Origin of the sequence: Streptomyces sp. NPDC058464 (genome assembly GCF_042721035.1) — a bacterium.
Classification (GTDB): Bacteria; Actinomycetota; Actinomycetes; order Streptomycetales; family Streptomycetaceae; genus Streptomyces.
The window spans coordinates 57187-113867 of the sequence record NZ_JBHXMA010000031.1 but is presented as its reverse complement, the minus strand read 5'-3'; the positions used below and the strand labels follow the sequence as shown (position 1 = coordinate 113867).

The 56681-nt window shown below is 71.4% G+C and carries 51 protein-coding genes; 23 read left to right on the top strand and 28 right to left on the bottom strand.

Annotated features, from left to right (window positions below):
- Positions 1-19: 19 nt before the first annotated feature.
- Positions 20-967 carry a lytic polysaccharide monooxygenase gene (locus tag ACFWPQ_RS34895; RefSeq protein WP_384043798.1) on the bottom strand — a complete coding sequence of 316 codons (948 nt, stop codon included), beginning with the start codon at positions 965-967 and terminating at the stop codon, positions 20-22.
- 184 nt (positions 968-1151) lie between these two features.
- Here ACFWPQ_RS34895 and ACFWPQ_RS34890 point away from each other — a divergent pair, with 184 nt between their 5' ends.
- Entirely contained in the window at positions 1152-1601 is a 450-nt protein-coding gene (locus ACFWPQ_RS34890) for a GNAT family N-acetyltransferase (RefSeq protein WP_384043795.1), read from the top strand.
- Between the two features lie 24 nt (positions 1602-1625).
- Here the strand turns inward: ACFWPQ_RS34890 and ACFWPQ_RS34885 are convergent, their stop codons facing one another.
- Entirely contained in the window at positions 1626-1760 is a 135-nt protein-coding gene (locus tag ACFWPQ_RS34885) for a hypothetical protein (RefSeq protein ID WP_302832631.1), read from the bottom strand.
- Positions 1761-1900: 140 nt separating this feature from the next.
- On the opposite strand from ACFWPQ_RS34885, the gene ACFWPQ_RS34880 reads away from it, so the two are divergent.
- On the top strand, positions 1901-2515 hold the full coding sequence (locus ACFWPQ_RS34880) for a class I SAM-dependent methyltransferase (RefSeq protein ID WP_384043793.1): 615 nt from the start codon (positions 1901-1903) through the stop codon (positions 2513-2515).
- Positions 2516-2551: 36 nt separating this feature from the next.
- Here ACFWPQ_RS34880 and ACFWPQ_RS34875 read toward each other — a convergent pair whose 3' ends face one another.
- Positions 2552-3019 carry a DUF402 domain-containing protein gene (locus tag ACFWPQ_RS34875; RefSeq protein ID WP_384043790.1) on the bottom strand — a complete coding sequence of 156 codons (468 nt, stop codon included), beginning with the start codon at positions 3017-3019 and terminating at the stop codon, positions 2552-2554.
- A gap of 22 nt (positions 3020-3041) precedes the next feature.
- Complete coding sequence (locus tag ACFWPQ_RS34870) at positions 3042-4007, bottom strand: GNAT family N-acetyltransferase (protein ID WP_384043787.1); 966 nt, start codon at positions 4005-4007, stop codon at positions 3042-3044.
- A gap of 70 nt (positions 4008-4077) precedes the next feature.
- Between ACFWPQ_RS34870 and ACFWPQ_RS34865 the strand changes: the two genes are divergently transcribed.
- Positions 4078-4449 (top strand): GntR family transcriptional regulator, encoded by a 372-nt coding sequence (locus ACFWPQ_RS34865; RefSeq protein WP_384043784.1) that lies wholly within the window; start codon positions 4078-4080, stop codon positions 4447-4449.
- Between the two features lie 174 nt (positions 4450-4623).
- Here the strand turns inward: ACFWPQ_RS34865 and ACFWPQ_RS34860 are convergent, their stop codons facing one another.
- Together ACFWPQ_RS34860 and ACFWPQ_RS34855 are read right to left on the bottom strand one after the other, a co-directional pair.
- Complete coding sequence (locus ACFWPQ_RS34860) at positions 4624-5394, bottom strand: DUF72 domain-containing protein (RefSeq protein ID WP_384043781.1); 771 nt, start codon at positions 5392-5394, stop codon at positions 4624-4626.
- Between the two features lie 19 nt (positions 5395-5413).
- Positions 5414-6523 (bottom strand): DUF5925 domain-containing protein, encoded by a 1110-nt coding sequence (locus ACFWPQ_RS34855; RefSeq protein WP_384043778.1) that lies wholly within the window; start codon positions 6521-6523, stop codon positions 5414-5416.
- Positions 6524-6720: 197 nt separating this feature from the next.
- Here ACFWPQ_RS34855 and ACFWPQ_RS34850 point away from each other — a divergent pair, with 197 nt between their 5' ends.
- On the top strand, positions 6721-8145 hold the full coding sequence (locus ACFWPQ_RS34850; protein WP_384043775.1) for a xylan 1,4-beta-xylosidase: 1425 nt from the start codon (positions 6721-6723) through the stop codon (positions 8143-8145).
- A gap of 60 nt (positions 8146-8205) precedes the next feature.
- On the opposite strand, the gene ACFWPQ_RS34845 is transcribed toward ACFWPQ_RS34850, so the two are convergent.
- From ACFWPQ_RS34845 to ACFWPQ_RS34820, 6 genes are all read right to left on the bottom strand, one after another.
- The gene (locus ACFWPQ_RS34845; RefSeq protein ID WP_384043772.1) at positions 8206-12036 is read right to left on the bottom strand and encodes a lipopolysaccharide biosynthesis protein; all 3831 of its coding nucleotides are present in this window, start codon (positions 12034-12036) and stop codon (positions 8206-8208) included.
- Entirely contained in the window at positions 12029-12829 is an 801-nt protein-coding gene (locus ACFWPQ_RS34840; RefSeq protein ID WP_384043769.1) for a polysaccharide deacetylase family protein, read from the bottom strand. Before ACFWPQ_RS34840 ends, ACFWPQ_RS34845 begins: the two co-directional genes overlap by 8 nt.
- Positions 12822-13811 carry a glycosyltransferase family 2 protein gene (locus ACFWPQ_RS34835; protein ID WP_384043766.1) on the bottom strand — a complete coding sequence of 330 codons (990 nt, stop codon included), beginning with the start codon at positions 13809-13811 and terminating at the stop codon, positions 12822-12824. The genes ACFWPQ_RS34840 and ACFWPQ_RS34835 overlap by 8 nt, the downstream gene beginning before the upstream one ends.
- A complete protein-coding gene (locus ACFWPQ_RS34830; RefSeq protein WP_384043764.1) occupies positions 13808-14629 on the bottom strand; it encodes a glycosyltransferase family 2 protein in 822 nt (273 codons plus the stop codon). Before ACFWPQ_RS34830 ends, ACFWPQ_RS34835 begins: the two co-directional genes overlap by 4 nt.
- Before the next feature lie 422 nt (positions 14630-15051).
- On the bottom strand, positions 15052-15417 hold the full coding sequence (locus ACFWPQ_RS34825; RefSeq protein WP_384043761.1) for a hypothetical protein: 366 nt from the start codon (positions 15415-15417) through the stop codon (positions 15052-15054).
- Between the two features lie 234 nt (positions 15418-15651).
- Positions 15652-16860 (bottom strand): S8 family peptidase, encoded by a 1209-nt coding sequence (locus ACFWPQ_RS34820; protein ID WP_384043759.1) that lies wholly within the window; start codon positions 16858-16860, stop codon positions 15652-15654.
- Between the two features lie 326 nt (positions 16861-17186).
- Here ACFWPQ_RS34820 and ACFWPQ_RS34815 point away from each other — a divergent pair, with 326 nt between their 5' ends.
- The gene (locus ACFWPQ_RS34815) at positions 17187-17987 is read left to right on the top strand and encodes an SGNH/GDSL hydrolase family protein (RefSeq protein ID WP_384043755.1); all 801 of its coding nucleotides are present in this window, start codon (positions 17187-17189) and stop codon (positions 17985-17987) included.
- A gap of 26 nt (positions 17988-18013) precedes the next feature.
- Here the strand turns inward: ACFWPQ_RS34815 and ACFWPQ_RS34810 are convergent, their stop codons facing one another.
- The 4 genes from ACFWPQ_RS34810 to ACFWPQ_RS34795 form a co-directional block, all read right to left on the bottom strand.
- A complete protein-coding gene (locus ACFWPQ_RS34810) occupies positions 18014-19627 on the bottom strand; it encodes a serine/threonine-protein kinase (protein ID WP_384043752.1) in 1614 nt (537 codons plus the stop codon).
- Between the two features lie 45 nt (positions 19628-19672).
- Positions 19673-21430, bottom strand: a complete 1758-nt coding sequence (locus ACFWPQ_RS34805; RefSeq protein WP_384043749.1) for a nickel transporter — start codon at positions 21428-21430, stop codon at positions 19673-19675.
- Positions 21427-22836 (bottom strand): tetratricopeptide repeat protein, encoded by a 1410-nt coding sequence (locus tag ACFWPQ_RS34800; protein ID WP_384043746.1) that lies wholly within the window; start codon positions 22834-22836, stop codon positions 21427-21429. The genes ACFWPQ_RS34805 and ACFWPQ_RS34800 overlap by 4 nt, the downstream gene beginning before the upstream one ends.
- Positions 22837-22991: 155 nt before the next feature.
- The gene (locus ACFWPQ_RS34795; RefSeq protein WP_384043744.1) at positions 22992-24518 is read right to left on the bottom strand and encodes a DUF4331 domain-containing protein; all 1527 of its coding nucleotides are present in this window, start codon (positions 24516-24518) and stop codon (positions 22992-22994) included.
- A 206-nt stretch (positions 24519-24724) separates the two neighbouring features.
- Between ACFWPQ_RS34795 and ACFWPQ_RS34790 the strand changes: the two genes are divergently transcribed.
- The 3 genes from ACFWPQ_RS34790 to ACFWPQ_RS34780 all read left to right on the top strand — a co-directional run bounded on the left by ACFWPQ_RS34790 (position 24725) and on the right by ACFWPQ_RS34780 (position 26474).
- Positions 24725-25267 (top strand): sigma-70 family RNA polymerase sigma factor, encoded by a 543-nt coding sequence (locus ACFWPQ_RS34790; protein ID WP_361293150.1) that lies wholly within the window; start codon positions 24725-24727, stop codon positions 25265-25267.
- Positions 25264-26067, top strand: coding sequence for an anti-sigma factor domain-containing protein (locus ACFWPQ_RS34785; RefSeq protein WP_384043740.1), 804 nt, complete (start codon positions 25264-25266; stop codon positions 26065-26067). Before ACFWPQ_RS34790 ends, ACFWPQ_RS34785 begins: the two co-directional genes overlap by 4 nt.
- 137 nt (positions 26068-26204) lie before the next feature.
- Positions 26205-26474: a hypothetical protein gene (locus tag ACFWPQ_RS34780; protein WP_384043737.1), complete on the top strand. Its 270-nt coding sequence runs from the start codon at positions 26205-26207 to the stop codon at positions 26472-26474.
- 23 nt (positions 26475-26497) lie between these two features.
- On the opposite strand, the gene ACFWPQ_RS34775 is transcribed toward ACFWPQ_RS34780, so the two are convergent.
- The 4 genes from ACFWPQ_RS34775 to hmgA form a co-directional block, all read right to left on the bottom strand.
- Positions 26498-27694, bottom strand: a complete 1197-nt coding sequence (locus ACFWPQ_RS34775) for a CaiB/BaiF CoA transferase family protein (protein WP_384043734.1) — start codon at positions 27692-27694, stop codon at positions 26498-26500.
- Positions 27695-27760: 66 nt separating this feature from the next.
- A complete protein-coding gene (locus tag ACFWPQ_RS34770; protein ID WP_384043731.1) occupies positions 27761-28915 on the bottom strand; it encodes a type ISP restriction/modification enzyme in 1155 nt (384 codons plus the stop codon).
- A gap of 12 nt (positions 28916-28927) precedes the next feature.
- Entirely contained in the window at positions 28928-29677 is a 750-nt protein-coding gene (locus ACFWPQ_RS34765) for a GntR family transcriptional regulator (RefSeq protein WP_384043728.1), read from the bottom strand.
- Between the two features lie 26 nt (positions 29678-29703).
- Positions 29704-31068 carry a homogentisate 1,2-dioxygenase gene (hmgA, locus tag ACFWPQ_RS34760; RefSeq protein WP_384043726.1) on the bottom strand — a complete coding sequence of 455 codons (1365 nt, stop codon included), beginning with the start codon at positions 31066-31068 and terminating at the stop codon, positions 29704-29706.
- A 157-nt stretch (positions 31069-31225) separates the two neighbouring features.
- On the opposite strand from hmgA, the gene ACFWPQ_RS34755 reads away from it, so the two are divergent.
- From ACFWPQ_RS34755 to ACFWPQ_RS34715, 9 genes are all read left to right on the top strand, one after another.
- A complete protein-coding gene (locus tag ACFWPQ_RS34755) occupies positions 31226-31816 on the top strand; it encodes a hypothetical protein (protein ID WP_384043723.1) in 591 nt (196 codons plus the stop codon).
- A gap of 64 nt (positions 31817-31880) precedes the next feature.
- Complete coding sequence (locus ACFWPQ_RS34750; protein ID WP_361293166.1) at positions 31881-32498, top strand: TetR/AcrR family transcriptional regulator; 618 nt, start codon at positions 31881-31883, stop codon at positions 32496-32498.
- Between the two features lie 160 nt (positions 32499-32658).
- Complete coding sequence (locus ACFWPQ_RS34745) at positions 32659-34902, top strand: molybdopterin oxidoreductase family protein (protein WP_384043720.1); 2244 nt, start codon at positions 32659-32661, stop codon at positions 34900-34902.
- Between the two features lie 122 nt (positions 34903-35024).
- Positions 35025-36440, top strand: a complete 1416-nt coding sequence (locus ACFWPQ_RS34740; protein WP_384043717.1) for a CitMHS family transporter — start codon at positions 35025-35027, stop codon at positions 36438-36440.
- A 60-nt stretch (positions 36441-36500) separates the two neighbouring features.
- On the top strand, positions 36501-37781 hold the full coding sequence (locus ACFWPQ_RS34735) for an MFS transporter (RefSeq protein ID WP_384043714.1): 1281 nt from the start codon (positions 36501-36503) through the stop codon (positions 37779-37781).
- Between the two features lie 156 nt (positions 37782-37937).
- Positions 37938-39278 (top strand): ABC transporter ATP-binding protein, encoded by a 1341-nt coding sequence (locus ACFWPQ_RS34730; RefSeq protein ID WP_384043712.1) that lies wholly within the window; start codon positions 37938-37940, stop codon positions 39276-39278.
- Positions 39279-39330: 52 nt separating this feature from the next.
- Positions 39331-39783, top strand: a complete 453-nt coding sequence (locus tag ACFWPQ_RS34725; RefSeq protein WP_384043708.1) for a DUF3574 domain-containing protein — start codon at positions 39331-39333, stop codon at positions 39781-39783.
- A 132-nt stretch (positions 39784-39915) separates the two neighbouring features.
- Positions 39916-41304 (top strand): aldehyde dehydrogenase family protein, encoded by a 1389-nt coding sequence (locus ACFWPQ_RS34720; RefSeq protein WP_384043704.1) that lies wholly within the window; start codon positions 39916-39918, stop codon positions 41302-41304.
- Positions 41305-41317: 13 nt separating this feature from the next.
- On the top strand, positions 41318-42406 hold the full coding sequence (locus ACFWPQ_RS34715; RefSeq protein WP_384043701.1) for a Zn-dependent alcohol dehydrogenase: 1089 nt from the start codon (positions 41318-41320) through the stop codon (positions 42404-42406).
- Positions 42407-42413: 7 nt separating this feature from the next.
- On the opposite strand, the gene ACFWPQ_RS34710 is transcribed toward ACFWPQ_RS34715, so the two are convergent.
- Both ACFWPQ_RS34710 and ACFWPQ_RS34705 read right to left on the bottom strand, forming a co-directional pair.
- A complete protein-coding gene (locus ACFWPQ_RS34710; protein ID WP_384043698.1) occupies positions 42414-43358 on the bottom strand; it encodes a DMT family transporter in 945 nt (314 codons plus the stop codon).
- Between the two features lie 86 nt (positions 43359-43444).
- Positions 43445-44215: a TetR/AcrR family transcriptional regulator gene (locus ACFWPQ_RS34705; protein WP_384043695.1), complete on the bottom strand. Its 771-nt coding sequence runs from the start codon at positions 44213-44215 to the stop codon at positions 43445-43447.
- Positions 44216-44310: 95 nt separating this feature from the next.
- Between ACFWPQ_RS34705 and ACFWPQ_RS34700 the strand changes: the two genes are divergently transcribed.
- Complete coding sequence (locus ACFWPQ_RS34700; protein WP_384043691.1) at positions 44311-44697, top strand: VOC family protein; 387 nt, start codon at positions 44311-44313, stop codon at positions 44695-44697.
- Positions 44698-44710: 13 nt separating this feature from the next.
- Here ACFWPQ_RS34700 and ACFWPQ_RS34695 read toward each other — a convergent pair whose 3' ends face one another.
- A complete protein-coding gene (locus tag ACFWPQ_RS34695) occupies positions 44711-45370 on the bottom strand; it encodes a TetR/AcrR family transcriptional regulator (protein ID WP_384043688.1) in 660 nt (219 codons plus the stop codon).
- A 61-nt stretch (positions 45371-45431) separates the two neighbouring features.
- Between ACFWPQ_RS34695 and ACFWPQ_RS34690 the strand changes: the two genes are divergently transcribed.
- The 3 genes from ACFWPQ_RS34690 to ACFWPQ_RS34680 all read left to right on the top strand — a co-directional run bounded on the left by ACFWPQ_RS34690 (position 45432) and on the right by ACFWPQ_RS34680 (position 47674).
- Complete coding sequence (locus ACFWPQ_RS34690; RefSeq protein WP_384043862.1) at positions 45432-46583, top strand: acyl-CoA dehydrogenase family protein; 1152 nt, start codon at positions 45432-45434, stop codon at positions 46581-46583.
- 79 nt (positions 46584-46662) lie between these two features.
- A complete protein-coding gene (locus ACFWPQ_RS34685; RefSeq protein WP_361293191.1) occupies positions 46663-46950 on the top strand; it encodes a YiaA/YiaB family inner membrane protein in 288 nt (95 codons plus the stop codon).
- 100 nt (positions 46951-47050) lie between these two features.
- Positions 47051-47674: a TetR/AcrR family transcriptional regulator gene (locus ACFWPQ_RS34680; RefSeq protein ID WP_384043684.1), complete on the top strand. Its 624-nt coding sequence runs from the start codon at positions 47051-47053 to the stop codon at positions 47672-47674.
- A 14-nt stretch (positions 47675-47688) separates the two neighbouring features.
- Here the strand turns inward: ACFWPQ_RS34680 and ACFWPQ_RS34675 are convergent, their stop codons facing one another.
- Entirely contained in the window at positions 47689-48150 is a 462-nt protein-coding gene (locus ACFWPQ_RS34675) for a MaoC family dehydratase (protein WP_361293310.1), read from the bottom strand.
- 122 nt (positions 48151-48272) lie between these two features.
- On the opposite strand from ACFWPQ_RS34675, the gene soxR reads away from it, so the two are divergent.
- Positions 48273-48737 (top strand): redox-sensitive transcriptional activator SoxR, encoded by a 465-nt coding sequence (gene soxR, locus ACFWPQ_RS34670; RefSeq protein WP_384043681.1) that lies wholly within the window; start codon positions 48273-48275, stop codon positions 48735-48737.
- 208 nt (positions 48738-48945) lie between these two features.
- Here the strand turns inward: soxR and ACFWPQ_RS34665 are convergent, their stop codons facing one another.
- Both ACFWPQ_RS34665 and ACFWPQ_RS34660 read right to left on the bottom strand, forming a co-directional pair.
- Positions 48946-50013 carry an RNA ligase (ATP) gene (locus ACFWPQ_RS34665; protein ID WP_384043678.1) on the bottom strand — a complete coding sequence of 356 codons (1068 nt, stop codon included), beginning with the start codon at positions 50011-50013 and terminating at the stop codon, positions 48946-48948.
- Between the two features lie 186 nt (positions 50014-50199).
- Entirely contained in the window at positions 50200-50802 is a 603-nt protein-coding gene (locus ACFWPQ_RS34660) for a hypothetical protein (RefSeq protein ID WP_361293199.1), read from the bottom strand.
- 268 nt (positions 50803-51070) lie between these two features.
- On the opposite strand from ACFWPQ_RS34660, the gene ACFWPQ_RS34655 reads away from it, so the two are divergent.
- Positions 51071-53857 carry a penicillin acylase family protein gene (locus ACFWPQ_RS34655; protein WP_384043674.1) on the top strand — a complete coding sequence of 929 codons (2787 nt, stop codon included), beginning with the start codon at positions 51071-51073 and terminating at the stop codon, positions 53855-53857.
- A 52-nt stretch (positions 53858-53909) separates the two neighbouring features.
- Here ACFWPQ_RS34655 and ACFWPQ_RS34650 read toward each other — a convergent pair whose 3' ends face one another.
- On the bottom strand, positions 53910-55229 hold the full coding sequence (locus ACFWPQ_RS34650) for a serine-threonine protein kinase (RefSeq protein ID WP_384043671.1): 1320 nt from the start codon (positions 55227-55229) through the stop codon (positions 53910-53912).
- Positions 55230-55309: 80 nt separating this feature from the next.
- A complete protein-coding gene (locus ACFWPQ_RS34645; protein ID WP_384043668.1) occupies positions 55310-56551 on the bottom strand; it encodes an exo-beta-N-acetylmuramidase NamZ domain-containing protein in 1242 nt (413 codons plus the stop codon).
- Positions 56552-56681 lie beyond the last annotated feature (130 nt).

The following is a 56681-nucleotide window of genomic DNA, read 5'->3' as shown; positions in this document are numbered from 1 at the left end:
GCCCCGGAACCGTGAGGGATCAGCGTCGCGGCGCCCGCCGTCGTACCGACAGGAAGAGCGTGCTGGAGCCCAGCGCCAGGGCGGCCGCCCCGCCGATCGCGAGGTAGGGCGTGGAGCCGTCGCCGCCGGTCGCGGCGAGTGCCGGCTCCTGGCTTCCGGCCGGCTCGGGCGCGTTGGCCTCCGCGGTCGGTGCGGTCGATGTGGCCGGTGCGGCCGATGTGCTCGCGTCGTCGTCGCCGTGACCGCCGTGCTCGATCGTCGACTTGTCGGCACCGGCCGCGATCTGCTCGTCGGTGGGGGCGGAGGCGGCCGGGGCGGCGCCGGTGGCGGCTCCGGCGGTTCCGAAGTCCACGTCCGAGCAGGAGTAGAAGGCCTCCGGGCTGTCCGAGCGCTGCCAGATCGCGTACAGCAGCTGGCGACCGGTGCGCTCGGGGAGGGTGCCGGAGAACGTGTAGAAGCCGCCGGCGGCGACCGGGTCGGTGGCCGTCGCCACCGGGTGGTCGAGATCCAGGTCCGCCCAGGCCAGCGGCTTGGCCGGGTCGTAACCGGCCTTGGTGAGATACACCTTGAAGGTGCCCTTGTGCGGCGCGGTCACCCGGTACTTGAAGGTGTACGACCCGCCGCTGACGTTCGTGGCCGGCCAGTCGGCGCGGGCCAGGTCGAGGCCCTTGAACTCGTCGTTGTCCGCGCTGCACAGCTTCCCGTCCGGAATCAGCGCCTGGTGCTGCCCGTTCGCGTCACCGATGCGGATGCCGTTCCAGTCGTAGAGGGCCTGGGTGCCACCGGCGGCGACCGCCGCCTTGCAGGCGTCCGACTTCGGGCTCTCCGGGTTCTCCGCGTAGCACTGGGCGACCCGGCTGACCGGGTCCCCCATCGTGCCGTGCGCGGACGCGGGCGCGGCGGCGAACGTGACCGCACCCACGCCGAGCGCGACGGCGACGGCGACCTGACGGCGTGTTGCGAGCATGCGGAAACTCCTCGGAACGGTCCCTGGGGGCGGGCTCGGTGCCGCCGGGCTGGATCCCGTGGGGGCGATCAGAAAGCTAGCCCCAAGAAACCGTGGAATCGCCTGCTGGGAGCGGGCGACGGAGATCCTTATGGTCGCCTTAAGGGAGTGTTCGGACTGCGCTGAGGTAGTTAGCGTTCACGCCATGACCAACGACGAGATCCGGCCCGCCAGGGCCGCCGACGTAGCGGCCGTGAAGGCCGTCACAGATATGGCGTACCACCCCTACATCGCACGGATCGGGGTGGTGCCACAGCCCATGGAGGCGGACCACATGGCGAACGTGGCCGCGGGCCGGGTGTTCGTCGTGGGGGAGCCGGTGATCGGGCTCGTCGTCATCGAGGCCCGCGACGACCACCTGTTCCTCGACAGCATCGCCGTCCACCCCGACGCGCACGGCCGGGGGGTGGGACGGCGGCTGCTGGAGTTCGTGGACGCACGCGCGCGTGCGCTCGGCCTGTCCGAGGTCAGGCTCTACACGAACGCGCTGATGTGGGAGAACCAGGAGCTCTACCCGAAGCACGGTTACGAAGTCGTCGAGCGGCGTGTGGACGGGCCGTACGACCGCATCCACTACCGCAAGCGGCTGGGCTGAAAGGCCCGCGGCGAACGGGCCCGGTCAGCCGTCCGGCCACCAGGTCCGTGCGATGTCCTTCCGCACCTCCGGGCGTCCGGCGGGGCGCTCGTCGGCCTCCTCGCGGGTCCGGCGGCGGTCCGTCCTCTTCAGGGGCTTCTGCACGGTTTCGCGGCGCATGGCTGCCTCCTTCAGTGCCTACCGAGATCCGTGTTGTCACGGAGGTAGACGCTTTTGGCGAGAGTTCCTCATCGATGCCGGTCTGTCAGTGGTCGCTGTCACACGGATCGAGTGTCAGTGGTGGGTGTCACGCTGGGGGCATGACGAACGACAGTGATCGGACAGTTGCGGCGAGTGTCGACTGGGATGCGCAGGCCGCCACCTTCGACGCGGAGCCCGATCATGGGCTGGGTGCGCCCGAGGTCCGCACGGCCTGGGCGGAGCGGCTCCGGGCGTGGCTGCCCGCCCGTCCCGCCGACGTCCTCGACCTCGGCTGTGGCACCGGCAGCCTGGCCCTCCTCGCCGCCGAGCAGGGCCACCGCGTCACCGGGGTCGACAGCTCCCCGGCGATGGTGGAGCGGGCCCGCGCCAAGCTGGCCGGCCGTGACGCGGCGTTCCTGCTCGGCGACGCGGCGGCACCCCCGGTGGGCGAGCAGCTGTTCGACACCGTGCTCGTACGCCATGTGCTGTGGACGCTGCCCGACCCCGCGCGCGTGCTGCGGCACTGGCGTGGGCTGCTCCGGCCCGGAGGGCGGTTCGTGCTGGTGGAGGGCGTGTGGGGAGCCGTCGCCCCCGTCGGCATACCCGCCGAGCGGCTCACCGCCCTCCTCGCGCCGCTCGCCGCGGACGTGCGCGTGGAGCGGCTGTCCGCGGCGGCGGTGCTGTGGGGGAAGGAGGTGGACGACGAGCGGTATGCGGTGGTCGCGACGGTGTGAGGCGGCTTCACGGCAGCAGGGACACGTGAGGGGGCTTCACGGCAGCAGGGACAGCAGGGCGGCGAAGTCCGGCTTCCGGGCCAGCGCCTCCAGCGTGTCGAGTGCGGCCACGGCCGCCGCCGCGGCTTCCGGGTCCCGCTCCGTGAGACCGCTCTCGGCGAACTCGTCCTCGTCCAGCCGGCGTACGTCCGTACCGTCCGCGGAGCGCCACAGGTCCAGGTCGAGGTCCTCGACGACCAGCCGGTCGCCGCTGAGCGTCGCCGGACGGGTGACGTCGCAGTACCAGCCCTTCAGCGTGCCGTCGGCGGCGCGGACCTCCTTCACCGCGTACCAGCGGTCGCGCCAGTAGAACTCGGTGAAGACATCGCCCTGTTCGAAGCGGACGAAGCCGAAGTCGCGGGGCGTGTCGCCGGCCCAGGGGGCGCGCACGGCGATCCGGGTGCCGTCGTCGTGCAGCAGCTCGGCGGGGTAACGGATCTTCGTGCGGCCCGCCTTGACCAGCACGACGTCCACCGTGCCCGCCGGCTCAGCCGAGTTCGCGGACGTACCTGACCTCCGTCGCGCAGATCTCGTACCCGAACCACTTGTTGATCGCCAGCATCGGGCCGTTGCCGCTGTCGTTGCCCGTGAACGCCTGCGTGAAGCCGGCGGCGCGGGCGCGGTGCAGGGAGGCGTTCTTGGCGAGCTTGGCCAGACCCCGGCCGCGGAAGGCGCGGGCCGTACCCGTCATCACAGTGCCGATGGGGGTCCCCCCGCTCGAGCGAAGCCGAGAGTGGGGGAGGGTGCCGCCGTCGGTGCGGGCCGCGCTGAAGGCGGCGGGGCGGCCGTCGACCAGGACGACCGAGGTCAGCTCCCGGCTGAACAGCGGGTGCCGCCAGGTCCCGTCCAGCCAGGCCTCGTAGTCGGCGAACTCCGTGTCGATGTCGCTCGGTTCGTCCCGCGTCGTCTCCGCGTCGAGGGCGAAGAGCGGGCGCGGGTCGGCGGCGAAGTCGGCGGCGGTGCGCAGCTCCACGCCGGGCGGGGGAGTCTCCAGCGGGGGGAGGGCGCCGTGCGCGAGGTCGAGCCGGAGGAAGTGGGCGGAGCGGCTCGCGGTGTAGCCGTGCCGCTCGGCGAAGGCACGGTGGGACGGGACGCCCGGGACCCAGGCGTACGAGGTGCTCGCGCCCACCGCCGACAGGTGTGCCTCCGCCGCCCGGACGAGGAGGGTGCCGGCGCCCCGGCCGGTGCGCTCCGGATGCACGTACACGTTGGCGAAGCCCTGGCCCGGTTCCGTGCTCTCGTGGGCGAGGCCGACCTGGGCGGTGCCGACGACCTCGCCGTCCTCCTCCGCGATCAGCTGGCGGAAGCGGGCGTCGGGGTGGGTGTGCGTGAGGTCGTGGACCACGGACTCCGGGGTGCACAGCATGAAAGGGAGGGCGAGCTGCCGGACCCGGGCGAAGCCCTCGGCGTCGGACCGGACGTCGGTGCGCAGGTCACGCACGATCACTGTCATGCGCCGCACGCTATGCGGGACATGAGACCGGATGCCTCTCATTTTCCGGCGGGTGCGGGAGAATCGGGCCGTGACCTTGAAGATCCACATCGATGCCGGCACGCCCCCCTACGAGCAGGTGCGGGCGCAGATCTCCGAGCAGGCGCGCAGCGGGGTGCTGCCGGTGGGGTACCGGCTGCCGACGGTGCGGGGGCTCGCCGAGTCGCTGGGCCTGGCGGTGAACACGGTGGCCAAGGCGTACCGGGCGCTGGAGACGGACGGGGTGATCGAGACCCGGGGCCGCAACGGGACGTTCGTCGCCGCGGCGGGCTCGGCCGCCGACCGCGAGGCGTCGCTGGCCGCCCAGGCCTACGCCGAACGGGTCCGGCGCCTGGGGCTGGGGGAGGAGGACGCGTTGGCCGCGGTGCGGGATGCGTTGCGGGCGGCGTACGGGGAGGGCTGAGGAGAGCTCGGCACCGCCGGAACACGCCGTCGTGGCTGATCGCCGTCGCGGCGGGAGGAAGGAGCCGACGGGAACACCTCGCCGCCAACCTCTGTCCGCCGTAACGGTGTCCAGCCACGACGGCGGAATCCGGCACCGCCGGACGCGGCTCGGCCCGGAGTGGGAAGCGTGGCGTCACCTGGTCGTGATCGGCTTCGGTGTGCGAGTCGCCGTCAGCCCTGCCGCCTGTGCCACCCTTCCGAACGCCACCGCGTCCCGCACCGCCGCCCCGCCCGGGTCGTTGTTGAAGTACGCGTAGACGTCCGCCTTCTTCGGGTACGCCGTGGCGATGCGGTCGATCCATGTCTCCAGGGAGCGGCGGCCGTAGCGGGGCCAGGGGTGGGCCCGGCCCTCGTGGAAGCGGAGGTAGGCCCAGTCGGTGGTGCGCCAGAGCGGGGTCATGGGGTGGGCCCGGATGTCGGCCCAGCACAGGGCCGCGCCCCGGGACTCCAGGACCTCGCGGGTCTCCCGCGTCCACCAGGAGTCATGGCGGGGTTCCACCGCGACGCGAGTGCCGTGGGGGAAGCAGGACAGGCAGGCGTCCAGCAGGCCCGGGTCCGCCTTCAGCGTCGGGGGTAGCTGGAGGAGGACCGGGCCGAGCCGGTCGCCGAGGCCCGCCGCGTGGGTCAGTAGGCGGTCGACCGGCTCCGCGGGATCCTTGAGGCGCTTGATGTGCGTGAGGTAGCGGCTCGCCTTGACCGCGATCACGAAGTCCGGCGGGACCCGGTCCCGCCAGGACGCGAAGTTCTCGCGGGTCGGGAGCCGGTAGAACGCGTTGTTCAGTTCGACCGTGGTGAACTGCTCCGCGTAGGCCTCCAGCCACGAGCGCACGGGCACGTCGGCCGGGTACAGGACGCCCCGCCAGTCCTTGTACTGCCAGCCCGACGTTCCGACGAAGAGGGGCATACCCCCATCAAAGCACCGGCTAGAGGTACAGGCCCGCGTCCGCGCCCTCCCGCGCCCCCGGTACCGAGGTCGGCGCGGTGCCCCGGCGCAGTGCGTACAGCTCCGCCAGGGTCGCCCCGTCCCGGCCCACCGCCTCCTCCCGGCCGACGGCCTCCCTGCCGAGCCAGTCCACCGCCTCGCGGTGGGTCAGCGGGCCCACCTCGATCCGGGCCAGGCAGCGGCCGGGGCGGACCACGGCGGGGTGCAGCCGCTCCAGGTCCTCGTTGGTGGTGACGCCGACCAGGACGTTGCGGCCCTGGCCGAGCAGGCCGTCGGTGAGGTTGAGCAGCCGGGACAGCGCCTGGCCCGCCGTGTGCTTGGCCTCGCCGCGGATCAGTTCGTCGCAGTCCTCAAGGAGCAGCAGCCGCCAGCGGCCCTTGCCGGCGCCGTCCTCCTCGCCGATCGCGATGTCCATCAGGTAGCCGACGTCGGAGAAGAGCCGTTCCGGGTCGAGGACGCAGTCCACCTGGCACCAGTCCCGCCAGGAACGGGCGAGGGTGCGCAGGGCGGAGGTCTTGCCGGTGCCCGGCGGGCCGTGCAGCAGCAGGAGCCGGCCCGCGATGTCCTCCGGTGTCGTCTTCATCAGGCGGTCCATCGCGTCCGCGACCGGCGCCGTGTAGTTGGCGCGGACCTCGTCCCAGGTGCCCGCGGAGATCTGCCGGGTGGTGCGGTGCGGGCCACGGCGCGGCGAGACGTACCAGAAACCCATGGTCACGTTCTCCGGCTGCGGTTCCGGCTCGTCCGCCGCGCCGTCCGTCGCCTCGTTCAGCACCTTGGCGGCCAGCTCGGCGGTGGTGGCGGTGACGGTGACGTCGGCGCCCCGGTTCCAGCGGGACACCAGCAGCGTCCAGCCGTCGCCCTCGGCGAGGGTCGCGCTGCGGTCGTCGTCGCGGGCCACCCGCAGCACCCGCGCCTCCTTCGGCAGCAGGGTCGCCCCGGAGCGCACCCGGTCGATGTTGGCCGCGTGCGAGTACGGCTGCTCGCCCGTCGCGAAGCGGCCGAGGAACAGCGCGTCGACGACGTCGGACGGGGAGTCGGAGTCGTCGACGTTGAGCCGGATCGGCAGCGTCTCGTGCGGCTTGGCAGACATGCCGCCATGATCCGTCACCGGGGCCCGTGGCGCACCCGTTTTCCGAAGTGGGAGGGGAGTGTCGGGTGCGCACCGAGCTTCCGGAGTATCCCGGAGCGGTCACGCACGCAGCCCCGGCGCGCACCCGCTCCTGTTACACAGCTGTCGATCGCCGATACCTGCCCCAGGGGCGATTTCCCCCATTACTGTTGTCCTTGATGGGACGTCATGGGTGGAATTCGGGGGCTCGGCGGTGGCGGCTCACCGCCCTGCTCGGGGTGGGTGTGGCCGCTCTCGCCCTGATCGTGACACTGGTCAACACACTTCCCGGGGGCGGCGCCGGCACCGCGGGCACGACCCGCGACGGCGACAAGGTGCACGGCACCCCCGCCACCCCGCCGGACACCACCGAGCCGTACGTGGGCTGGGGCTTCACCCACACCCAGTACAGCGCCGACGAGGGCAGCGCGAAGGCCACCGAGCGGGTCGAGGACCTGCTCTCCCAGGACGCGGGGCTGCCGCAGGACCAGGCCGTCATGGGCTGGGGCGCCGACAACCCCGAGCCGGTGAAGGGGCGTTACGACTTCGGCGCGCTGGACCGCCGGGTGGACTTCATGCGCAGGTCGGGCGGCACCCCGGTGATCACCCTGTGCTGCTCCCCGGACTGGATGAAGGGCGGCGAGGCGGGGGTGGGCAACACCGACTGGAGCCAGGCCGCCCTGGAGACCGCGCCCACCCCCGACCACTACCAGGACTACGCCGACCTCGCCGCGACCGTCGCCAGACGCTACCCGGACGTACGGCACTTCATCGTCTGGAACGAGTTCAAGGGCTTCTGGAACAACGCGAAGGGCCGCTGGGACTACGAGGGCTACACCGAGCTCTACAACCTCGTCTACAAGGCGTTGAAGGCCGTGAACAAGGACATCATGGTCGGCGGGCCGTACCTCGTGATGGACAGCTTCGACCCGCGCCAGACCGAGAACGCCGCCACCACCCTCAAGGGCGACTGGGGCGTGATGGACCAGCGGGTCGTCGACGCCTTCGACTACTGGAACACCCACAAGGCGGGCGCCGACTTCGTGGTCGTCGACGGGTCCAGCTACACCAACGACGACGACCTGCTGCCGAACGAGTTCGCGGCCACGGACAAGTTCACCGCCGTCAGCGAGTGGGTGCGCAAGCAGACGCACGACCTGCCGCTGTGGTGGGCCGAGTACTACGTCGAGCCCGCCGACGGCCAGGACGAACGCACCGGCTGGACCGAGGACCACCGGGTCGCCGTCCAGGCCGCCGGCATGATCGCCCTCGTCCAGGGCGGCGCCGACTCCGGCTTCTACTGGAACCCGGAGGACGAGAAGGGCGGCGACTGCGCCGGCTGCCTGTGGAGCACGACCGACAGCGGGGACGGCGGGCAGGCCCTGCCCATGTACGACCTGGTGTCCCGGTTCGGGAAGGCGTTCCCGCCGGGGACCAGGTACGAGTCGGTCTCCGTCGCCAAGGACGACGTGCCCAACGTCCGCGTGCTCGCCGGCGACAGGACGATCCTGGTGGTCAACACCCTCGACCGGGCGATCAGCGCCCAGGTGGACGGGAAGCGGTTCGACATGAAGCCGTACGAGGTGAAGTGGCTCACCCGGTAGACCCGGTAGACCCGGTAGACCCGGTGAATCCGGTGCACCGGGTGAGCCACTTCGGCCCCGTCAGTTGAGCGTCAGGAACCGTTGCGCCAGCGACGCCAGCAGCACCGCGAGCAGCGGCAGCGAGAACCAGAAGCTGCCCTGCAGCCACCGCAGTTGACGCACTCCGGGCCGGACCGCTACCCGGACCACCTCGCGGGCCGTCAGCAGCAGGATCAGCGCGACGGCGGCGAGACCGCCGATCACCGACCACGGCGTCCAGGTGATCCGCGGCCCGATCGGCCCCGGATCCGGCTTCTCCACCGCACCCGCGGGCTGCGTGCGCAGCGCGTACATGGTGGCGTCGTCGTTGACCAGGACCTTCGTCAGATCCTGCCGGTTGTCCAGGTTCTGGACCAGCCGGCTCTCCCAGGTCGCCGAGTAGCCGGCGTCCATCTGGAGATAGGTGACCTGACTCCTGTTGATCATCAGATACGAGTTCGGACCGGCGTCCTTCAACGCCTTCACCAGGCTCGACACCAGCACCGGGTCGGTCGGGGCCAGCGTCGGCACGTAGTCGACCCGCTCCATGTCCTTGGCGCCCCACGGGATCGCCGGGGTCACGTCGTTGACGGTGTCGTTGCTCAGCCACAGCAGTCGTACCGTCGGCCTGTCGTGGGCGTAGACGTAGTCCATGGCGGCGACCTCGCCGGGCCGGACCCGCTCGAAGGACTCGTTGCCCCAACGCGCCACCAGGAAGCCGCCCATGAGCAGCAGCCCGGCCATCAGCGCGGCCACCGGCGCCAGGCTGACCTTGTCCCTCTCCCGCTCCTTCGCCGTGGCGCCGGTGCGCGGGAACAGGGCGAGCCCGGCGAGCAGGGCCGCGCCCGGCAGGGCGAACATGAAGACCCGCAGCGCCATCTCGCCGCCGTAGGACTGCATGCCGAAGCCCAGGAACGGGACGAACGTCAGGACCAGCAGGGAACGCTCGCGGTACCGGTGGAAGCGGCGGCGCCACCAGCCCCAGACGGCGAACGCCATCATGCTCCCGGCCAGCAGGACCCGGACGTACAGGACCAGCTTGTGGGTCGAACTCCCGCCCTGGATACGGCCGGAGACCGAGGTGGAGACATTGCTGCCGACCCCGCCGACCCCGCCGAACAGCTCGTTGAAGTGCCCGGACCAGTACGGCTCGGCCATGAAGCCCAGCCAGACCGCCGCCACCACCCCGAACAGGATGGGCAGGCCCCGCAGTTCGGACCTGCCGATCAGGACCAGGACCGCCAGTACGCCCAGCATCACGAACGGGGTGAGCTGGTGTGCCGGGACGGTCGCCGCGTACAGGCCGACCAGCACCATGAGGAGCACGGCCTGCTGACGGCGGTTCGTCGGCTCGACCTCCGCCTCGCCGGGCCGGAACCTCGTCCAGATGACCTGCGGGGCACGGAACCAGACGAGCAGGATCGCCACGAACATCAGGTAGAGCAGGTACGTGAAGCCCTGCGGGGAGAAGTAGTCCTGGCCGACCCAGCCGCACAGCACGAAGATCCAGATACCGGTCCACTTCGCCCGCCAGCTCGCCCGCAGCGACCGTACGAGCAGGAACATCGGTGCCAGATAGGCGAGTTGAATGAACGTCGGCCACCAGCGGATGACCTCGGTGAAGTCCGTGACCCCGCACGCCCGGCCGATGAACGCGGCCGCCGCGAAGAAGCCCGGCCAGCTCCAGCGGGCGTCCAGGTCCGGTACGGCCGAGCCGGTGCGGTCGATGTAGTCGATGAACCCGAGGTGCTGCCAGGCGGTCGGGAAGCGCGGTTCCGTCTCGATCACGGCGGGCAGGGCGTGGAGTGACACGACCGTCGCCAGCAGGGTGACCAGGAGCAGTGCCCTGTGCTCCCGGCGCAGCCACAGCAGCGCGGCGAACACCGTGATCAGCAGCGCCGCCCCGACCAGCGTGGGCAGCGGCAGCACCGAGATCAGCCCGAGGCCGCCCATCCGGTCCAGGTCGGCGTCGTCGAGCCGGGCCGCCGGCACCCAGTAGAGCAGCAGGGCGGCGACCAGGAGACAGCCGAGGACGACTCCCGAGCGGGTGGGCGTCAGCCGCTCCCGCAGCGAGCGCGCGGGCTCCTCGGGAGCCTCGGCCGGTACCGCCGCCTCCTCCGATCCGGACCCCGACCCCGGCTCCGGCTCCGGCTTCGGTACGGCCGTCTTCGCGAACGGCGCGTCGACCTCCGCCTCCTTCAGCAGCGAGACCTCGGCAGGCCCCAGCGAGGCCTCCGCGTGCGGCTCCCTCTCCTCCACCGGCAACCCCAGGTTCCGCGGCGGCCGAAGCGCCCACGTCGGCCGGTCCTCCGGACGGACAACGGGTGTACCCGTGGGCGGAGTTCCCGGCCCCGGCCGGACGTCCGGGCGGCGCTCCACATGGTCGAAGTCCACATGGATGCCGAGGGCGAGGGTGTCGGTGTCCAGCGCCCAGGCCGGGCCCCGCCTGCGCGGTGCGGCGGCGGGCCGAACCTCGCGCGCCCCCAGGTCGGCGAGGTCGCCGTCCGGTGCCGCGTCCTCCGGGATCTCGGCCGGGGCGGCCCGGAGCGTCTTCCACAGCCGGGGCGCCGCGATCGCCACGATCACCGCGAGGCTGGAGATCTCGGCGACGCCCGCGCCGGTCAGCCCCATCCGGGGGAGCAGCAGCAGGGTCAGCCCGAGCACCAGCAGGCACAACAGGCCCTGCAGCCAGGCGAGTCCGGCGGTGCGGCTCTGTGCGCGCAGCACCGCGAAGTACGTCTCCATCACGACCCGGAGCAGCGCGCCGACCGCGAACCAGCGCAGCAGCGGGGTCGCCGCGTCCGCGTAACCGGGCCCGAAGACGCCGAGGATCCAGGGCGCCCCGAAGAACAGCAGCGCGCAGATGGGGATCATGATCCGGGCCATCCGCTTCAGCGCGGCCCGGGTGTTGCCGGCGAGGCGGGCCGGGTCGTGGGAGCCCTCGACGGTCAGCGAGGCGCCCATGTTGATGGCGAGCAGGTTGGTGGTGCCGCCGATGGTGGTGGTGATGTAGAAGTACGCGTTGTCCTCGGAGCTGACCTGCGAGGCGATGATCACCGGGACCAGGTAGACCACGGCGAGGGAGAACAGCGAGCCGGTGTAGTCGCCGGCCAGGAACTTGCCGATCTCCCGCAGCGTGGGCGGTTTCGCATGGTCCTCGGTGGCCTTGATGTGCCGGGGCACCAGGCGCCGGAACACCAGCCAGCCCAGCGGGATGAACGAGGTGGCGATCGCCGCGACCCAGGAGACGAAGACACCGGCCGTCGGGATCGCCACGGACAGGGCGACCAGCAGCCCCAGCTTGACGGCCGAGAACACGGTGTTGCCCACCGGCACCCAGGGTGCGTTGCGCAGCCCGGTCAGTACGCCGTCCTGGAGGGTGAGCAGATTCCAGGAGACGACCGCGACGACGAACCCGAGCCCGTTGAGCGGCCCGTGCAGGAAGCGGTACGACGGCCCCCACACGTTCAGCGTCAGCAGGAAGGCCCCGGCGGCCATCGCCACGATCAGCGAACTGCCCGCGTAGGTACGGAAGATGAGGCGCCCGGTGTGGCGGCCCGCCACCGGGATGAAGCGGGCGAGGGCGCCGGTGAGGGTCACCGCGGTCAGGCCCGCGAGGAACTTCATCGCGGCGATCGCGGCGGAGCCCTGGCCGACGGCCGACTCGGAGTAGTAGCGGGCCGCGGCCAGCCAGAAGCCGAGGCCCAGGACGGCGGAGATGCCGGTGTTGAGCATCAGCGCATAGGCGTTCCGGAAGAGTGGACTGCCGCCGGACGAGCCGCCCCGTCCGGGCAGGCGAAGACGGCGCCCCGACTGCTCGGGCGCCGACGTCTCGGTTGTCGCTGTCTCGGTTGTTGTGGTCGTGTCAGACACGGGAACGGATGGCCTTCCGGCGGACCTGGCGTGCTCTGCGGAGAACGGCGTAACCCTTGGTGAGGGCACGGTCCCTGGCGAAGTTGCGGGCGACAGCTCGGCCTTCGAGCAGTCGCGTGAACTCCTCGGCGTCCGTGCTGCGGCGCACGGTGACGCGCTGCAGCGCGAACGGACCCTGACGGCGGCGGGCGAGGCCGTTGCCGACGGCGAGCGCCTGGGCGTACCCGGCCGCCCGCACGGCCTGCCGTACCCGGCTGCTGGAGTAGCCGTACGGGTAGGCGAACGAGTCGGGCGCGGCTCCCAGTTCGTCGGCGACGATCTCCCGGCAGCGCACCAGCTCCGCGCGCAGCCGGTCGTCGTCCAGCTGGTCGAGCTGCGGGTGGGTGTGGCTGTGCCCACCGATCTCGCAGCCGGCGCCCGCGAGTTCGCGCACCTGGCCCCAGTCGAGCATGGCGTCCAGGCCGCCTCCGGTGTCGTACGCACCCCTGATCCAGCCCGTCGAGACGAACAGCGTGGACGCGAAGCCGTGCTTGGCGAGCACGGGCAGGGCGTGTCGGTGCACGCCCTCGTAGCCGTCGTCGAAGGTGATCAGGACGGGACGGTCGGGGAGCGGGCCGCCCGAGCGCCAGCCGGCCGCCAGGGCGGCCGTGTCGACGGGGGTCAGGCCCAGGTCGCCGATGAGCGCCATCTGCTCGGCGAACGCCTCCGGTGCCACCGACAGCGCGCGGGTGGCGTCGTTGGGCGAGGTCGCCACCGAGTGGTACATGAGGATCGGGACCGGGGCCTCAGCCATGGGAGCCCTCCTCGATCCCGGCGACGGCGAAGGTCGCCCCGCTCCGCCGGGCCCGCACGCTCCCCACCACGTAGCCGCCCGCCGCCGTCAGCACCCCGGCGACGATCGCGCCCGCCCGGCCCGCACCGCCCGGCCGGGCCAGCAGTGCGTCCCGCAGGCCACGAGCGACCCCCGCGGGCAGCACACGCGTGGTGTACCGGCGTTCGGACTCCAGGCCCTTGCCGGCGCCCACACTGCGGGCGACCAGGGCCTTGGAGAGGCCCTCGGCGTAGGCGCGGGTGCGGAAGTACCCGAAGTGCTCGCGGGCTTCCGGCACCCGGTGGTGGATCACCGCGCGGTCGTCGATGAGGAGGACGGCGTCCGGGCGGGCCCGGGTGAGGCGGATGCACAGCTCCGTCTCCTCGCAGCCCAGCGGGCGCTTGTCGCCGTCGCGGCCGATGCCGGTGGCGAAACCGCCCGCCGCGTCGAAGGCCGTACGCCGGAAAGAAGCGTTTCCCCCGAGGACGTTCCGGACCCGGACGCGGCCTGCCGGCAGTCCCCGGTAGGTGCAGCCGACGACCCAGTCGAACTCCTCCGGGAACCAGTCCGGGCGGCGGCCCGAGGCCCAGACGGGCATGGTCCGGCCGCCGACCGCCATCACCCTCGGGTCGGCGTACCCCTCGGCGAAGCGGCGCAGCCAGTCCCGCTCGGCCACGGCGTCGTCGTCGAGGAAGGCGATCACCTCGCCGTAGGAGGCGGCGATACCGGTGTTGCGGCCCGCGGACAGGCCGCGGGGGCCCGCGTTGGCGAGCACCCGCACCTGGGCGGCCTCTTTGTACTCCTTCGTGAGCCGCTCCAGGAGCGCCGGGTTGTGGTCGACGACCAGCAGGGTCTCCAGCGCCGGATACGACTGGGCGCGCACCGAGGAGACCGCCGCGAGGATGTCCTCCCAGCGGTCCTCGGTGTACACGCAGATCACGACGGAGATGTCGGGATCGCTCAAGACGACTCTCCCTGGCCCGTGGTGAGCATCGGGGAGTGCCGCACCCGCCGGCGCAGGTCACGCCGGTTGGAGCGCTCCTTCAGGATCACCTTGAGCACCCGGAGTCCGTCGCGGACGGCGCGCAGGTTGCTGGTGCCGTGGATGCGAAGGTACTCGTAGCTGGGGATCTCCTGCACCTTCAGGCCGGCCTTGACCACCCGGATGTTGATCAGGGTCTCGATCTCGAAGCCGGTGCAGTCGAGGTCGATCTTGTCGAGGCAGTGCCGCCAGAAGGCGTTGTATCCGTAGCAGAGGTCGGTGTAGCGGGCGCCGAACTTGCGGTTGACGACCGTGCACAGCGCCCAGTTGCCCAGTTTGCGGATGAAGGTCATGTCGTCCGTGCCGCCGCCGTTGGCGAAGCGCGAGCCCTTGGCGAAGTCGGCGCCCGAGACCAGGGCGGAGACGTACGACACGATCTCGTGGCCGTCGGCCGAGCCGTCCGCGTCCACCATGACGATGATGTCGCCGGTGCACGCCTCGAATCCGGTGATCAGGGCATCTCCCTTGCCCTTGCCACTCTGTTCGACGACTTTCACTTCGGGCCACAACTCCCGCGCTACTTCCACGGTGTTGTCGGTGGAATTACCGTCCACAAGAACCACTTCATGTATCCAGCCGGGAAGTGTCTTGAAGACGTAGGGGAGATTCTCCGCCTCATTCATGGCGGGGATCACCACGCTCACCGGCGGTGTGATGGCCAGGTGAGAGGAGATCGGCCGGTATTCGGGCGCCATTAACGGATCTTGGCCCGAGGCCGGTGTACGCAGAACAGAACTCATGAGTCTTGTCCCTCTCGTCCGGTGGACCGCCCGCCCCTTGGGCGGCCCGCTTCTGTGTCCGGTTCGAAAGGGGGGTTCTTCTCACCCGTGCTACGGAAAACGGGTCTCCGTATCCGCAGGTGAGCTGGCAAAGCTGGCCGGTCTGCCGACAGGCAGCCGGTCGCGCGGCACGACTCGGAAACGACAGTGGTCACACGAGAAACGACAGTGGTCATTGCAGTCACCGAGCACGGCACCCCCCTACCGCGCCCCGCTCCGGAACATCGCGGTCCCTGAGCCCTCCCCTAGAGCCGCTTGATGACGATCCGATGCGGGTGAGATATACGACGGTATTGATGATTGGACCAGTATGGCAAGACCTGGAAGTGGGTCTCACGTTTTTGTTGGTTTGGCCGTTACGAAACTTTGGCCGACCTTGTTCTTCAACTCGAACGGATTTTCCCGGCTCGCCGGTGCATCCGTTTGAGAATGCGTTCCACCGGTCGCAGAAGTACCAGCAGAAGCAGCAGAACGCTGATCGCGGTCACGGCGACGATGCCGCCGCGCCAGGACCAGCGGTGCACGGCGAGCATGCCCTGGGCGATCAGCATGTCCAGGGCGACCGCACCCGCCAGCGCGGTGAGCACGCGGGCGAACGGATCGAGTCCGCGCAGCGCCAGACCGATCGCCGCGGTTGGCGCGGCGATCAGGAAGAACAGCGCGAACGGCCCGCGCAGCGGCGAGCCCGAGTCGGTGAGCGCGAGCAGCGCACCGGTTCCGGCGACGCCTGTCGCGGCCCCCGCAAGCACGGGCCTCAGGTCCCTCCCCGGTCCTGGCCGTGCCCGTTCGTCCGCTGTTGATGATGTCTTGAGCCGTATGGTCTGCATGGCCGACTTTGCCCCCCAAGGCGTCGGATGCCGGGCTTCAATGTCGCGCAGCCGAACTGGAGGCGTCAAGCAGGTCTCCGGACATGACCGTTCCCCGGAGACACCTGATGCCTCCGGGGAACAAGTCGCTCGATTCCGGTGTCTACCGGTGATCGATTACGACACGAGCTTCAGGAGCTTGTTGGGCGAGCCGGTGCCCACGCTGGTGAGCACGTTGGACGTGGCGCCGTTGACCAGGGCCGTGGCGACCTGGGCCGGGGTGGACGAGGTGTGGCCCGCGAGGTAGACGGCGGCCGCTCCCGCCACGTGCGGGGTGGCCATCGAGGTGCCCGACAGGACGGCGGTGGCGGTGTCGCTGGTGTTGTAGCCCGCCGTGATGGAGGAGCCGGGCGCGAAGATGTCCAGGACCGAGCCGTAGTTGGAGTAGCTGGCCCTGGCGTCGGAGCTGGTGGTGGCGCCGACGGTGATGGCGGTCGAGACCCGGGCCGGGGAGTACGAGGAGGCGTTGGCGCTGCTGTTGCCGGCCGCGATCGCGTAGGTCACCCCACTGGCTATGGAGTTGGCGACCGCGGTGTCGAGCGAGGTGGAGGCCGAGCCGCCGAGCGACATGTTGGCGACCGCCGGGGTGGTGTGGTTCGACGTCACCCAGTTGATGCCCGCGATCACCCCGGCGGTCGTACCCGAGCCGCTGTTGTCCAGCACCCGCACCGCGACGATGTTCGCCTTCTTGGCGACCCCGTACGTGGAGCCGGCGATGGTGGTCGCCACATGGGTGCCGTGGCCGTTGCCGTCGGAGGCGGTGGTGTCGCCGTCGACCGCGTCGTAGCCGTAGGAGGCGCGACCGCTGATCTGGGTGTGGGTGATCCGCACACCGGTGTCGATCACGTAGACGGTCACCCCACTGCCCGCGGTGTCCGGGTAGGTGTAGGTGCCGGACAGCGGAAGGCTCGCCTGGTCGATGCGGTCCAGGCCCCAGGGGGCGCTGGACTGGGTGGTGTCGGTGAGCCGGACCGTCTGGTCCTGTTCGACGGTGGCCACTGCCGGGTCGGCGGCGAGTCTCGCGGCCTGGGTCGGCGAGAGCCTGGCCGAGTAGCCGTTCAGCACCGTGCCGAAGGTCTTCTTGACCGTGCCGCCGTACGCCTTCACCAGGCCCTTGCCCTCGGTCGAGGCGGCCTTGAAACCGGCGCTGTTCTTGAGGGTGACGATGTAGCTGCCCTTGACGGCCGTGGGGGAGCCGGCGTGCAGCACCCTGCCGGTGGCGGGTGCGGCCTGGGCGGGGAGTGCGGTGAGTCCGCCGACGAGGGCGGCGGCCGCCACGGTGGTGACGGCGGCGAACCGCAGCTTCTGGGTACGCAGATGTGCCATTACGAGGGAGTCCTCCTCTAGGCAGCGCGCGCCCGGGTCGGCGCGCGCGTGTGGGGGTGTGCGCGCGGCTTCGCGCACACGGACCGGGAGCGTCGCGTTCCGCTCACGGACCGAGTAAAGAATCGGTTTTCCCCCGGCAAAGAACAAGGGAGTTGACGACCTGTCACGCATCTGTCATGGACACGCAATCAAACGCGCCGGGAGCGCGCGGAATCGGTCCGGTTAGGGCCGGTTGAGAACCCGAACAGTTTTGGCATGGACACTTCCCGTCAACACGCGTAGTTGGTACGACAGTTGTGGCAGAGATCCTGCTAAAGGGAGGTTCCATGAGACGTTCCCGAATTACGGCATACGTGACTTCACTCCTCCTCGCCACCGGCCTCGCCCTCACCGGGGCGGCCGCGACGGAAGCGCAGGCCGCGACCGGGGGCTACGTGGCGCTCGGCGACTCGTACGCGTCCGGCGTCGGCGCCGGCAGCTACATCAGCTCAAGTGGCAGCTGCGACCGCAGCACCAACGCCTACCCCTACCTGTGGAACGCCGCCCACAGCCCGTCCTCGTTCTCGTTCCTCGCGTGTTCGGGCGCCACCACCGACGACGTGCTCTCCGGCCAGCTGGGCACACTGAGCTCCGCCACCGCCCTGGTCTCGGTCACCATCGGCGGCAACGACGCGGGCTTCGCCGACGTCATGACGACCTGTGTGCTCAGCTCCGACAGCACCTGCCTGTCCCGGATCAGCACCGCCGAGGCGTACGTCGACTCCACGCTCCCCGGCAAGCTCGACAACGTCTACGACGCGATCAGCGCCAAGGCCCCCAACGCCAAGGTCGTCGTCATCGGCTACCCCCGCTTCTACCTGCTGGGCACCACGTGCCTCGGTCTCTCCTCGACCAAGCGCACCGCCATCAACAACGCGGCCGACTACATCGACACCGCGATCGCCAAGCGCGCCGCCGACCACGGGTTCACCTTCGGCGACGTCCGCAGCGCGTTCTCCACCCACGAGATCTGCTCGAGCAGCTCCTGGCTGCACAGTGTCAACTGGCTGAACATCACCGAGTCGTACCACCCCACCGCGGCCGGCCAGTCCGGCGGCTATCTCCCGGCCCTGACCAGCAACGCGTGACCCTCGGTCCGTCAACCTTCGGTACGTCAGTACGAGCTTGACGGCGAAGGCGAAGCGGAGGCCCCGTCGCTCGGGGTCTCCGTCGTCGTGGTGCAGGTGACCGAGAACGGCACCGAGTTGGACGTCGTCTCCACCGGGCTGCGCACCTCGACGGCGATCGCGTCGCTCAACGTCCCGCTGTCCGACCAGGTCGTCACGGTCACCCTCGTCTGCCGGGTCCTCCCGCCGCCGTCCGGGAAGGACAGCGTCTTCCAGCCCTGGTCGTCGAGCGTCCCGTCCTTCAGCACCCACCGGTACTGCACGTCCTCGGGCACGCTCCCCACCGTGAACGTCGCCGTGAACGAGGGCGCCTGCGCGGACGACGGCGGACAGGCCCCCGAATAGTCCGTGCGCGAGCCGGCCACACTGACCTTCACGCTCTGCGCGGGCGCGCTGCTGCTCGCGGACCCGGACGGGGAAGCCGACGGGGACTCCGACTTGGTGCTGCTGCTCTTGCTGGGCGCCGGCGAGCTGAGGTTGCTCGCCGACTGGCTCGCCCCCGCGTTGTTGCCGTCGCCGTCGTTGTTGTTGCGGTTGAGGAGGGCGTACGTCAGCCCGCCGAGCGCGAGGACGACCAGCACCAGTCCGATGACCAGTACGGTGCCGGCCCTGCGGTTGCCGTCGGGGTAGGCGGCGGGCGGCCGGGTGTCCACCGGAGCGGTGGGGGTGGTGGGCAACGGGGGCGTGGGGGAGGACGGCTGAGGCTGCCGGGCGACGAGGGTCGGGGTCTCGTACGGCGCCGGGACCGGCACCGTGGCGGCCGTGCTCGGGGTGCCCCCGGCCGCGACCAGCCGCAGGTCGCGCTCGGCCTGTTCGGCGGACAGCCGCTGCGCCGGGTCCTTGCGGAGCAGCCCCTCGATGACGGGGGCGAGCGGCCCGGCCCGGTACGCCGGCGGCAACTCCTCGTCCACCACGGCCCGCAGGGTGCTCAGCGGGGTGTCCTGCCGGAACGGCGAGGTGCCCTCGACCGCCGCGTACAGCATCACACCCAGCGACCACAGATCGGACTCGGGGCCGAACGCCCGCCCCAGTGCCCGCTCCGGGGCGAGGAACTCCGGTGAGCCGACCACCTCGCCGGTCATGGTCAGCGCCGAGCTGCCCTCGACGGTGGCGATCCCGAAGTCGGTGAGCACCACCCGGCCGTCGTTCGACAGCAGGACGTTGCCCGGCTTCACGTCCCGGTGCAGCACCCCGGCGGCGTGCGCGGCCCGCAGCGCGGACAGCACCTCGGCGCCGATGCCCGCGGCCCGCTGCGGGGACATCGGCCCCTCCGTCTCCAGCACGTCGGCGAGGGACACGCCCGGGATCAGCTCCATGACGATCCAGGGGCGTCCGCCCTCCATCGCCACGTCGTACACCGTCACCACGTTGCGGTTCGCGACCCGGGCCGCGGCCCAGGCCTCGCGCTCCAGACGGGCGTACATCCGCTCGACGTCGGAGCCGGGCAGCCCGGCGGGCGCCCGTACCTCCTTGACGGCGACGTCACGGCCCAGCACTTCGTCCCGGGCCCGCCACACGGTACCCATGCCGCCCTCGCCGAGCGGGGACAGCAGTCTGTAGCGGCCCGCGATCACTCGCTCACGGCCCGGCTCTTCGGTCACGGGTGCCCCCCACGGCAGCTCGCAAGAATTCATGACAAACGTAACTCAGAGGAGCGCGGATGCGGCCCCCTTGAGCACCAGCCCGACGCCCAGGGCCACGACCACGAGTGCCGAGGCGAGCGGGGTGGTCCTGCGGACCAGCGTGGCCATGGGGTGGGTGGTCCAGCGAGGGCGTTTGTCCATCACCCGAGTCATTCCCGTACCCAGCTTGACGACGGCGAACCCGGCGGCGGTGAGGGTCAGCGCGAGACCGACGCCGTAGGCGATGACGAGAAGCAGCCCGAACCAGGCCTGGCCGAGGGCGGCGGCGCCGACCAGCACTACGACGGCGGAGGGGCTGGGGACGAGGCCGCCGGCGAAGCCGAGGAGGATGGTGCCGCGGAGGGTGGGGGCCGTGGGGTGGGTGTGGGTGAACCCGCCGTGGCTGTGCGGCAGGTTGGTGTGGCCGTGATCGGGGGCTGCGCCCCCGGACCCCCCTTCGGCCTGAACGGCCTCGTCCTCAAGCGCCGGACGGGCTGAAGCATGTGGCTGAGCGCCGTGGTCATGCCCATGAGGGTGGTCGTGGTCGTGCGTGTGGTCGTGCCCGTGATCGTGCCCGTGATCGTGCCCGTGATCGTGCGTGTGGGCGTGGGCTCGGGCGTGGTCGTGTGTACCGACCAGGGCCAGCTCTCGCCTCTCGGCCGTCGCGTGCGCGTGCCCGTGCTCATGGTCGGGATCGTGATCGTGCCCGTGGTGATGGTCGTGCCCGTGGGCGTGGTCATGGCCATGGGCGTGTTCGTGGGCCCTGTTCCGCCAGGCCCTGCGGGTCAGGTTCGCGCCCGCTGCCAGGACCATGAGGCCGCTCGCGATGCCCAGCCAGGCGATCACCGACGGGGTGGCCGCCGAGCCCGCCGTCACCAGGATGCCCAGGGCGACCACGCCCAGGGTGTGGGTGACCGTGACCGACGCGGCGAGCGGGAGGACGTCGCGGAGGCGGGCGCGGCCGCCGCGGGCCGCCGCCGTCGCCGCCATCAGGGTCTTGCCGTGGCCCGGTGCGAGGGCGTGCATCGCGCCGAGGACGATCGAGATGAAGAGCGCGAGCACCGCGAAGCCGACGGTGAGGTGGTTGCGGGCGACCAGGTCGGTCAGGGCCTGGGTCCAGCGGTCGATGCCCCGGGGGAGGATCTCGGCACCCGGGGTGACCTGCCGTTCCGCGGTGAGGGCCGGGCCGCCGGGCCGTACGTGGACGGCGGCGGTCGTGATGTCGGCGGGGGAGGAGAGCAGGTCCTTGGGGTAGCTGGTGAGTTCGTGGGAGACGGACGTCTTCGGTACGTCCGTCTTCGTCAGCGTCATCCGGTCGCCGCGCGCCGTGATCTCCCGCCAGCCGGGGCCGCTGTCGGTGCCCGCGCTGTGGAAGGTGAGGGTGGCCGTGGTGCCCTTGGGGAGCGGCGCGGTGAACCGGCACTCCACGCGCAGGGTGTTCAGACCGGCCTGGCCCGGGCGCAGTTCGGCGTGGCTGGTGCCGACGGTGAGCGGCGTCGCCCTGCCGTCGACCGTGAGTTTGCTGCCGTCCGCCGCCGTCGTGCAGCGCTGCTCGGCCCACTTGGCCATGCCCAGCCGCTTCAGGTCGGGCTTGGCCTGGGTCGCCGGGATCTCGGCGAGGTCCTCGACGTGGTCGACACGGAGCTGTCCGGGGGCGGCGACGAGACCGTCGTACTTGTTGACGGTGAAGTTGCCGAGCGGGTGCGCGCTCGCGGCCGTGCCGGACAGCAGTGTCGCGGCGCAGGCCAGGGCGAAGACGGCGGCGGTCCGGCGGAGGTTCACTTCGAGTCCTCCAGCGCCTTGCGGGCCGTGCGGGCGCCCAGCGGGGAGAAGCCGGGGTTGAGCTTGAGGGCCTTGGTGAGGGCGGCCCGGCCGGCCGCCTTCTCGCCGTTGGCCAGCTCGATCATGCCCTGGTGGTAGATGAAGGAGGCGTTGTGGTAGCCGGTGGCGGTGGCCTGCCGGGCGTACGGCAGCGCCTCCTTGTCCTTGCCGTTGACGTGCAGGGCCCAGGCCAGCGCGTCCGCCGTGTGCACGGTGTGGCGGCGGGCCCACTCGGCGCGGGCGGCCTTCAGCGCCTCGGCCTTGTTGCCGTGGTCGGCGGCGGCGAGGGCGGTGTCGAGGTCGGCGTTGACGCCGTTGGCGCGGGCGAGCGCGATCCAGGCCTCGACGAGCGCGTACTGGTCCTCGGCCTTCTCCTTGTCGCCCTTGGCGTTCCGGTCCTCGTACAACTCGCCGAGCTCGACGAGAGGCTGGGGGAGCGGGTAGCGGGAGACGACCAGTTCCATGCCCTTGATGGCATCGGCCCGATCGCCGCTCGCCGCCTGGGCGCGGGCCCGGCCCTCCAGCGCGGGAAGGTAGTTCTCGTCGGCGGCCAGGGCACGGGCGTAGTAGTCCAGCGCGCTCTTGTAGTCGCCCTGGTTCCAGGCGAGCAGGCCGAGCTGCGCGGCCACGTAGGAGGTGTCGCCCTTCGACGTGGCCGTGGACAGGGCCTGCTGCAGCACCCGCTGGGCGCCCTTGACGTCACCGCGCAGTTCCCGCACATACGCGTACCGGGTGAACACCGGTACGCCGGGCTTGCGTTGGTCGGCGAGGTCGGCCGCCTTGCTCGCCTCGTCGTAGCGGCCGAGTTCGACCAGGGCGTCGATACGGGAGGACAGGGCGTTCGCGCTGTACGGGTTCTGCTTCAGGGCCCGGTCCGCGTAGGTGAGGGCCTGCGCGAACTCGTGCCGGGCGGCGGCCAGCGCGGCCTCGGCGGCCAGCGCCTGGTCGTTGTCCGGGGTGATCTGGAGGGCGCGCTTGAGGGACTTCTCGGCCTGCGGGTAGCGGGACGGGTCGCCCTTGGTACGTGCCTGTTCGACGTAGGCGAGGCCGAGGGTGGCCCAGCTGTCGGAGTCCTTCGGCTGGGTGCGGAGATGGGCCTGGAGGGAGGCGATCGTGGTGGCGAGGTCACCGCTCGCGAGCAGCGCCGGGTCCACCGCGCTCGACGTGGCCACCGGCGCCGCCGCGCCGTCCCGGGAGGCCCCGATGGCGATCGCCCCGCCGGTCAGCGCGATGGCCATCAGCACGGCGGAGCCGGCGAGCCGGGCGCGCCGCCAGTTCCGCCCCGCGGCGGCGAACCGGCGCAGGGCGGTGACGCGCTCGTCGTCCTTCGTCTCGGCGGGCTGCTTGTCGTTCGTACCCGGGGCCATGCCCTCTCCTAGTAGCTGTTCGCGCGAGGCGGCGCGGCCCGCGCCGTGGGGGATTGGGTGGGTGCGGGCCGCGCCAGTAAATGGGGGGCGCGGGTGACTGCGCGATCGGCCACCGCCGACCCGCAGTCACCCGACTGCCCTGATGGGAACGGCGTTTAGTAGGGCCGCTGCATCCGGCGCCGCCACCAGCCGAACGCCGTGCCGATCAGCAGCACGCCCGCCGCACCCGCGGCCGCCGATCCCGCGATCAGCGTCATGTTGCTGTCACTCGAACCGGTCAGGGCGTCGCCGAGCGCGCTCTTCGTGCTGCTCCCGGCCGCGCTCTTGGCGAGCGCACCGCGCGAACCGGCCGTCGGCTCGGCCACGTACGGGAAGTACTTCTCGAAGCTCTTGTCGTTCTTGTCGACCGCGTCGCCCAGGTCGTTCTTGGAGCCGACCAGTTCGCCCTCGACGACCTGCAGCGCCTCGTCGATCACGTCGTCGGTGAGCCGGCGCCCGTTCGGGAAGCCCTGGTTGTCACCGTCCAGCACACCGAGCCGCTTGGGCTTGGCGGTGGGCTTGATGGACGTGTTCAGACGGAGCATCTCCGACGGCTTCGCCTGCGGCTGCAGCGTGTTGAGGCCCTTGACGCCCGTGAGGAACACGCTGACGAGGTCGTTGCGGGGCTCCGACGGCGCCTTGATGTTGTAGATCGCCTGGATGAGCTTCGGCAGTTCCGGGTTGGTGACGTTCTTCAGGAACTGCGCGTCGTCCTTGGGCTGGGACGCGTTGAACTTGTCCTTGTCCTTCTGCGGGTTGACGACCTCGTTGACCAGCGGGTTGCCGAGGCGCGACACCTGCGAGTAGTAACCCTGCGCGTTCTTGCGCTGGGTCGTCGCGTAGATGCCGACGGTCGGGCGCGACGCCGACTGCCGGATCAGGTCGTTGGGCACCTGCAGGGCGATCGTGTTGACGTTGTAGCCCTTGAGGGTGTCCCGGCCGACCTCGGACAGGTTGCCGCCGTACAGCAGGTCGAAGACGCGCAGGTCGGCGAAGAACGGGTCGTCCGCCTGGCCGGCGAAGGTCGCTCCGCCGTTCGACGTCTTGTAGATGGCCTGGGAACGCAGCTTCGCGTAGTCCGGCATGGACGCCTTGCCGACGTCCGACGGGGCCGCCGGGATGTCGCTGGCGATCCTCGTCGTGCGCTGCTGCTTGCCGTTCTTCAGCTTGATCAGGTCGAGGTTGTACGACTGCGTGACGTTCAGGTCGGGGTCGGTCAGGTTGTCGACCACGCCCGTGTTGTAGAGGAACGTCTTCTTGTTCTTGATCTGGGTGCGGAAGGTGTAGCGGAAGATCAGGTCGTCCAGCGCGTCACCGTTGTTGTCGATGTGGATGTCGTACTGGGCGTCGTCGGCGAACTGGTAGAAGTTCGGGCCGCCTGCCGGTTCCTCGAAGGGGATGTAGTCCGACACGATCGTCGTGGTGTCGGGCTTGTCCGGGCTGACGAACGCGTACAGGTCCGTGTTGTCGTACTGCGGGGTGCCCGAGATGAGCGGGGCCTCCCGGTGGGAGGAGGCGGAGGCCGCCCCCGGTTCCAGCGCGGCGACGCTGGCGGCTGTGATCGCGCCGGTCGCCAGGGCCCCGCAGATGAGCGTGACAAGGCCCTTGCGCCCCGTGCCGCTCCTGGAGATTAGAGGTGTCATGCCGTCCGTCCCTCGGTCCCAACTTGCTTGACGGACGGGTATACGGAGCAGGAGGGCTGTTTGGATTGGTCCGAAGAAAAAAATCTTTTTTTCATGGTCAACCCGCGTTTCAGGCGCGCACGTACGTACTTCTGCCGGAGGTGTGTCAGTTGCGAATGCCTGGTGTGGGAGGACGGGCCGGGTGCGGCCGCAGGAGGGGGGACGGAGTGGAGGCGGACGAACTGCTGGTGCTCGTCGCCGGTGGCGACCAGAAGGCGTTCGAGGACCTCTACGGACTGGTGTCCGGACCGGTGTTCGGGCTCGTACGACGCGTGGTGCGCGACCCCGCCCAGTCCGAGGAGGTGGCCCAGGAGGTGCTCCTCGAACTCTGGCGCTCCGCGGCCAAGTTCGATCCCGGCCGGGGCAGCGCCCTCTCCTGGATCCTCACCCTCGCGCACCGCCGCGCCGTCGACCGGGTGCGCAGCGCCCGCGCGGCCGGCGAACGCGAGCAGCGCGAGGCCCTGCGCGCCGGCGAACCCGCTTTCGACCAGGTCGCCGAAACGGTGGAAGCCGGCCTGGAGCGCGAATGGGTACGCCGCTGCCTGGACCGCCTCACCGCCCTGCAGCGCCAGTCCGTCACCCTCGCCTACTACGACGGCTACACGTACCGTGAGGTCGCCGAGCGGCTCAAGTTGCCGCTGGGTACGGTCAAGACACGGATGCGCGACGGACTCACCCGGCTGCGCGACTGCCTGGGAGGTGCCGCGTGACCCTGGTCGGCCGCCTGCTGCACCGCGAGGACCTGCACTCCCTGGCCGCGCCCTACGCGCTGGACGCCCTGGAGCCCGGCGAGCGGCGCCGCTTCGAGAAGCACCTCAAGGACTGCGACCGGTGCGCCGACGAGGTCCGGGCGCTGACCGAGGATGCGGTACGGCTCGCCTGGTCCACGGCGGCCCCGCCGCCGCTCGCCATGCGCGACCGGGTGCTGGCCGCCGTACGCGCCACCCCCCAGGAGCCGGCCCCCGGCCGCGAGCACGTGCCCAATCTGCCGCCGCACGTCTGGGGCGCACAGCCCCCGCCGCCACGCCGGCAACGGCGGCCCCTGTTCGTGCCGTTCGCCACCGCCACGGCGGCCGCCGCGCTGGTCGTCGCGTCCCTGTTCGCGGTCCAGGCCGACCGGACGCAGAATCAGCTCGACGCCGAGCGGGCCCAGTCGCGTGAGATCGCCCACGTTCTGGCCGCGCCCGACGCCCGTGCGACCAGCAGCAAGGACGCGCAGGGCCGAAGTATCGGAGCGGTGGCCTCCGCATCGGAGGGGCAGGCCGTCGTCACACTCAGCGGGTACGGCGCCCTGTCGAACGGCCGGGTGCATCAGCTCTGGCTCATGCGCCCCCGTGTGCAACCGCGCTCCCTCGGGCTTTTCAAGGGCGACACACCCCTGATCGCCACGGGTCTGGCCAAGTCCGCGACGTCACTCGCGGTGACCGTCGAGCCCGCCGGTGGTTCAGCGCAGCCCACCAGCCAGCCGGTTGTCCAACTCGCCCTGAAATCGGTTGGATTCGGAGAGTAGTCGAAGTGTAGTTCAAGAGGGGTCGTCAACACCCTTGCGGGGAAGGTGAATCCTGTGACCGCGATACACGAGTGCCCCATCGGGGCGATAGGGTTACCCTGCCCGGGCCGGGTGGACTCGTACGGGTGGGGAGTGACATGGATCAGATAACACGCAGCAGGGCGAGGGTTCCTGCGATCACCTGCGGGAGCGGCGCGACCAGTTCGCGCCTCGACCGCCATCTGTCGGTGCTGGCGGGTCCCGCCATACCGCAGCAGCAGGCGGTCGAGGCGACGTCGCTGATGCGTGAGCTGACCGCACGTGAGCCCGCGCGGCGCAGCGACCGGATCACGCGGGTCAGCCGCGTCTCCCTGTTCGCGCCACTGCGTCGGCTGCGCCGCTCGCTGTTCGGGGGCAACAAGCACTGACCGCCTGACCGTCAGGCCCGCGCTCAGGCCGCCACACCGTCCCGGCGCAGCGCTGCGATCTCGGCGTCCGTCATCCCCACGGCACGCAGCAGCGCCCCGGTGTGCTGGCCGAGCGCGGGCACGTCCCCCATCCGCGCCTCGTCCCCGCCCGGCAGCGTGATGGGCGGCAGCAACGCACGCAGCGGCCCGACCGGCGACCCCACTTCCCGCCATCGCTCCCGGGCCGCCAGCTGCGGGTGCCCGGCCAGTTCACGCAGATCCCGCAGCCGCGCGCACGCGATGCCCGCGGCCTCCAGCCGTGCCAGCGCCTCGTCGGCGCCGAGCGCCTTCAGAGCCGTCCCGACCAGTTCGTCGGTGCGCGCCCGGTTCGCCACCCGCGCCGCGTTCGTCGCGAACTCCGGATCCGTTCCCAACTCCGGCAGCCCGATCACCTGTTCGGCCAGCCGCCGCCACTCGCGGTCGTTCTGCACCGACAGCAGCACCCGTCCGCCGTCCGCGGTCGGATAGGCGTCGTAGGGCGCGATCACGGCATGCGCCAGACCGGTGCGCGCCGGCGGTGTCCCGCCGTGGATGGTGTGGTGCAGCGGATGCCCGAGCCACTCCGCCAGCGCCTCCAGCATCGACACCTCCACCGGCCCGCCCCTGCCGGTCGTCCCGCGCCGCACCAGTGCCGCGAGGACCCCCGAGAAGGCGTACATGGCCGCCGCGATGTCCGCCGCCGGGATCCCGGCCTTCACGGGCTGCTCCGGCGTCCCGGTGACCGACACGAGGCCCGCCTCGCACTGCACGAGCATGTCGTACGCGCGTTTGCCGGCGTACGGTCCCGAAGCGCCGTATCCGGAGATGTCCACGGCGACCAGCCGGGGGTGGGCGGCGCACAGCGTGGCCGCGTCGAGGCCGAGCCGGGACGCGGCACCGTGGGCCAGGTTCTGCACGAAGACGTCCGCGTCCGCGATCAGCCGCCGTACGGCATCCAGGCCGCGCGGGTCCTTCAGGTCCAGCGCGATGGACTCCTTGCCGCGGTTGCACCACACGAAGTGCGAGGCGAGACCGTTTGCGGCGGTGTCGTAGCCGCGGGCGAAGTCGCCGCCGTCGGGGCGTTCGACTTTGATGACGCGGGCGCCGAGGTCCGCGAGCTGGCGGGTGGCGAAAGGGGCGGCCACTGCCTGTTCGACGGCTACTACGGTGATGCCTTCGAGGGGCAGGGGGAGAGGGGGCACTGTGGTCTCGTTTCAGGTGCGGGCCGGTGGGGGCTCGGCGCGCAGTTCCCCGCGCCCCTGAGTCAGTCACATCAACGTCAGTTGACCGGCCGGGCCTTCTTCGGTGTGCTCCAGGACCGATGCTGGCCTGCGGGAAGTCTCCGGTGGCGGGAGTACGCCCGCTGCCGTCAGGTCGGTCGCTGTGATCTGTGTCTTGATCTCCATGGCGGTCTGCTGTGCGCGTACGTCTGCCAGCAGGGCCAGGACCGTGATCAGTTCCAGCAGTTCCGAGGTCCAGGACTGGAGCCAGGCCGGCGGGGTGATCGCGGCCAGAGTGCCCGGTTCCGCCGCCTCCGTCGTTCGCGACGCGAACCACGCCTCCAGGACCCGTACCTCGCCCGTCCTGAAGTCCCACGCCTCCGGCGGTACCGGGGAGATGCGGCCCTCGTCCAGGTGGAGGGTCTCCTCGGCCGCGTCGTAGAGGACCGTGAGGGGGCGGGCGGGGAGCGGGGCCCGGACGTACGGGCGGCGGCCGCCCGGGAGTTTGGGTCGGTCGCCGTCCCGGCGCAGCAGCCACAGGGCCCGGTGGCCGAGCTCCACGCCCTGGGCCCAGAGGCCGGGGTCCTCGGTGAGCGGGACGGTGCGGTCCGGGCGGATCGCGGTCAGGATCCAGGCCAGGACGTCCGGCGGGGTGACGTCCCGGCCCAGCCGGTCGGCCAGGTGCGCCGGCAGTCCCGGTGCCAGGTTCGGCTCCGCGCCGCCCGGGCGGCGGTACAGCGGGCGGATGCGGCCCGCGCGCAGGGTGGGGAGGAGGGAGGTCGCCAGCAGGGGCATGCCCTCCGGCGACTCCACCGCGAAGACCTGGTGGTCGTCCGCCACCCGCCACAACTCCGGGCGGGCCGTGTCGATCAGGCGATGGTCCGGGATCAGCCACTGTTCGTCGAAGGGGGCGGCCAGGACGCGGACCGGGTCCGGGCAGGGGCCCGAGGCGTCGGCGAGCGGTCCGGTGCCGCTGGGCCGGCCGGGGAGCTGGGCGACCGCGGAGTGGACCGTGCGGGAGCGGGTCGGCTCGAACAGGGTCTCGCGGTCGGGCCCCTCGGCCTTGAGGAGGGCGTCCCAGCGGGCCTTCAGGGTCGCCGCGCCGGGGGCCGTCGGCCACCCCCGGCCGAGCCGCAGTGGTGCGACGGACCACGGCATGAGGTCCGCCAGCAGCGGAGCGTCGTCGTGCGTCACGCCCGGCATCGTACGACGAGTTCAGGTGGCGTCGAGGGTGACCGTGAAGGAGAAACGGTCGCCCCGGTAGTGGATCACCGCCAGGTCCAGGACCCGGCCGGCGGTGTCGTAGGTGACGCCCGTGTAGTGCAGGATCGGGCTGAGGAGGGGGACCTGGAGCAGCCGGGCGGTCTCCGGGTCGGCCAGCCGGGCCTGCACGGTGTCCGTGATGCGGCTGATGTCCGCGCCGACGAGGTCGCGGAGCACCTTGGTCATGGGACGGCGGGCGAGGTCCTCCGGGTCGATGCGCTCGGCCAGTTCGGGGCGGACGTGGTTGCGGGCGTGGTTGGTGGGCTCGCCGGTCTGCTCGTCACTGCGCAGGCGGTGGTAGGCCGCCACCTCGGTGAGGTCCGGGAAGTAGTCGGTGAGTTCACCGGCCACGGGCACCGTGCCGTGGTCCAGCAGCTCCGCGGTCATCCCGGACTGCTGGGCCACGATCGCGTCCACCGAGCCGAGCAGCCGCACCGGAGTGCCCCGGCGGGCGTCCGGCTCGATGAAGGTGCCGCGGCGGCGGTGCCGGCTGATCAGGCCCTCGTCCTCCAGCTCCTTCAGCGCCTGCCGCATGGTCAGCACGCTCACGCCGTAGTGCTCCGCGAGCTGTTCCTCGGTGGGCAGCCGGAGCGGGTCCCGGGGCGAGCGGCCGAGTATCGAGGCGCGCAGCGACTGCGACACCTGGTACCAGAGCGGCAGCTTGCGGTTGAGGACGATCGAGTCCGGGGCGAAGGAGGTCACAGGTCATCCGTACCGGTGGGGGATCTTCAGTGCAAGGGACGGAAGTGGCGTTCCAGGCCCTGCCACACGTCGTCGTAGCGCTGCTGGAGGTGTCCGGCGGTCGCCGCCTGCGGGGTGAGCGTCACCGGCCAGCGGGTCTCGAACATGAATGCCAGGCCGTCGTCCACCTTCTGGGGCTTCAACTCGGCCGCGCTCGCCCGGTCGAACGTCTCCCGGTCCGGACCGTGCGCCGACATCATGTTGTGCAGCGACCCGCCGCCCGGCACGAAGCCCCCTTCTCCGGCTGTCTTCGCGTCGTACGCGCCCTCGACCAGCCCCATGTACTCGCTCATCACGTTCCGGTGGAAGTACGGCGGCCGGAAGGTGTCCTCGCCCACCAGCCAGCGCGGCGCGAAGACCACGAAGTCGACGCCCGCCAGGCCGGGGGTGTCGGACGGGGACGTCAGCACCGTGAAGATCGACGGGTCGGGGTGGTCGTAGGAGAGGGAGCCGATCACATTGAATCGGCGGAGGTCGTAGATGTACGGCACATGTGTGCCGTGCCAGGCGATCACGTCCAGTGGGGAGTGGTCATATGTGGCGGTCCACAGGTTGCCGCAGAACTTGTTGACCACCTCGACCGGGCCCTCGACATCCTCGTAGGCGGCGACGGGGGCCTGGAAATCCCGGGCGTTCGCGAGGCCGTTGGCACCGATCGGGCCGAGGTCGGGAAGGCGGAAGGGCGAGCCGTAGTTCTCGCACACATAGCCCCGGGCCGTGGCATCCAGCAGCTCCACACGGAAGCGGACCCCACGGGGAATCAGCGCCACATGTCCTGGCTCCACATGCAGCTGGCCGAACTCCGTCCACAGCAGCAGCCCGCCGCGCTCCGGGACGATGAGCAGCTCGCCGTCCGCGTCGGAGAAGACCCGCTCCATGGAGGCGTCGGCGTGGTAGAGGTGCACGGCCATGCCGGTGCGCTGGGTCGCGTCGCCGTTGCCGCCGAGGGTCCACAGGCCCGCGAGGAAGTCCGTGCCGGGCGGCGGCTCCGGGAGGGGGTTCCAGCGGAGCCGGTTCGGGTCCGGGGCGATGTCCGTGAAGGGGCCGGTGCGCAGGCCCCCGTTGTCGGCGGTGCGGATGAACGCCGGGTGGGCGGCCGAGGGGCGGATCCGGTACAGCCAGGAGCGGCGGTTGTGGGACCGCGGCTCGGTGAAGGCCGTACCGCTGAGCTGCTCCGCGTACAGGCCGAGGGGGGCGCGCTGCGGCGAGTTGCGGCCCTCGGGCAGGGCGCCCGGCACCGCCTCCGAGGAGTGCTCGTTGCCGAACCCGGAGAGGTACGACAGCCCCTCGGCGGCCTTCCGCGCTTCCCCACGCTCGAACACGCTCGCGCGGGGGGCACCCCCATCGCTCATGATCGCTCCCTGAACCTGGCCGTCGTCGATTCCTATGTATCACCGTAGGATTGCGCGGGGGTGGGTGCAAGAGGGCGGGGATCATCCCCGCGGGGTATGGCGAGAACCCGACTTCAGGGGGATCCGGTCTCGGGCGCGCTGTTCTACGCTCCCGGGCATGTCGTGGACGCGTGGACTGCCGGGTGCGCTCGCGGTCTGCGTGCTGCTCCTGGTCGCCGCGGCGGGGTGCGGGACCGGGGAGGCGCACGGGCAGCGGGGGGCGGGGTCGCCCTCACCGGTGGGCAAGATCCTCGACGACACGGACGAGAGCGGCCGCCACTACCGCGAGCTGGACAAGAAGCGGGCGCCCGAGGTGGGCACGGTGGTCACCCCCGACGCGGCCGGCGGCTGGGACGTCCGGCTCGACCTGCACCGCTTCCGCTTCTCCCCGGCGGGCACCGCGGCGAAGGCGGTCGTCGGCCGCGGCCTCGCCTACCTCTTCGTGGACGGCGGCCTGGTGACGCGGCTGCGCACCTCCGCCTACCACCTGCCCGCCGGCCTCGTTCCGCACGGCACCCACCACGTCACCGCCCGGCTCTACGCGGACGACGGCACGGTATGGGCCGTGCACGGCAAGCCGGTGGAGAGCACGGCGGACGTCACGGCGTCGGGCGCGGAGACGGCGTCGCCGTCGGCGTCGGCGTCGGGGGGCGCGCCCACCGCCCCCACCCCTGCCGGCAGCGGCGCGAACAGCGCGGACGCCGGATGAGTGCATGGGCCATCCGTCCGCGTACTGGGGGGCGAGGTTCACCTGATCCCGGCGGAAAGGCATCATGAAGCCCGTGCCCCCAGCGACACCGCTTCGCAAAGCGCCCGTACAGCGCCGCAGCGCCGAACGGCTGACCCGGATCCTCGACGCCTGTGCCGACCTCCTCGACGAGGTCGGCTACGACGAACTGAGCACCCGGGCCGTCGCGGTGCGCGCCGGGGTGCCCATCGGCTCGGTCTACCGTTTCTTCGGCAACAAGCGGCAGATGGCCGACGCCCTCGCCCAGCGCAACCTGGAGCGCTACTCCGAGCGTGTCACCGAGCGGCTGAAGGACGCACCGAAGGGCGACTGGCGGACGGCGACGGACGCGGTGCTGGACGAGTACCTGGCCATGAAACGCACCGCCCCCGGCTTCTCCCTCGTCGACTTCGGCAACCAGATCCCGGTCGGCGCCCGTGACGCGGAACCGAACCACCGGGTGGCCGACCGGCTGACCGACCTGCTGGCGGCGTACGTCGGCCGTGCCCCCGACGAGGCGCTGCGCCGCACGTTCCTGGTGGCGGTGGAAACCGCCGACGCCCTGGTCCACCTGTCCTTCCGGATGGCCCCGGAGGGCGACGAGAAGATCATCGCGGAGACGCGAGAGCTGCTGCGGGCGTACCTCGCGCGCGTTCTGGACTGACGCCGGGCATGGCGCCCCTGAAAGGGGCGCGGGGAACTGCGCGATCAGCCCCCACCGGCCATAGGTGTTACGACTACAGGACTCCCCTCCTCACATACCGCCCGGTATGCTCACCCCGAGTCCGGCCACCCCTCCATCGCCGCACCCCCCGGAGGCCCCCATGCCCCGCACCGCCCTCCGCATCTGCCCCCTGTGCGAGGCCACCTGCGGCCTGACCCTCACCATCGAGGGCACCCGCGTCACCGGCGCCCGCGGTGACCGCGACGACGTGTTCAGCAAGGGGTTCATCTGCCCGAAGGGCGCCTCCTTCGGCGCCGTCGACGCCGACCCCGACCGGCTGCGCACCCCCCTCGTCCGCAGGGACGGCGAGCTGCGCGAGGCCACCTGGGCCGAGGCCTTCGACGCGGTGGCCGCCGGGGTGCGGGGTGTCGTCGAGCGGTACGGCCCGGACTCCGTCGGGGTCGTCCTCGGCAACCCCAACGTGCACACCGTGGCCGGCGGCCTCTACCCGCAGGTCCTGGTCGGCGCCCTCGGCACCCGCAGCGTCTTCACCGCGTCCACCGTCGACCAGATGCCCAAGCACGTCTCCAGTGGACTGCTCTTCGGCGACGCCAACGCGATACCGGTGCCCGACCTGGACCACACCGACCACCTCCTCCTCATCGGCGCCAACCCCCTGGAGTCCAACGGCAGTCTGTGCACCGCCCCCGACTTCCCCGGCAAGCTCAAGGCGCTCAAGGCCCGTGGCGGCACCCTCACCGTCATCGACCCGCGCCGCACCCGCACCGCGAAGCTCGCCGACCGGCACATCGCCATCCGGCCCGGCGCCGACGCCCTGTTGCTCGCCGCGATGGCCCAAGTCCTCTTCGAGGAGAGCCTGGTGGACCTCGGCCACCTTGCCCCGCACATCGACGGGCTCGACGAACTCCGCGCCGGACTGGGCGACTTCACCCCGGACGCGGTCGCCCACGCCACGGACGTCGACGCCGACACGATCCGCGTCCTCGCCCGCGAACTCGCCGCCGCCCCCACCGCCGCCGTCTACGGCCGGATCGGCAGCTGCACCGTCCCGCACGGCACCCTCGCCAGCTGGCTCGTCGACGTCCTCAACGTCCTCACCGGCAACCTCGACCGGCCCGGCGGCGCGCTCTTCCCGCAGGCCGCCACCGACCGGACCCCGCGCCCGGCCGGACCCGGCCGCGGCTTCGCGCTCGGGCGCTGGCACTCCCGGGTCAGCCGACACCCGGAAGCAAAGGGCGAGTTGCCGCTCTCCGCGCTCGCCGAGGAGATCGACACCGCGACGGCGGAGGGTGAGCCGATCCGGGCGCTGATCGCCATCGCCACCAACCCCGTCCTCTCCGCCCCGGACGGCGACCGCCTCGACAAGGCCCTGGACTCCCTCGACTTCATGGTCAGCGTCGACCCCTACCTCAACGAGACCGCACGCCACGCCGACGTCGTGCTGCCCCCGCCGCCGCCCTCGCAGAGCCCGCACCACGACTTCGCCTTCAACACCCTCGCCGTACGCAACCAGGTCCGCTACTCCCGCCCCGCCGTCCCGCTGGAGCCCGGCAGGATGGCGGAGACCGAGATCCTGGCCCGGCTCGTCCTCGCGGCCGGCGGCATGCACGGCGCCGAACCGTCCGCCGTGGACGACATGGTCATCGGCCAGACCCTGGGGAAGGCGGTCCGGGAGAGCCACTCGCCCGTCCTCGGCCGGGACCCGCAGGAAGTGGCCGGCCTGCTCACCGGGGACACCGGTCCCGAGCGCCGGCTCGACCTGATGCTGCGCCTCGGCCCCTACGGCGACGGCTTCGGCGTCCGGCCCGACGGTCTCACCCTGGAGCAGCTGCTCGCCCACCCGCACGGCATCGACCTCGGGCCCCTCACCTCCCGCCTCCCGCAGCCCCTGAAGACCAGGAGCGGCAAGGTCGAACTGCTGCCCCGGCCCATCGCCGACGACCTGCCCCGGCTGCGCGCGGCCCTCGACACCAGCCCCGCGGCCCTCGTCCTCGTCGGCCGCCGCCACCTGCGCTCCAACAACAGCTGGATGCACAACGTGCCCGCCCTCACCGGCGGCACCAACCGCTGCACCCTGCACATCCACCCCGAGGACGCCGAACGGCTCGGCGTGCGCGACGGCGCCGACGTACGCGTCAAGGGCGCCGGCGGCGAGGTGGTCACCCCCGCCGAGGTCACCGACGGCGTCCGGCCCGGTGTCGTCAGCCTCCCGCACGGCTGGGGCCACAACCGCCCCGGCACCCGGCTCAACCACGCCGCCACCGCCCCCGGCGTCAACGTCAACCAGCTCCTCGACGGCAGCCTGCTCGACCCGCTGTCCGGCAACGCCGTCCTCAACGGCATCCCCATCGAGGTGACCGCCGAGGTGACCGCAACCCCGTGACCTGGACTTTCGCGCTTATTGCTCGCGCGTCAACGTCTTGTTAACGACGTTTGACGCGACCTAACGTCGTCGCACCGCCGGCCCTGGTGGGAGTTCAAGGGCGAACGTTAGGTAATCCACTCATGCTGACCATCCTCGGCTTCGCCATGATCGCGACCTTCCTGGTCCTGATCATGCTGAAGAAGATGTCGCCGATCGCGGCGCTCGTGCTGATCCCCGCGCTGTTCTGCGTGGTCGTCGGCAAGGGCGCCCACCTCGGCGACTACGTCATCGACGGCGTCACCAGCCTCGCGCCCACCGCGGCGATGCTGATGTTCGCGATCGTCTACTTCGGTGTGATGATCGACGTCGGCCTCTTCGACCCGGTCGTCAAGGGGATCCTGAGGTTCTGCAAGGCCGACCCGTTGCGGATCGTCGTCGGTACGGCCGTACTCGCCGCGATCGTCTCGCTCGACGGCGACGGCTCCACCACCTTCATGATCACTGTCTCGGCGATGTACCCGCTGTACAAGCGCCTGAAGATGAGCCTGGTCGTGATGACCGGTGTCGCCGCGATGGCCAACGGCGTGATGAACACCCTGCCCTGGGGCGGCCCCACCGCCCGCGCCGCGACCGCGCTCAAGCTGGACGCGAGCGACATCTTCGTGCCGATGATCCCCGCGCTGGCCATGGGCCTGCTGTTCGTCTTCGTCCTCGCCTACGTCCTCGGCCGCCGCGAGCGCAAACGGCTCGGCGTGCTGACCCTCGACGAGGTGCTGGTGGAGGAGCCCCGCACGGAGACCGTCCTGGTCGGTGCGGGAACGGGTGCGGGTGCCGGAACCGGTAAGGGTGCTCGGAGCGCCGGTGGCTCCGGTGCCGGCGGCGTGGACCTGCCGGGCGAGCCGGAGGGCGACGGCTTCCAGGGCCTCGACCCGCACCGCGAGACCCTGCGCCCCGGGCTGTACTGGTTCAACGCGCTGCTCACGGTCGCCCTGCTCACCGCCATGATCATGGAGTGGCTGCCGATCCCGGTGCTGTTCCTGCTCGGCGCGGCCCTGGCGCTGACCGTCAACTTCCCCCAGATGCCGGCCCAACGGGCCCGGATCGCCGCGCACGCCGAGAACGTCCTCAACGTCTCCGGCATGGTCTTCGCCGCCGCCGTCTTCACCGGCGTCCTCCAGGGCACCGGCATGGTCGACCACATGGCCGAGTGGCTGGTCGGCAACATCCCCGACGGCATGGGCCCGCACATGGCCCTCGTCACCGGCCTGCTGAGCATCCCGCTCACGTACTTCATGTCGAACGACGGCTTCTACTTCGGCATCCTCCCGGTGCTCGCCGAGGCCGGCCAGGCCCACGGTGTCTCCGCCGTGGAGATCGCCCGCGCCTCGATCGTCGGCCAGCCGCTGCACATGTCCAGCCCGCTCGTCCCCGCCGCCTACGTCCTGGTCGGCATGGCCAAGGTCGAGTTCGGCGACCACACGCGGTTCGTCGTGAAGTGGGCTGCGCTGACATCGGTGGTGGTGCTCGGGGCAGGAATCCTGTTCGGGACTATGTGACATAGCACTGTGTGACGTAGCACCGCAGGAGTATGTGACATACCACTGGGAGGTTTCACCATGGTGCCCGGCAGGAACCGCGGCTGGCTGCTCCGTCTCGTCATCGCCTTCGGCTTCGCCCAGGGGGCGGTGTCGATGGCCCGGCCCGCCGTCTCCTACCGGGCGCTCGCCCTCGGCGCCGACGAACGCGCCATCGGCGTCATCGCCGGCGTGTACGCCCTGCTCCCGCTCTTCGTCGCCGTACCGCTCGGCCGCCGTACCGACCACGGCCGCTGCGCACCCCTGCTGCCCGTCGGCGTCGTACTGATATCCGGCGGCTGTGCGCTCAGCGGGCTCGCGGGCTCCCTCTGGACCATGGCCCTGTGGAGCGGGGTGATGGGCCTCGGCCACCTCTGCTTCGTGATCGGCGCACAGTCCCTGGTGGCCCGCCAGTCGGCGCCGCACGAACAGGACCGCAACTTCGGCCACTTCACCATCGGGGCGTCGCTCGGCCAGCTGATCGGGCCGATCGCGGCCGGTGCGCTGATCGGTGAGCCGGACATGGCGGGCACGAGTGCGCTCGCGCTCGTGGTGGCGGGCGCCGGGGCGGCGATCGCGTTCACCTCGCTGTGGCGCATCGAGGACCGTACGGCGGTCAAGTCCCGTACCGCGGAGGGGGACCGGGTACCGGTGGGCCGCATCCTTGGGGCCCGGGGCGTCCCGGCCGGCATGCTGATCAGCCTCTCGGCGCTGTCCGCGACCGACATCCTGACCGCGTACCTCCCGGTGGTCGGCGAGCACCGGGGCATCTCCCCGGCCGTGATCGGCGTGCTGCTGAGCGTGCGGGCGGGGGCGACGATCGCCTGCCGGCTGGTGCTCACCCCGTTGCTGCGGCTGCTGGGGCGGCCGGTGCTGCTGACCGTCACCTGCCTCGTGGCGGCGGTGTTGTGTGCGGGGATCGCGCTGCCCGTGCCGGTGTGGGCGCTGGGCGTGATGCTGGCGGTTCTCGGCTTCTGTCTGGGGGTGGGGCAGCCGCTGTCCATGACGACGGTGGTGCAGGCTGCGCCGGACGGGGCGCGGTCGACCGCGCTGGCGTTGCGGCTGACCGGGAACCGGCTGGGACAGGTGGCCGCGCCGGCCGCGGCGGGGCTGGTGGCCGGGGTGGCCGGGGTCGCGGCGCCGTTCGTGATGCTGGGGGCGTTGCTGCTGGTGTCCTCGGGGGTCGCTCTGCGGTCGCCGGGAAGGTCGGAAGGGGCGCCCGGTGGGGTGGGGGAGACTGCCGGGTTGCGGCTGCTGCGCCGTCGTGGCTTGTCGCGCCCACGCGGCGGTAGCCGCAAATTCACTGCAGCCCCGCGCCCCTGAGGAAGTTGCCCTGGCGCCTGCTGAACGGCGCCGTCCGCTTCATCGATTGCCCGGCCCCTTCCTGAGTATTCGGGCACACGTCTTCCCCCTCCCGCACACATTCCGTTAACTTCCGTGACGCACGGGCCCGTTTGACAGCCCCCGGGGGCGACAGCCATGACACGCGCCATCTCTCTGCACAACGTGAGCAAGGCCTTCGCGCGGGGCGTCCGCGTGGTGGACCGGTTGTCGCTGGACATCGCCCCCGGCGAGTTCCTCGTGCTGCTCGGGCCGTCCGGTTGCGGCAAGTCGACGGTGCTGAGAATGATCGCGGGCCTGGAGGAGGCCGACGAGGGCGAGTTGCTGCTCGACGGCGTGTACGCCAACGACCTGCTGCCGTCCGACCGGGACATCGCCATGGTCTTCCAGAACTTCGCCCTGTACCCGACCATGACCGGCCGTGACAACATCGGCTTCCCGCTCCGCCTGGAGGCACCCGGCGCCGATCCGCGCCCCCGTGTGGACGCCACCGCCCGCATGCTGGGCATCGAGGACCTCCTCGACCGCTTCCCCGGCCAGCTCTCCGGCGGCGAACGCCAGCGGGTGGCGATGGGGCGGGCCATCGCCCGGCATCCGTCGGCGTTCCTGATGGACGAGCCGCTCTCCAACCTCGACGCCAAGCTCCGCAGCCACTTACGCACCGAGATCTCGCGGCTGACAAGGGAGTTGGGCGTCACCACGGTGTACGTCACGCACGACCAGGCCGAGGCCATGTCGCTGGGCGACCGGGTCGCCGTGCTGCGCGGCGGGGTGCTGCAGCAGGTCGACACCCCGCGCGCGGTCTACGCCCTGCCCCGGAACGTCTTCGTCGCCGCCTTCATCGGCACGCCGCGCATCAACCTCCTGCGCGGGGTGATCCGGGCCCCGCTCGACGGTGCGATGACGGTCCACCTCGGCAAACAGGCCCTGCCCCTGCCCGAACCCCTGTGCCTGGACCACCGGTTGCTGCGGGTGCAGCAGGGCCGGGAGGTGATCGTCGGGCTGCGTTCGGAGGCGGTGCGGATCGCCAGGCACTCCGCCGCCCGGCCCGGCGAGGTGCCGCTCACCGGGCTGGTGGAGCATGTCGAGTTCCAGGGGCACGAGGTGCTCGTCCACTTCGACACCGGCTCCCGGCCGGCCGTCGTACCCGAGCTGGAGGCCCCGCGCCCGACCGGCCGGCCGTCCCGGCGCCGGCGGCGGGAGGGGGTGACGGTGCTGGACCGGCTGCGGGACCGGGCGAGTTCGAAACGGGCGGGACCGGTCGTCGTACTGGAGCATCCGGCGGATGCCGAGCCCGAGCCCGCACCCCCGGAGGGACGGCTGCCCGGCGATCTGGTCGTGCGCACCACGCCCGACCTCCAGCTCCGGCACGGCATGCAGATCCCGCTCCTGGTCGACCTCGCCCACCTGTTCGTCTTCGACCAGCACGGCGAACGGATCTGCCCGTCCCCGGCGCGGCTGCCGGACCTGGACGGGTGAAAACGGCCGGGAAAGCGGGACCGGGACCGGTGCAAGCCCCTAGGAAGGGGGCATGCGCACTCATTCGCTCCGTAACCGGTCGGCCCTCGCCGTGGCCGGGGTTCTGCTCGCCGGTGCTCCGACCGCGTACACCGCGCTGGCGGACGACCACTCCGTCGCCGTGCCGACGCGCGGCAAGCCGTACGTCGAGACGCGGCTGTTCTTCGGCACCGCCCGCCCGGACGGCGGACCCGCCGTCACCGACCGGCAGTTCACGGGCTTCGTCGACAAGGAGGTGACCCCGGACTTCCCCGACGGGCTCACCGTGCAGAGCGGGCGCGGGCAGTGGCGGGACGCGCACGGGACGATCGAGAAGGAGCGGTCGTACGAGCTGATCCTGCTGTATCCGGAGTCGGCGGCGAAGGGCAGCGACCGGAAGATCGAGGAGATCCGGCGGGCCTACGAGAAGGCCTTCGCGCAGGAGAGCGTGGGCAGGGTGGACGAACACGCCCAGGTCGACTTCTGACGGTCCGGTTCCGGTGGCGTGGATTGTGTCCCGTGGCGTGTCCTGTGGCGTCTCCCGGGCACGTCTGGCGCGCTAAAACTATCGCCGCTAGTTTGTGATTCGGACGACAGAGCCCCGCCGGGAGGAAGCAGCATGAAGGCACACGACGGCCTGTACATCGACGGCGCCTGGCGCGCCGCCGAGAGCCGGGACGTGATCGAGGTCGTGAACCCGGTCGACGAGCAGGTCGTCGGCCGGGTCCCGGCGGGCGGCGCGCTGGACGTCGACACCGCCGTACGCGCCGCCCGTGCCGCCCTCCCGGCCTGGGCCGCCACCCCGCCCGCCGAGCGGGCCGCCCGGCTGGCCGCCCTGCGCGACGTGCTCGCGGCCCGCAAGGACGAGATCGCCGAGACGGTCACCGCCGAGCTGGGGTCGCCGCTGAAGTTCTCGCAGGCCGTGCACGCGAGCGTGCCCGTCGAGGTCGCCGGTTCGTACGCCGAGCTCGCCGCGACGCATGTCTTCCAGGAGCAGGTCGGCAACTCGACCGTCCTGCACGAGCCGGTCGGGGTCGTCGGCGCCATCACGCCCTGGAACTACCCGCTGCACCAGATCGTCGCCAAGGCCGCCCCGGCGCTCGCCGCCGGCTGCACGGTCGTCCTGAAGCCCGCCGAGAACACCCCGCTGACCGCCCAGCTGTTCGCGGAGGCGGTGGACGAGGCGGGCTTCCCCGCCGGTGTGTTCAACCTGGTCACCGGATTCGGCCCGATCGCCGGGCAGGCCCTCGCCGAGCACCCCGGCGTCGACCTGGTCTCCTTCACCGGTTCCACGGCCGTCGGCAGGCAGATCGGCGCGACCGCCGGGGCGGCCGTCAAGAAGGTCGCCCTCGAACTGGGCGGCAAGTCCGCGAACGTCATCCTCCCGAGCGCCGACCTCGCCCGGGCCGTCAACGTCGGTGTGGCCAACGTGATGTCCAACTCCGGCCAGACGTGCAGCGCCTGGACCCGGATGCTGGTGCACGCCGACCGGTACGAGGAGGCGGTGCAGCTGGCGGCCGCCGCCGCCGCGAAGTACGGCGAGCGGATCGGGCCCGTGGTCAGCGCCGAGCAGCAGGCCAGGGTGCGCGGTTACATCGAGAAGGGCATCGCGGAGGGCGCGCGGCTGGTCGCCGGCGGTCCTGAATCCCCGCGCGAGCAGGGCTACTTCGTCAGCCCGACGGTTTTTGCCGACGTCACCCCGGAGATGACGATCGCCCAGGAGGAGATCTTCGGCCCGGTCCTGTCGATGCTGCGCTACGCGGACGAGGACGACGCCCTGCGCATCGCCAACGGCACCGTCTACGGGCTCGCGGGCGCCGTCTGGGCCGGGGACGAGGCGGAGGCGGCGGCCTTCGCCCGGCGCATGGAGGCCGGACAGGTCGACATCAACGGCGGCCGCTTCAACCCCCGTGCCCCGTTCGGCGGTTACAAGCAGTCGGGGGTCGGGCGGGAGCTGGGCGCGCACGGCCTCGCCGAGTACCTCCAGACCAAGTCCCTGCAGTTCTGAGGAGGTTGATCCGATGACTCGTACGGTCCGAGCCGCCGTGCTGCCCGCCGTGGGCGCCCCGCTCACGGTCACCGAGATCGACCTCCCGGACCCCGGACCAGGCCAGGTCCGGGTCCGGCTGGCCGCCGCCGGCGTCTGCCACTCCGACCTCTCGCTGTCCGACGGCACCATGCGGGTGCCGGTCCCGGCGGTCCTCGGCCACGAGGGCGCGGGCACCGTGGCGGCCGTGGGGGAGGGGGTCACCCGGCTCGCGCCCGGCGACCCGGTCGTCCTCAACTGGGCGCCCTCCTGCGGAAGCTGCCACGCCTGCACGCTCGGCGAGGTCTGGCTGTGCGCCAACGCGCTGAACGGCTCCGCCGACGTCCACGCCCGCACGGCGGACGGCACCGACCTGCACCCCGGCCTGAACGTGGCGGCCTTCGCCGAGGAGACCGTGGTCGCCGAGTCCTGCGTCCTGCCGCTCCCCGCGGACATCCCGCTCACCGACGCGGCCCTGCTCGGCTGCGCGGTCCTCACCGGGTACGGCGCCGTCCACCACTCGGCGCGGGTCCGGCAGGGCGAGTCGGTGGCGGTGTTCGGCGTCGGCGGGGTGGGCCTGGCCACCGTCCAGGCGGCCCGGATCGCGGGCGCGTCCAGGATCGTCGCCGTGGACGTCTCGGCGGAGAAGGAAGGCCTCGCGCGCGCCGCCGGCGCCACGGACTACGTCGTCGCCTCCGACACCACGCCCCGTGCGATCCGCGCCCTCACCGGCAAGCAGGGCGTCGACGTCGCCGTGGAGTGCGTGGGCCGCGCGGTCAGCATCCGCGCGGCCTGGGAGTCCACCCGCCGGGGCGGCCGTACGACGGTGGTCGGCATCGGCGGGAAGAGCGAACTCGTCACCTTCAACGCCCTCGAACTCTTCCACTGGGGCCGCACCCTCTCCGGCTGCGTCTACGGCAACTCGGACCCGGCCCGCGATCTGCCGTTGCTCGCCGAACACGTCCGGGCGGGCCGCCTGGACCTGACCGCGCTGGTGACGGAGCGGATCGCGCTGGAGGACATCCCGGTCGCCTTCGAGAACATGCTGGCGGGGAAGGGCGGGCGGGCGCTGGTCGTCTTCTGACCGGCCGTCACGGCACCTGTTCGGAGCGGGGCTCCCCGACCGTGGTCATGGTCCGGGGAGCGCCCTCCCGCGCCCGGGACCGGGACACGGCCACACCGGCCAGGCACAGCACCCCGCCCGCCAGGGTGACCGGCCCCGGGACCTCGCCGAGGGCCAGCCAGGACATCAGCACCACCAGCGCCGGCACGGCGTACGTCGTGGCGCCCATCCGGCTCGCGGTGGTCCTGGCCAGGGCATACGCCCAGGTGGTGAAGGCGAGCGCGGTCGGGAAGACGCCGAGGTACACCATGTTGAGGGTGGCGGACAGGGGTGCGTCGGCGGCCTGGTGCACCAGCTGCCCGGCGAACGGCAGACAGGCGACGGCGCCGACCAGGCACCCGTACGTCGTGGCCTGCAGCGCGCTCGCCCGGGCCAGCGCGGGCTTCTGGGAGACGACGCCGGCGGCATAGGCGACCGCCGCGAGCAGGCACAGCACCACGCCCAGCACCGAGGAGCCGCCCCCGCCGGCCATCGACAGGCCCACGGTCACCGCGCCCGCGAACGACACCGCCATCCCCGCGAGCAGCCGGGGCGGCATGGGATCACCGAGCAGCCGGGCCCCGAGCAGGGCGATCAGCAGCGGGCCGACGTTCACCACGAGGGCGGCCGTCCCCGCGTCCACCTGCTGCTCGCCCCAGTTGAGAACGACCATGTAGAAGCCGAACCACAGCACACCGGACACCGCGATGCCGCGCCAGGCGGACCTGGGCGGCGGCGGTACCCGCCGGATCACGCAGATGATCCCGAGCGCGAGTGCCCCGGCCGACATCCGCCCGAGGGCGAGCGACCCCGGGGAGTAGGCCGCCCCGGCACTGCGGATCGACACGAAGGCGGAGGCCCAGAGCACGACGGTGACACAGGCGGCGACGGCCGGGAGAAGGTGCGGTCGGGCCGGGACGGCTTGGTTCGTCATACCGCCGAGGGTAGGGAGCGGAACCGACCGGACGCTGGCGGTTTTCGGACGGGGGGCTGGGGAGGGGGGCAGGCGAGCGGCGGTAGCTACCGGGAACGGCTGTCGACGAGCCGGGCGAGGCCGTCCAGGACGCGCTCCAGTCCGAAGCGGAAGGCGTGTTCGGGGTTGTACACGCCCTGGTGGGCCTCGCCCGCGGCCTGTCCGACCCGGGCCGCGAGGGGGAACCGGGTGGGATCGAAGACCCTGGCCAGGAGGGGGGCGTTGGCGGCCCACCACTGTTCGTCGGACAGGGCGCTGTCGCGGGCGGCGGCCTGGTTGTCGAGGTCGGCGCGCGCCGTGGACTGGACGAAGCCGAGCAGGAAGGTGAGGGCCGCGTCCATCTCGACGTCGTCGAGCCCGAGGCCGTCGAACGCGGCCAGTTCGTGTTCGTACTTGGCCATGAGGCCGGGGCCGAGCGGCGGGCGGGCGGTGGGCAGGGTCGCCACCCAGGGGTGGCGCCGGTACAGGTCGCGGTTCTCGTGCGCGACGGCCGCCACCTTCGTGCCCCACGCGGCACCGGTGTGGTCGGTGCGCGGCATCCGGAGGTAGGCGGTGTCCAGCATGAGGTCGAGCAGCTCCGCCTTGCCCGGGACGTAGGTGTAGATCGTCATCGGCGTGACGCCCAGCCGCTGGGCGACGCTGCGCATGGTCAGGGTGTCCAGCCCACCGGAGTCGGCGAGTTCGACGGCGGCCTCGACGACCGCGTCGACCGTCAGCCCCTGTTTGGGGCCGCGCCGGGAGCCGCCCTTTCCGGGCTCGCGCCACAGCAGTTCCAGTGTGCGAGCAGGGTCGTCCGCGCCGCTTCGTTCCTTGGCCATGCGCCCCATCTTTTCCACGGAGGACTTCTGCCGCCACCTGCAACTCTGTACGATGTATAAAATACAACGTACAGAGATAGTCTTCAGGAGGAGCCTTGAAGATCACTTCCACCGCCGTCTGCCTGACCGTCGACGACGTCCCCGCCTCCGCCGCCTTCCTGGCCCGGCACTTCGGGTTCGAGGAGGCCGTGGCCGCCGACGGCTTCGCCTCCCTGGTCCGCGAGGACACCGTCCAGGTGGTCTTCCTGCGGAGCGGCACCGAGGTGCTGCCCGAGGGGGTGCGGGACCGGCGCGCCGCGGGTGTCGTCGCCGCGTTCACCGTGGCCGACCTGGACGCCGAGTACGAGCGGCTGCTGAGCGAGGGTGCCCCCGTCACCATGCCGCTGCGCGAGGAGCCGTGGGGTGAGCGCCTGTTCCAGGTCACCGACCCGAACGGCGTGATCCTCCAGCTCGTCGCCTGGGCCACCCCCGGGGACCGGTGAGCCGAAGCCGTCCTCAGACGGGCGGCTGCGTCGCGCGGGGGAACTGCTCGGCCAGCCCGTCCAGCAGGGCCCGCAGCCCGGTCTCGAAGGCCCGCTCGTCCACCTTCTCCTGCTGGTTCGCGAGCAGGTGGGCCTGGCCCAGATGCGGATAGTCGGCCGGGTCGTACGCGCTCGCGTCGTCCACGAAGCCCTCGGCGAACGAGCCCAGCGCCGACCCCATGACGAAGTACCGCATCAGCGCCCCGATCGACGTCGCCTGCGCCGGCGGCCACCCGGCGTCCACCATCGCGCCGTAGACCGCGTCGGCGAGCCGGAGGCCGGCCGGGCGGCGGCCGGGGCCCCGGGCCAGGACCGGGACGATGTTCGGGTGGTCCCGCAGCGCCGTCCGGTAGGACACCGCCCAGTCGTGCAGCGCGGTCCGCCAGTCCCGGTCGGCGTCCTGCCCGAGGTCTTCGAACATCGACAGGTCGACCTGCGCGCTGACCGAGTCCGCGACCGCCTCCAGGATCTCGTCCTTCGTGCGGAAGTGGTTGTAGAGGGAGGGCCCGCTGACCCCCAGCTCGGCCGCCAGCCGGCGGGTGGAGACGGCCGCCAGTCCCTCCGCGTCCACGAGTTCCCGTGCCGCCCGGACGATCCGGTCGGTGCTGAGGAGGGGCTTGCGCGGTCGGGCCATGGCGCACATAGTAGGGCCGGAGGAATAAACTAGCAGTGCTAATTTAAAGGGTGGTCGCATGGTGAACCTGGGGCTCGGCGAGGAGCAGACCGCCGTACGGCAGCTCGCCCGGGACTTCGTCGAACGCGAGATCACCCCGAACGTGATCGCCTGGGACCGCGCCGAGGAGGTCGACCGGGGGATCGTGAAGAAGCTCGGCGAGGTCGGCTTCCTGGGGCTGACCGTCGACGAGGAGTACGGCGGCTCCGGCGGCGACCACCTCGCGTACTGCCTGGTGACCGAGGAACTGGGCCGGGGGGACTCCTCGGTCCGCGGGATCGTGTCCGTGTCCCTGGGGCTGGTCGCCAAGACCGTCGCCGCCTGGGGCACCGAGGAGCAGAAGCGGCGCTGGCTGCCGGGGCTCACCTCCGGCTCGTACGTCGGCTGCTTCGGCCTCACCGAACCCGGCACCGGCTCCGACGCGGGCAACCTCACCACCCGCGCCGTTCGCGAAGGCGACGACTACGTCGTCAACGGCACCAAGATGTTCATCACCAACGGCACCTGGGCCGACGTCGTCCTGCTCTTCGCCCGCTCCACCGACGCCCCCGGCCACAAGGGCGTCTCCGCCTTCCTCGTGCCGGCCGACACCCCCGGTCTCACCCGCCGCCCCCTGCACGGCAAGCTCGGCCTGCGCGGCCAGGCCACCGCCGAACTCGTCCTGGAGGACGTCCGGGTCCCCGCCTCCGCGATGCTCGGCCCGGAGGGCAAGGGCTTCTCGGTCGCCATGTCGGCGCTGGCCAAGGGGCGGATGTCGGTCGCGGCCGGCTGCGTCGGGATAGCGCAGGCCGCGCTGGACGCGGCCGTGAAGTACGCCGGGGAGCGCGAGCAGTTCGGCACGCCGATCGCCGGTCACCAGCTCGTCCAGGAGCTGATCAGCGACATCGCCGTCGACGTGGACGCGGCCCGGCTGCTGACCTGGCGGGTCGCCGACCTGATCGACCGGGGGCTGCCGTTCGCCACCGAGTCCTCCAAGGCCAAGCTCTTCGCCTCCGAGGCCGCCGTGCGCGCCGCCAACAACGCCCTGCAGGTCTTCGGCGGCTACGGCTACATCGACGAGTACCCGGCCGGCAAACTCCTGCGCGACGCCCGCGTGATGACCCTCTACGAGGGCACCAGCCAGATCCAGAAGCTGCTCATCGGGCGGGCCCTGACGGGCGTCTCGGCGTTCTGAGTCGCTCTGAGTCACTCTGAGTACGTCCCTGAGTATCCCGGCGGATGTGGCGCGGGCCACCTCCGGCGATGCTCGAACCATGAGCGACACACCGGTCAGACACCAGAACACGGCCGCCTTCTACGGGCAGGCCGTCGCCTCCTTCGCCCTCGCCCTCACGGCGACCGCCATCGGCATCTTCCGGCTGCAGGCCGACGCCTGGGTGCGCGGCTTCCTCGGCATCGCCGTGCTCTACCTCGTCACCTCCGCCTTCACGCTCGCGAAGGTCGTCCGCGACCGCCAGGAGGCCGGGCAGATCGTCAGCCGGGTCGACCAGGCCAGGCTGGAGAAGCTGCTCGCCGAACACGACCCCTTCGAGAAGCTCTGAGCCCCCTGCCGCCCGTGAAAAGCTCTGAGCGGGCACACTAAGCGCTCGCTCAGCCGGGGCGGTATGGTGGAGCTCCGGTATCGAGAGGGGCGAACGAGCGATGAGTACGGCGGAGGAGACGACCGGCGGCGAGGTCGAGCCGTGGGAAGAGGTCACCCCTGACGCGGCCCGGCGACTGCTGGTCGCCGCCGTGGAGGCCTTCGCCGAGCGCGGCTACCACGCCACCACCACCCGCGACATCGCGGGCCGGGCCGGCATGAGCCCCGCCGCGCTCTACATCCACTACAAGACCAAGGAAGAGCTGCTCCACCGGATCAGCCGCATCGGTCACGACAAGGCCCTGGAGATCCTCCAGACGGCCGCCCGGCGCGAGGGCACCGCCACCGAGCGGCTCGCCGACGCCGTCAGCTCCTTCGTCCGCTGGCACGCCGGGCGGCGCACCACCGCGCGGGTCGTGCAGTACGAACTCGACGCCCTCGGCCCCGACGCCCGCGCCGAGATCCTCGACCTGCGCCGCCAGGTCGACGCCGAGGTGCGCGGGATCATCCAGGAGGGCGTCGCGTCCGGCGAGTTCGACGTCATCGACGTGCACGGCACCACCCTCGCGGTGCTGTCGCTCTCCATCGACGTCGCCCGCTGGTTCAACGTCAACGGCCCCCGGACCCCGGAGGAGGTCGGCGAGCTCTACGCCGACCTCGTGCTGCGGATGGTCGGGGCCAAGTAGCGGCCCCGCCGCTCTCAGAGGTAGTACCGGGACACCGACTCCGCGACGCAGACCGGCTTGTCGCCGCCCTCGCGCTCCACGCTGAAGGCGACGGTCACCTGGACGCCGCCCGTGACGTCCTCCACGCCGGTGATCGTCGCGGTGGCGCGCAGCCGGGAGCCGACCGGGACGGGGGCGGGGAAACGGACCTTGTTGGTGCCGTAGTTCACCCCCATCTTCACGCCCTCGACCTTGATCAGCTGGGGGCCGAAGAGCGGGAGCAGCGACAGGGTCAGATAGCCGTGCGCGATGGTCGTGCCGAACGGGCCGGCGGCCGCCTTCTCCGGGTCGACGTGGATCCACTGGTGGTCGCCGGTCGCCTCCGCGAACAGATCGATCCGCTTCTGGTCGACCTCCAGCCAGTCGGTGTACCCCAGCTGCTCGCCCACGGCCGCCTTCAGCTCGTCGGGGGAGGTGAAGATCCTCGGTTCTGCCATGTTGCCGGCCCTCTCGCAGTCACGGGTCACGCGTGCATTGTCTAAGCAACTGCTTAGCATGGTCCGGTACGGGCCCTCTGTCAACGGACCGCGACCCGCATCCGGTGGGTAGTCTCTACGGGGTGCCGCAGATTCCCGAGAAGATCCACGAGCTGACCGTGGGCCAGTTGTCCGCGCGCAGCGGCGCCGCCGTCTCCGCGCTGCACTTCTACGAGTCCAAGGGCCTCATCAGCAGTCGGCGCACCTCCGGCAACCAGCGCCGCTACAGCCGCGACACGCTCCGCCGCGTCGCCTTCGTCCGGGCGGCGCAGCGGGTCGGCATCCCCCTCGCGACGATCCGCGAGGCCCTCTCGGAACTTCCCGAGGAGCGCACGCCGACCCATGAGGACTGGGCCCGCCTCTCGGAGGCCTGGCGTACGGAGCTGGACGAGCGCATCAGGCAGCTGAACCGGCTCCGCGACCACTTGACCGACTGCATCGGCTGCGGGTGCCTGTCCTTGAGCAGTTGCGTGCTGTCCAACCCGGACGACGCGTTCGGCCAACGCCTGGCGGGCTCGCGCCTGCTGCCGGAGAGGGGGCGGCCGTAGTTCGGGTGCGGGCCGGCGGGGGCTGGTCGCGCAGTTCCTCGCGCCCCTGAAGGGGCGCTGCCCAGTCGCCCCTTTCAACAGCCACCCAGCTGCGGGCAGGCGTGCCGCAGGGCGGCACGGGTGGGCGCTGGGGGTCCCCCCGGCCGAAGGCTGGGGGAGGCACCCTGCCAGCGCCGGTAAGCGTCCCCCCCGCCCCCACCCCGGGCCCCTACTCGAACTCCGTCCCACCCTTCCGGGTCAGGTACGCCGGGCTCACCGCCTTCGCGATCGCCCGCCCCCCGGTCACCGTGCTGTACCGCTCCACGACCGGACGGATCACCACGCCCTCGCGCAGGTGCAGCCCCCGCCCGGACACGGTCTCCCGTCCGCTCGCCACCTCCAGCACCCGGTCGATGTCGTACGGCCCCTCGAACAGCCGTGGCACCAGCGGCAGTTCGCCCGCCAGGAACTCCGCCGGGTCCAGCCACCGCACCGCCCCGTCGAACTCGGCCGACACGTCGAACGCGGCGAACCCGAGGGACTCCCGTCGGCCGTCGGCGCCGTACGTCAGGTCCTGGACCCCTGCCCCGTACACCTCCCCGAAGATCCCGACCCGGCGCGCGCCGAGCCGTTCGGCGAGCCGGCGGGCCGCCTCGGCGACGCCGTGGCCGCGCACCGCCCGCCAGTAGAGGTTGCGCGGATCCTCCTTGAGGGCCAGGGACTTCGCGCCGAAACCCTTGGAGGACACGTACACCCGGTCCGTGTCGGCGACATAGGTGACCAGGCACGCCGAGCCATGGAGCTTCTCGGTGAGGACCACCGGCTCGCCGGGCTCGAAGATGCCGGGATAGCGCTGGATGTTCTCGATGTCGACCCAAGGCAGCAGATCGGGTGCCGACTCGACGTCCCCGTCCATCGTGGGCGGGACCGGCGGCACCCACTTGGTGATACCGAGCCTCTCCGCGAAGTCGGTGCCCTCCGCCGCGGCCCGTACCAGGTCGACGTCGGCCAGCGCCTTCGGACGGCACACGATGCCCTGCGACAGCTCGCCGCGCAGCCGCACCGCCCGGACCCGGTCCGCGTTGCTCCCCGCCAGCCGCCCGGTCAGCCCCAGCTCCTCGATCAGCCCGGCCGGCAGCACGGCCTGTTCGGGGATGTAGAGGGCGGAGTCGCCGGTGCGGTACACGCCCTTGCCGACGACCGCGCGGTAGAGGCCCACCTGGGCCAGCTCCAGCGCGTCGGCGTTGGGGTGCTCGTGGACGGTCAGCACTTCGGCGGTGACGCGCAGCGTCGACATCGGTGCTCCTCGCTCGGAGGGAACCCGCGGGGTTCCTCAGCTGGGTTTCATCGGACCCAACTCTCCGGACGGGAAACGGGTGGAACCAGCGGATTTGCCGCTGCTATGGGGCCGTCGTGAGCGGTCGCCGGCCACGGGCCGCCGGGCAGTTGGGGGGTGCGGCATCCCCGGCGCACCCCCACGTGGTCAGGCCGACATGAGAAGCCGCCCGCGCCTGGCACAGGCCAGGGCCTCGGGGGTGAGCACCGGACGCGGCACCAGGATCCCGCAGTCCGTGCAGACCGGACCGGCGGAGGGCTCGTGGTCCAGGTCGTACTTCCAGATGAGGCGCTCCCCGGCGCACACCGGGCAGACCGTGCCCGGCTCGCGCTCCAGGGCGGCGATCAGCCGTCGCAGCACCTCGGCGAGTGGTTCGTCGGGATGGACCCGTGGGTCGTCGCACCAGGCCACTCCGAATCCGCCCCAGGTCAGCCGGTGCCAGTCGTCCACGCTGCCCGGGCGGCGCAGCCCGTCGTGCTTCTCCTTCTTGCGGCGCTCGGCGAACTCGCCCTCATAGGCGAGCCATACCGTCCGCGCCTCCTCAAGCTCCTCCAATGCGCCCACGAGACGCACCGGATCGGGGGACCGGTCCTCGGGACCGAACCCGGCCCGGGAGCAGAGATGGTCCCAGGTCGCGCGGTGCCCGTAAGGAGCGAACCGCTCCAGGCACTTGCGCAGCGAGTAACGCCGTAGCGCCAGATCGCACCGTGGGTCTCGCACCTGTCTCGCCAGACTCCGGAAACCGGCCATCGCCCTGCACCTCCGTCACACCTGCACCTGTACTTCGGTCACTTCGGCGTCGCCGCACGGGTTTCGCGCGGCGTTGCCGTATAGACGTATCGACACTCGAATCGGCTCCATCGGATTTCCGATGCCGTCCATAAGGCCGCCCGCCTTGACCGATGGCCGGTGGGACCACCGACGCGGGCGACCACTCCAAAACTTGACGCATGTTCATCTTCAATCCCGGGGATACCGGCGGTAACGTCCGGCACCACCCCCGTCGTGAGGAGCCGCCATGCCCCGGCGCACCAGACATCACGCGTTGTTCGACAAACTGAGAACTCCCCGCAAGCTCCCCGGGTTCCTGAAAGCCGCATCCGTATGCGTCCTCATCGCCGGCCTGCTCTCCCCGCTGGTCCAGGCGACTCCGGCGGCGGCCGCGGCGTCCAACGACTACTGCGGCGGCCAGTGTTCCGACATCCTGCCGCCCGGCGAGAACGGCAACGCCACCCTCGCCCAGATCCTGCTCAACCAGGTCTTCGGCACCCAGCCCGACCACGCCGAGGACCAGCTCGGCACCTACAACAGCCTGGCCACGGGCTACTCCACCCTCACCGACGCGAAGATCAACACGTTCTTCAACGACTCGTCGTTCGGGGTCGCTTCCGATCAAGTCGCCTCCACCGAGAACCCGGCCGGCCGCAGCGACGTCACCATCGTCCGCGACAAGAAGACCGGTGTGCCTCATATCACCGGTACCACCAGATACGGCACGGAGTTCGGTGCGGGGTATGCGGCCGCTGAGGACCGGCTGTGGCTCATGGACGTGTTCCGGCACGTCGGCCGCGGCCAGCTCACCACCTTCGCCGGCGGCGCCGCCTCCAACCAGGGCCTCGAGCAGGAGTTCTACCGCAACGCCCCCTACTCCGAGGCCGACCTCCAGGCGCAGATCGACAACGCCGTCGCCAACAACGGCGCCCGCGGCCAGCAGGCCCTCGACGACGCCAACGCCTACCTCGCCGGCATCAACTCCTACATCGACGCCTCCGACAGCGGCCGGTACTTCCCCGGCGAGTACGTGCTGACCGGGCACAAGGACTCGATCACCAACGCCGGCACGATCGACCACTTCAAGATCACCGACCTGGTGGCGCTGGCCTCCGTGATCGGCGCGCTGTTCGGCTCCGGCGGCGGTGGCGAGGTCAACAACGCCATATCGCTGCTCGCCGCCCAGGAGAAGTACGGCGTGACGGAGGGCACCAAGGTCTGGGAGTCGTTCCGCGAGCGCAACGACCCCGAGGCCGTGCTCACCGTCCACAACGGCGAGAGCTACCCGTACGGCACCAAGCCCGACAACCCGCAGGGCGAGGCGCTGCCGGACGCCGGTACGGTGACGACCGAACCGCTGGTCTACAACGCCACCGGCACCGGCGCCGACCAGAGCGCCACCGCGGCCGCCGAGACGGCGACCAAGACCGCGCTCAGCTCGGCCAGACGCGGCATGTCCAACGCCCTCGTCGTCAGCGGCAAGTACACCGCGAGCGGCCACCCGATCGCCGTGTTCGGACCGCAGACCGGCTACTTCGCCCCGCAGCTGCTCATGCTCCAGGAGATCCAGGGCCCGGGCATCAGCGCCCGCGGCGCCTCCTTCGCCGGCCTGAGCATGTACGTCGAACTGGGCCGCGGCCAGGACTACGCGTGGTCCGCCACCACCTCCGGGCAGGACATCATCGACTCCTACGCGGTCGAACTCTGCCAGGACGACTACCACTACCTGTTCCACGGCACCTGCACGGCCATGGACGAGGTCGAGCAGACCAACTCCTGGAAGCCGACCACGGCCGACGGCACGGCCGCCGGCTCGTACACCATGAAGGTCTGGAAGACCAAGTACGGCCCCGTCGAGTACCGGGCCACCGTCGGCGGGAAGAAGGTCGCCTACACCACCCTGAGATCCTCCTACATGCACGAGGCCGACTCGATCATCGGCTTCCAGATGCTCAACGATCCCGACTACGTGAAGAGCCCGCAGACCTTCCAGAGCGCGGTGCAGCACATCAACTACACGTTCAACTGGTTCTACGCCGACTCCACGCACACCGCGTACTACAACAGCGGCAACAACCCGGTGCGGGCCACCGGGGTCGACGCCGAGTTCCCGGTCTGGGGCCAGGCCGCCTACGAGTGGCAGAACTGGAACCCGACCACCAACACGGCCGACTACACCCCGGCCGCCCAGCACCCGCAGTCGATCGACCAGGACTACTACGTCTCCTGGAACAACAAACAGGCACTGAACTACACGACCGCGAGCTGGGGTGACGGCTCGGTCCACCGCGGCAACCTGCTCAACGACCGGGTGAAGAAACTCGTCGCCGCAGGTGGTGTCACCCGCTCTGTGCTTGTCAAGGCCATGGCAGACGCATCGCTCACGGACCTGCGGGCCGAGGACGTGCTGCCGAACCTGCTCAAGGTGATCAACAGCAGTACGGTGACCGACTCCACGGCCGCCGCGGCCGTCACCAAGCTCCAGACCTGGCTGACCGCGGGCGGCAAGAGAACGGAGACCTCGGCGGGCTCGAAGACGTACGCCAACGCCGACGCCATCCGGATCCTGGACGCCTGGTGGCCGCTGCTGGTGAAGGCCGAGTTCCAGCCGGGCCTCGGTGACGACCTGTACACCGCGTTCACCAACAACCTGTACATCGACGAGACCCCGTCGGCCGCCCACGGCCCGACCGGTGCGCATGCCGGAAGCTCCTTCCAGTACGGCTGGTGGAGTTATGTCGACAAGGACATCCGGTCGGTGCTCGGGCAGACCGTGTCGGGACCGCTCGCCGAGCAGTACTGCGGCGGCGGCAGCCTCAGCGCCTGCCGGGACATCCTCATCAGCACCCTGAAGACGGCGGCCGGCACCAGCGCGTCCACCGTCTACCCCGGGGACTCGCTGTGCTCGGCGGGCGACCAGTGGTGCGCCGACTCGATCGTGCAGCGCACCCTGGGCGGCATCAAGCACTACAACATCAGCTGGCAGAACCGGCCGACCTTCCAGCAGGTCGTGGAGTTCACCTCACACCGGTGAGCCGCACACCGGTGAGCTGAACACCGGTGAGCTGACGCCCCACGGCGGCGGGTCACGCGATGTGCCCCGCCGCCAGCACCACCCGGGCCAGTTCGGGGTGCACGATGTCGCTGTGCGCCCCGGACGGCGGCCCGCCCTTCTTCACGACCGCCGCCGCGTCGACGTTCACACAGCCCGGCGCGGCGAGCGGGCCGCGCAGCGCCGCCGCGAGGTCCAGCGAACGGGTGCCGGGCACCTCCTGGACGCCGTCGTGGCCCATCGCGCCCCACCTGTCGCCGAGCATCCGCCCCACGTCCTCGCCCAGCGCCGACTCGCAGTCGTCCGCCATCCGCGAGGCCAGCGGATACATCGTGCCGAGCGCCTCGTCGAAGTGGGAGTAGCAGCACACCAGCGGGCCGTCGATCCGGTTCTGCTGCCCCTGGAGCACCCCGCCGGCGCGCGGGTCGTGGGGCAGCCGGGCGGCGAACGCGTAGTGCGAGAAGGCGCCTTGCAGCAGGGTGACGGACTTCACCGTGTGCACCCCGTCCGGCAGCCCGCGCAGCGCGAACGACACCAGCCGCCCGCCGAAGCTGTGCCCGACCAGATGCACCCGCACGTCCGGTGCCGCCGCGGCCAGCTGCCCGATCACCCGCCCGAGCCCACGTTCCCCGACGGTCCCCGCGCGTCGCTTCATCGCGTAGTACGTCGCCTGTCGCAACAGCTCCTTCGCGCCGTCCCAGGGGTTCGGCAGCGCGAACCCGGCCGCGGCGCCGCCTCCGTGGAGGGCGGCCAGCGCCGCCGCGAACTCCTCGCACAGGGTCGCCGTGTCCCCGGTGAACAGCACGGGGTCGCTCTGCGGGACGCCCTCCGCGAGCGTGTCCGCCGCGAACAGCGGCTGCGGGCCGCCGGGGACCACCTCGACCAGCAGCCGGACGAGCCGCCCGAACTCCGCCAGCTCGTTCGCCGGCCGCTGGTCCAGCATCCGCGCGATCTGGTCGACCACGGTGGCCCGCCCCGGGAACGTCTCCAGGAGCGCGTGCCGGGTGTCCTGGTCGAGGGCGGGCGCCGGTGACTCCTCCACCTCCGTGGCCACCACCGACCTGGGGAAGTCGGGGATCGGCTCGTCGCAGAACCGCATCGACGGCCAGATCACCCCGGCGTACCCGATCCGCGCCTTCGGCGCGAGCTTCGGGATCGGCGCGAAGAACCGCCGGTACAGGCGGGTCGCACCCGAACGGTCGTTGTTCCAGCCGTGCGCGAAGACGATCAGGTCATGGAGGCCGTGGCCGCCGATCTCGCCCAGCAGCCGGTCGCGTTCGGCGCCGTCCGGGTCCCCGTCGGCGTCGAAGGTCAGCTCCCAGTAGGGAGCCACACTCATCCCAGGATCCGCCATACCAGGCTCCTCGTCCCCCGAACCGGTGCGATGTGCGCGCATCGTCCCGCCGCGGGGCAAGGTTGGCCATACACCGCGCCTCACCTGTAGAGGAGAAATTCCTTTCGGACCCGGCGGAATGCGGCGAGTTCGTCCTGCCAGGCGCCGACGACCTCGTCCGGGCCCGCGCCGGCGTCGATCATCGTGCGGACGCGCGTGGATCCGGTGAGCTTGTCGATCCAGCCGTCCTCGCGCCAGGCGAAGCCGCTCCACACCTTCCTCGCGGTGACCAGCAGGGCGATTCCGGTGCGTACCGGGTCGTAGGCGGCCCGGTCGCGCACATGGATCTGCACCCCGCCGACGGTCCTGCCCTGGAACTTGGAGAAGGTCGGCGCGAAGTAGGCCTCCCGGAACCGCACGCCCGGCAGCGCGAGTTCGTCGGCGGCGGCCGCCCAGCGCGCGTCGATGCCCTCCGCGCCCAGCAGTTCGAAGGGGCGGGTGGTGCCGCGGCCCTCGGACAGGTTGGTGCCCTCGAAGAGACAGGTCCCCGAGTAGACCAGGGCGGTGTCCGGGGTGGGCATGTTGGGACTCGGCGGCACCCACGGCAGGCCGTACGCGTCGAAGAAGCGGGAGCGGCGCCAGCCCGTCATCGGTACGACGTGCAGGGCGACCGGCGGATCCAGGAACTCCGCGTTGAACAGCCGCGCGAGCTCGGCGACCGTCATCCCGTGCGCCTGCGCGATCGGCTGCCGGCCGACGAAACTGGCGAACTCCCGGTGCAGGACCGGGCCCTCGGCCGTGCGGCCGGTCACGGGGTTCGGCCGGTCGAGGACGACGAAGCGCCTGCCGGCCAGCCGGGCGGCCTCCATGCAGTCGTACAGCGTCCAGATGTACGTGTAGAAACGGGCGCCGACGTCCTGGATGTCGAAGACGACGGTGTCCACGCCCGACGCGGTGAAGACGTCGGCGAGGGGCTGACCGCTCTTGAGATACGTGTCGTAGACGGGGAGGCCGGTCGCCGGGTCGTCGTGGCGGCCCTCGGAGCCGCCGGCCTGGGCGGTGCCGCGGAAGCCGTGCTCGGGGCCGAAAACGGCGGTGAGGTTCACGCGCGGGTCGGCGTGCATGACGTCGACGATGTGGCGGGCGTCCTGGGTGATGCCGGTGGGGTTGGTGACGATGCCGACCTTCTGGGCGGCGAGGAGGGCGTAGCCGTCGGCGGAGAGGTGGTCGAAGCCGGTCTTGAGGGTGCCGTGGGCGTCGGCTGTGGTTGCCGTGGGTAGGGCTGTGGCGGCTGCTGCTGTTGCCGTGGCCGCGGTGAGCAGACTTCGTCTGGACGGGCGCAATGGGGTGGCCTCCGTCGTCGTCCGGGTGCGGGTCGTGTGTGGCTGGTCGCGCCCCTAGGGGGTTGTCGTCGTCCCTTGTCGGACAGCGGCCCTGCGCCCCTTGGGGGTTGCCGTCGTCCCTTGTCGGACA

Coding starts and splice junctions, on each gene's coding strand:
- ACFWPQ_RS34665 (WP_384043678.1), bottom strand. CDS start 50,013: ATGTCGACGCTGCGCGTCACCGCCGAAGTGCTGACCGTCCACGAGCAC.
- ACFWPQ_RS34675 (WP_361293310.1), bottom strand. CDS start 48,150: ATGGCAGAACCGAGGATCTTCACCTCCCCCGACGAGCTGAAGGCGGCC.
- ACFWPQ_RS34725 (WP_384043708.1), top strand. CDS start 39,331: ATGCGCACTCATTCGCTCCGTAACCGGTCGGCCCTCGCCGTGGCCGGG.
- ACFWPQ_RS34650 (WP_384043671.1), bottom strand. CDS start 55,229: ATGGCGGATCCTGGGATGAGTGTGGCTCCCTACTGGGAGCTGACCTTC.
- ACFWPQ_RS34770 (WP_384043731.1), bottom strand. CDS start 28,915: ATGCCGGGCGTGACGCACGACGACGCTCCGCTGCTGGCGGACCTCATG.
- ACFWPQ_RS34895 (WP_384043798.1), bottom strand. CDS start 967: ATGCTCGCAACACGCCGTCAGGTCGCCGTCGCCGTCGCGCTCGGCGTG.
- ACFWPQ_RS34685 (WP_361293191.1), top strand. CDS start 46,663: ATGAGCGACACACCGGTCAGACACCAGAACACGGCCGCCTTCTACGGG.
- ACFWPQ_RS34820 (WP_384043759.1), bottom strand. CDS start 16,860: ATGGCACATCTGCGTACCCAGAAGCTGCGGTTCGCCGCCGTCACCACC.
- ACFWPQ_RS34755 (WP_384043723.1), top strand. CDS start 31,226: ATGTCGTGGACGCGTGGACTGCCGGGTGCGCTCGCGGTCTGCGTGCTG.
- ACFWPQ_RS34735 (WP_384043714.1), top strand. CDS start 36,501: ATGGTGCCCGGCAGGAACCGCGGCTGGCTGCTCCGTCTCGTCATCGCC.
- ACFWPQ_RS34705 (WP_384043695.1), bottom strand. CDS start 44,215: ATGGCCAAGGAACGAAGCGGCGCGGACGACCCTGCTCGCACACTGGAA.
- ACFWPQ_RS34730 (WP_384043712.1), top strand. CDS start 37,938: ATGACACGCGCCATCTCTCTGCACAACGTGAGCAAGGCCTTCGCGCGG.
- ACFWPQ_RS34720 (WP_384043704.1), top strand. CDS start 39,916: ATGAAGGCACACGACGGCCTGTACATCGACGGCGCCTGGCGCGCCGCC.
- ACFWPQ_RS34850 (WP_384043775.1), top strand. CDS start 6,721: ATGGGACGTCATGGGTGGAATTCGGGGGCTCGGCGGTGGCGGCTCACC.
- ACFWPQ_RS34880 (WP_384043793.1), top strand. CDS start 1,901: ATGACGAACGACAGTGATCGGACAGTTGCGGCGAGTGTCGACTGGGAT.
- ACFWPQ_RS34885 (WP_302832631.1), bottom strand. CDS start 1,760: ATGCGCCGCGAAACCGTGCAGAAGCCCCTGAAGAGGACGGACCGCCGC.
- ACFWPQ_RS34870 (WP_384043787.1), bottom strand. CDS start 4,007: ATGACAGTGATCGTGCGTGACCTGCGCACCGACGTCCGGTCCGACGCC.
- ACFWPQ_RS34815 (WP_384043755.1), top strand. CDS start 17,187: ATGAGACGTTCCCGAATTACGGCATACGTGACTTCACTCCTCCTCGCC.
- ACFWPQ_RS34890 (WP_384043795.1), top strand. CDS start 1,152: ATGACCAACGACGAGATCCGGCCCGCCAGGGCCGCCGACGTAGCGGCC.
- ACFWPQ_RS34680 (WP_384043684.1), top strand. CDS start 47,051: ATGAGTACGGCGGAGGAGACGACCGGCGGCGAGGTCGAGCCGTGGGAA.
- hmgA (WP_384043726.1), bottom strand. CDS start 31,068: ATGAGCGATGGGGGTGCCCCCCGCGCGAGCGTGTTCGAGCGTGGGGAA.
- ACFWPQ_RS34710 (WP_384043698.1), bottom strand. CDS start 43,358: ATGACGAACCAAGCCGTCCCGGCCCGACCGCACCTTCTCCCGGCCGTC.
- ACFWPQ_RS34655 (WP_384043674.1), top strand. CDS start 51,071: ATGCCCCGGCGCACCAGACATCACGCGTTGTTCGACAAACTGAGAACT.
- ACFWPQ_RS34800 (WP_384043746.1), bottom strand. CDS start 22,836: ATGGCCCCGGGTACGAACGACAAGCAGCCCGCCGAGACGAAGGACGAC.
- ACFWPQ_RS34740 (WP_384043717.1), top strand. CDS start 35,025: ATGCTGACCATCCTCGGCTTCGCCATGATCGCGACCTTCCTGGTCCTG.
- ACFWPQ_RS34745 (WP_384043720.1), top strand. CDS start 32,659: ATGCCCCGCACCGCCCTCCGCATCTGCCCCCTGTGCGAGGCCACCTGC.
- ACFWPQ_RS34795 (WP_384043744.1), bottom strand. CDS start 24,518: ATGACACCTCTAATCTCCAGGAGCGGCACGGGGCGCAAGGGCCTTGTC.
- ACFWPQ_RS34715 (WP_384043701.1), top strand. CDS start 41,318: ATGACTCGTACGGTCCGAGCCGCCGTGCTGCCCGCCGTGGGCGCCCCG.
- ACFWPQ_RS34830 (WP_384043764.1), bottom strand. CDS start 14,629: ATGAGTTCTGTTCTGCGTACACCGGCCTCGGGCCAAGATCCGTTAATG.
- ACFWPQ_RS34855 (WP_384043778.1), bottom strand. CDS start 6,523: ATGTCTGCCAAGCCGCACGAGACGCTGCCGATCCGGCTCAACGTCGAC.
- ACFWPQ_RS34660 (WP_361293199.1), bottom strand. CDS start 50,802: ATGGCCGGTTTCCGGAGTCTGGCGAGACAGGTGCGAGACCCACGGTGC.
- ACFWPQ_RS34750 (WP_361293166.1), top strand. CDS start 31,881: ATGAAGCCCGTGCCCCCAGCGACACCGCTTCGCAAAGCGCCCGTACAG.
- ACFWPQ_RS34780 (WP_384043737.1), top strand. CDS start 26,205: ATGGATCAGATAACACGCAGCAGGGCGAGGGTTCCTGCGATCACCTGC.
- ACFWPQ_RS34695 (WP_384043688.1), bottom strand. CDS start 45,370: ATGGCCCGACCGCGCAAGCCCCTCCTCAGCACCGACCGGATCGTCCGG.
- ACFWPQ_RS34840 (WP_384043769.1), bottom strand. CDS start 12,829: ATGGCTGAGGCCCCGGTCCCGATCCTCATGTACCACTCGGTGGCGACC.
- ACFWPQ_RS34860 (WP_384043781.1), bottom strand. CDS start 5,394: ATGCCCCTCTTCGTCGGAACGTCGGGCTGGCAGTACAAGGACTGGCGG.